Origin of the sequence: Labedella gwakjiensis, from assembly GCF_003014675.1 — a bacterium.
Lineage (GTDB): Bacteria > Actinomycetota > Actinomycetes > Actinomycetales > Microbacteriaceae > Labedella > Labedella gwakjiensis.
Genome location: NZ_PYAU01000001.1, coordinates 1 through 57,671, shown reverse-complemented (window position 1 = coordinate 57,671; position 57,671 = coordinate 1). Strand labels below are relative to the sequence as shown.

At 69.7% G+C, this 57,671-nt stretch carries 44 protein-coding genes, 2 tRNA genes and 1 riboswitch (1 of these 47 running past the window's edge); of the genes, 31 read left to right on the top strand and 15 right to left on the bottom strand.

Features of this window, described 5'->3' with window-relative positions; genetic code table 11:
* Positions 1-199, bottom strand: the 5' end (the start) of a protein-coding gene (locus CLV49_RS00230) for a CoA-binding protein (RefSeq protein ID WP_166426840.1). 368 nt of this gene lie to the left of the window's left edge; the window shows 199 of its 567 coding nt (coding positions 1-199); its start codon is at positions 197-199; its stop codon lies off the left edge, out of view.
* 2 nt (positions 200-201) lie between these two features.
* The gene (locus CLV49_RS00225; protein WP_106561727.1) at positions 202-1,491 is read right to left on the bottom strand and encodes an O-acetylhomoserine aminocarboxypropyltransferase/cysteine synthase family protein; all 1,290 of its coding nucleotides are present in this window, start codon (positions 1,489-1,491) and stop codon (positions 202-204) included.
* Between the two features lie 98 nt (positions 1,492-1,589).
* Positions 1,590-1,655, top strand: a riboswitch (guanidine-III (ykkC-III) riboswitch).
* Positions 1,656-1,667: 12 nt separating this feature from the next.
* On the opposite strand from CLV49_RS00225, the gene CLV49_RS00220 reads away from it, so the two are divergent.
* The gene (locus CLV49_RS00220; RefSeq protein WP_106561726.1) at positions 1,668-1,991 is read left to right on the top strand and encodes a DMT family transporter; all 324 of its coding nucleotides are present in this window, start codon (positions 1,668-1,670) and stop codon (positions 1,989-1,991) included.
* Positions 1,992-2,007: 16 nt separating this feature from the next.
* On the opposite strand, the gene CLV49_RS00215 is transcribed toward CLV49_RS00220, so the two are convergent.
* The 4 genes from CLV49_RS00215 to nagE form a co-directional block, all read right to left on the bottom strand.
* Positions 2,008-3,441, bottom strand: coding sequence for an MFS transporter (locus CLV49_RS00215; RefSeq protein WP_166426854.1), 1,434 nt, complete (start codon positions 3,439-3,441; stop codon positions 2,008-2,010).
* A 192-nt stretch (positions 3,442-3,633) separates the two neighbouring features.
* Complete coding sequence (locus tag CLV49_RS00210) at positions 3,634-4,350, bottom strand: copper homeostasis protein CutC (RefSeq protein ID WP_243696492.1); 717 nt, start codon at positions 4,348-4,350, stop codon at positions 3,634-3,636.
* Complete coding sequence (locus CLV49_RS00205) at positions 4,347-5,138, bottom strand: glucosamine-6-phosphate deaminase (protein WP_106561724.1); 792 nt, start codon at positions 5,136-5,138, stop codon at positions 4,347-4,349. The genes CLV49_RS00210 and CLV49_RS00205 overlap by 4 nt, the downstream gene beginning before the upstream one ends.
* Before the next feature lie 58 nt (positions 5,139-5,196).
* A complete protein-coding gene (nagE, locus tag CLV49_RS00200; protein ID WP_106561723.1) occupies positions 5,197-7,116 on the bottom strand; it encodes an N-acetylglucosamine-specific PTS transporter subunit IIBC in 1,920 nt (639 codons plus the stop codon).
* A gap of 124 nt (positions 7,117-7,240) precedes the next feature.
* On the opposite strand from nagE, the gene CLV49_RS00195 reads away from it, so the two are divergent.
* Complete coding sequence (locus CLV49_RS00195; protein ID WP_243696493.1) at positions 7,241-8,407, top strand: ROK family transcriptional regulator; 1,167 nt, start codon at positions 7,241-7,243, stop codon at positions 8,405-8,407.
* A 38-nt stretch (positions 8,408-8,445) separates the two neighbouring features.
* On the opposite strand, the gene CLV49_RS00190 is transcribed toward CLV49_RS00195, so the two are convergent.
* Complete coding sequence (locus tag CLV49_RS00190) at positions 8,446-10,110, bottom strand: dolichyl-phosphate-mannose--protein mannosyltransferase (protein ID WP_106561722.1); 1,665 nt, start codon at positions 10,108-10,110, stop codon at positions 8,446-8,448.
* Positions 10,111-10,161: 51 nt separating this feature from the next.
* On the opposite strand from CLV49_RS00190, the gene rsmI reads away from it, so the two are divergent.
* The 5 genes from rsmI to CLV49_RS00165 all read left to right on the top strand — a co-directional run bounded on the left by rsmI (position 10,162) and on the right by CLV49_RS00165 (position 15,449).
* Positions 10,162-10,986: a 16S rRNA (cytidine(1402)-2'-O)-methyltransferase gene (gene rsmI, locus CLV49_RS00185; protein WP_106561721.1), complete on the top strand. Its 825-nt coding sequence runs from the start codon at positions 10,162-10,164 to the stop codon at positions 10,984-10,986.
* Positions 10,987-11,078: 92 nt separating this feature from the next.
* The gene (gene metG, locus CLV49_RS00180; RefSeq protein ID WP_106561720.1) at positions 11,079-12,659 is read left to right on the top strand and encodes a methionine--tRNA ligase; all 1,581 of its coding nucleotides are present in this window, start codon (positions 11,079-11,081) and stop codon (positions 12,657-12,659) included.
* Between the two features lie 11 nt (positions 12,660-12,670).
* Complete coding sequence (locus CLV49_RS00175; RefSeq protein ID WP_106561719.1) at positions 12,671-13,561, top strand: TatD family hydrolase; 891 nt, start codon at positions 12,671-12,673, stop codon at positions 13,559-13,561.
* Positions 13,558-14,433: a 16S rRNA (adenine(1518)-N(6)/adenine(1519)-N(6))-dimethyltransferase RsmA gene (gene rsmA, locus CLV49_RS00170; RefSeq protein WP_106561718.1), complete on the top strand. Its 876-nt coding sequence runs from the start codon at positions 13,558-13,560 to the stop codon at positions 14,431-14,433. The genes CLV49_RS00175 and rsmA overlap by 4 nt, the downstream gene beginning before the upstream one ends.
* Before the next feature lie 35 nt (positions 14,434-14,468).
* Complete coding sequence (locus CLV49_RS00165; RefSeq protein WP_106561717.1) at positions 14,469-15,449, top strand: 4-(cytidine 5'-diphospho)-2-C-methyl-D-erythritol kinase; 981 nt, start codon at positions 14,469-14,471, stop codon at positions 15,447-15,449.
* A gap of 258 nt (positions 15,450-15,707) precedes the next feature.
* Here CLV49_RS00165 and CLV49_RS00160 read toward each other — a convergent pair whose 3' ends face one another.
* A complete protein-coding gene (locus CLV49_RS00160) occupies positions 15,708-18,554 on the bottom strand; it encodes a LuxR family transcriptional regulator (RefSeq protein ID WP_106561716.1) in 2,847 nt (948 codons plus the stop codon).
* A 157-nt stretch (positions 18,555-18,711) separates the two neighbouring features.
* Between CLV49_RS00160 and CLV49_RS00155 the strand changes: the two genes are divergently transcribed.
* The 5 genes from CLV49_RS00155 (at position 18,712) to CLV49_RS00135 (ending at position 26,432) form a co-directional block, all read left to right on the top strand.
* The gene (locus tag CLV49_RS00155; RefSeq protein ID WP_106561715.1) at positions 18,712-20,523 is read left to right on the top strand and encodes an ABC-F family ATP-binding cassette domain-containing protein; all 1,812 of its coding nucleotides are present in this window, start codon (positions 18,712-18,714) and stop codon (positions 20,521-20,523) included.
* A 180-nt stretch (positions 20,524-20,703) separates the two neighbouring features.
* Complete coding sequence (locus CLV49_RS00150) at positions 20,704-21,615, top strand: MetQ/NlpA family ABC transporter substrate-binding protein (protein ID WP_106561714.1); 912 nt, start codon at positions 20,704-20,706, stop codon at positions 21,613-21,615.
* A 123-nt stretch (positions 21,616-21,738) separates the two neighbouring features.
* Positions 21,739-22,767: a methionine ABC transporter ATP-binding protein gene (locus tag CLV49_RS00145; protein ID WP_208019755.1), complete on the top strand. Its 1,029-nt coding sequence runs from the start codon at positions 21,739-21,741 to the stop codon at positions 22,765-22,767.
* Positions 22,767-23,426, top strand: coding sequence for a methionine ABC transporter permease (locus CLV49_RS00140; protein WP_106561712.1), 660 nt, complete (start codon positions 22,767-22,769; stop codon positions 23,424-23,426). The genes CLV49_RS00145 and CLV49_RS00140 overlap by 1 nt, the downstream gene beginning before the upstream one ends.
* A 261-nt stretch (positions 23,427-23,687) precedes the next feature.
* The gene (locus tag CLV49_RS00135) at positions 23,688-26,432 is read left to right on the top strand and encodes a sialate O-acetylesterase (RefSeq protein ID WP_158261866.1); all 2,745 of its coding nucleotides are present in this window, start codon (positions 23,688-23,690) and stop codon (positions 26,430-26,432) included.
* A gap of 18 nt (positions 26,433-26,450) precedes the next feature.
* Here CLV49_RS00135 and CLV49_RS00130 read toward each other — a convergent pair whose 3' ends face one another.
* Positions 26,451-26,966: a MarR family winged helix-turn-helix transcriptional regulator gene (locus CLV49_RS00130; RefSeq protein WP_106561710.1), complete on the bottom strand. Its 516-nt coding sequence runs from the start codon at positions 26,964-26,966 to the stop codon at positions 26,451-26,453.
* A gap of 100 nt (positions 26,967-27,066) precedes the next feature.
* Between CLV49_RS00130 and CLV49_RS00125 the strand changes: the two genes are divergently transcribed.
* The 4 genes from CLV49_RS00125 to CLV49_RS00110 all read left to right on the top strand — a co-directional run bounded on the left by CLV49_RS00125 (position 27,067) and on the right by CLV49_RS00110 (position 31,010).
* A tRNA-Gln gene (locus CLV49_RS00125) sits at positions 27,067-27,138 on the top strand.
* A gap of 1 nt (position 27,139) precedes the next feature.
* Entirely contained in the window at positions 27,140-28,633 is a 1,494-nt protein-coding gene (gene glmU, locus CLV49_RS00120; RefSeq protein WP_106561709.1) for a bifunctional UDP-N-acetylglucosamine diphosphorylase/glucosamine-1-phosphate N-acetyltransferase GlmU, read from the top strand.
* Between the two features lie 63 nt (positions 28,634-28,696).
* Positions 28,697-29,674, top strand: coding sequence for a ribose-phosphate diphosphokinase (locus CLV49_RS00115; protein ID WP_106561708.1), 978 nt, complete (start codon positions 28,697-28,699; stop codon positions 29,672-29,674).
* Between the two features lie 49 nt (positions 29,675-29,723).
* Entirely contained in the window at positions 29,724-31,010 is a 1,287-nt protein-coding gene (locus CLV49_RS00110; RefSeq protein WP_106561707.1) for an APC family permease, read from the top strand.
* A 175-nt stretch (positions 31,011-31,185) separates the two neighbouring features.
* Here CLV49_RS00110 and CLV49_RS00105 read toward each other — a convergent pair whose 3' ends face one another.
* Positions 31,186-32,031, bottom strand: coding sequence for a CPBP family intramembrane glutamic endopeptidase (locus CLV49_RS00105; RefSeq protein ID WP_341810368.1), 846 nt, complete (start codon positions 32,029-32,031; stop codon positions 31,186-31,188).
* A 31-nt stretch (positions 32,032-32,062) separates the two neighbouring features.
* Complete coding sequence (gene gndA / locus CLV49_RS00100) at positions 32,063-33,520, bottom strand: NADP-dependent phosphogluconate dehydrogenase (protein ID WP_106561706.1); 1,458 nt, start codon at positions 33,518-33,520, stop codon at positions 32,063-32,065.
* 228 nt (positions 33,521-33,748) lie between these two features.
* Here gndA and CLV49_RS00095 point away from each other — a divergent pair, with 228 nt between their 5' ends.
* The 4 genes from CLV49_RS00095 to mfd all read left to right on the top strand — a co-directional run bounded on the left by CLV49_RS00095 (position 33,749) and on the right by mfd (position 39,485).
* Entirely contained in the window at positions 33,749-34,285 is a 537-nt protein-coding gene (locus CLV49_RS00095) for a gluconokinase (protein WP_106561705.1), read from the top strand.
* Between the two features lie 264 nt (positions 34,286-34,549).
* Positions 34,550-35,182, top strand: coding sequence for a 50S ribosomal protein L25/general stress protein Ctc (locus tag CLV49_RS00090; protein WP_106561704.1), 633 nt, complete (start codon positions 34,550-34,552; stop codon positions 35,180-35,182).
* 24 nt (positions 35,183-35,206) lie between these two features.
* Positions 35,207-35,791, top strand: coding sequence for an aminoacyl-tRNA hydrolase (gene pth / locus CLV49_RS00085; protein WP_106561703.1), 585 nt, complete (start codon positions 35,207-35,209; stop codon positions 35,789-35,791).
* Between the two features lie 61 nt (positions 35,792-35,852).
* Positions 35,853-39,485: a transcription-repair coupling factor gene (gene mfd, locus CLV49_RS00080; protein WP_106561702.1), complete on the top strand. Its 3,633-nt coding sequence runs from the start codon at positions 35,853-35,855 to the stop codon at positions 39,483-39,485.
* Positions 39,486-39,539: 54 nt separating this feature from the next.
* Here the strand turns inward: mfd and nhaA are convergent, their stop codons facing one another.
* Positions 39,540-40,916, bottom strand: a complete 1,377-nt coding sequence (gene nhaA, locus CLV49_RS00075) for a Na+/H+ antiporter NhaA (RefSeq protein ID WP_424977988.1) — start codon at positions 40,914-40,916, stop codon at positions 39,540-39,542.
* Positions 40,917-41,058: 142 nt separating this feature from the next.
* Between nhaA and CLV49_RS00070 the strand changes: the two genes are divergently transcribed.
* Both CLV49_RS00070 and CLV49_RS00065 read left to right on the top strand, forming a co-directional pair.
* Complete coding sequence (locus tag CLV49_RS00070; RefSeq protein WP_106561700.1) at positions 41,059-42,465, top strand: aldehyde dehydrogenase family protein; 1,407 nt, start codon at positions 41,059-41,061, stop codon at positions 42,463-42,465.
* The gene (locus CLV49_RS00065) at positions 42,462-43,199 is read left to right on the top strand and encodes a nucleoside triphosphate pyrophosphohydrolase (RefSeq protein WP_243696495.1); all 738 of its coding nucleotides are present in this window, start codon (positions 42,462-42,464) and stop codon (positions 43,197-43,199) included. Before CLV49_RS00070 ends, CLV49_RS00065 begins: the two co-directional genes overlap by 4 nt.
* 31 nt (positions 43,200-43,230) lie before the next feature.
* Here CLV49_RS00065 and CLV49_RS00060 read toward each other — a convergent pair whose 3' ends face one another.
* Complete coding sequence (locus CLV49_RS00060) at positions 43,231-44,298, bottom strand: ABC transporter permease (RefSeq protein WP_106561699.1); 1,068 nt, start codon at positions 44,296-44,298, stop codon at positions 43,231-43,233.
* Positions 44,295-45,305 carry an ABC transporter ATP-binding protein gene (locus CLV49_RS00055; RefSeq protein ID WP_243696496.1) on the bottom strand — a complete coding sequence of 337 codons (1,011 nt, stop codon included), beginning with the start codon at positions 45,303-45,305 and terminating at the stop codon, positions 44,295-44,297. The genes CLV49_RS00060 and CLV49_RS00055 overlap by 4 nt, the downstream gene beginning before the upstream one ends.
* A 102-nt stretch (positions 45,306-45,407) precedes the next feature.
* Between CLV49_RS00055 and CLV49_RS00050 the strand changes: the two genes are divergently transcribed.
* From CLV49_RS00050 to CLV49_RS00025, 6 genes are all read left to right on the top strand, one after another.
* Positions 45,408-46,745, top strand: coding sequence for a histidine--tRNA ligase (locus CLV49_RS00050; RefSeq protein ID WP_106561698.1), 1,338 nt, complete (start codon positions 45,408-45,410; stop codon positions 46,743-46,745).
* A gap of 101 nt (positions 46,746-46,846) precedes the next feature.
* Positions 46,847-48,127 (top strand): phosphopyruvate hydratase, encoded by a 1,281-nt coding sequence (gene eno, locus CLV49_RS00045; protein WP_106561697.1) that lies wholly within the window; start codon positions 46,847-46,849, stop codon positions 48,125-48,127.
* A 122-nt stretch (positions 48,128-48,249) separates the two neighbouring features.
* Positions 48,250-48,765 carry an FtsB family cell division protein gene (locus tag CLV49_RS00040; protein WP_106561696.1) on the top strand — a complete coding sequence of 172 codons (516 nt, stop codon included), beginning with the start codon at positions 48,250-48,252 and terminating at the stop codon, positions 48,763-48,765.
* Positions 48,766-48,824: 59 nt separating this feature from the next.
* Positions 48,825-49,367: a DUF501 domain-containing protein gene (locus tag CLV49_RS00035; protein WP_106561695.1), complete on the top strand. Its 543-nt coding sequence runs from the start codon at positions 48,825-48,827 to the stop codon at positions 49,365-49,367.
* Positions 49,368-49,563: 196 nt separating this feature from the next.
* The gene (locus CLV49_RS00030; protein WP_106561694.1) at positions 49,564-51,102 is read left to right on the top strand and encodes an NAD(P)/FAD-dependent oxidoreductase; all 1,539 of its coding nucleotides are present in this window, start codon (positions 49,564-49,566) and stop codon (positions 51,100-51,102) included.
* A gap of 114 nt (positions 51,103-51,216) precedes the next feature.
* Positions 51,217-51,290, top strand: a tRNA-Leu gene (locus CLV49_RS00025).
* 344 nt (positions 51,291-51,634) lie between these two features.
* On the opposite strand, the gene CLV49_RS00020 is transcribed toward CLV49_RS00025, so the two are convergent.
* Positions 51,635-54,019 carry a hypothetical protein gene (locus CLV49_RS00020; RefSeq protein WP_106561693.1) on the bottom strand — a complete coding sequence of 795 codons (2,385 nt, stop codon included), beginning with the start codon at positions 54,017-54,019 and terminating at the stop codon, positions 51,635-51,637.
* A 109-nt stretch (positions 54,020-54,128) separates the two neighbouring features.
* Between CLV49_RS00020 and CLV49_RS00015 the strand changes: the two genes are divergently transcribed.
* The 3 genes from CLV49_RS00015 to CLV49_RS00005 all read left to right on the top strand — a co-directional run bounded on the left by CLV49_RS00015 (position 54,129) and on the right by CLV49_RS00005 (position 57,430).
* Positions 54,129-55,394, top strand: coding sequence for a type III PLP-dependent enzyme domain-containing protein (locus CLV49_RS00015; RefSeq protein WP_106561692.1), 1,266 nt, complete (start codon positions 54,129-54,131; stop codon positions 55,392-55,394).
* Positions 55,391-56,704, top strand: a complete 1,314-nt coding sequence (locus CLV49_RS00010; protein ID WP_106561691.1) for a D-arabinono-1,4-lactone oxidase — start codon at positions 55,391-55,393, stop codon at positions 56,702-56,704. Before CLV49_RS00015 ends, CLV49_RS00010 begins: the two co-directional genes overlap by 4 nt.
* Positions 56,705-56,863: 159 nt before the next feature.
* Entirely contained in the window at positions 56,864-57,430 is a 567-nt protein-coding gene (locus CLV49_RS00005; protein ID WP_106561690.1) for a LemA family protein, read from the top strand.
* Positions 57,431-57,671 lie beyond the last annotated feature (241 nt).

The window sequence follows — 57,671 nt, the reverse complement described above, 5'->3', positions numbered from 1 at the left end:
CGAAGTAGCTCGAGCGGGCCGGGTTGGGGGAGGCCCCGACGACGGCGATGGAGCGGGCCTTCCGGAGGATCTGGAGGCGCTCCTTCGCGTCCGGACCCGTCCACGTGCGCTCGCTCTTCAGCAGCTTGGCGAGCGGCGAGCTGGACGGCAGCGCACACGTGAGCCCGTTCTGCAGCCGGGTCTCCACGAGATCGGTCATGGTCACACCTCCACGGCGGCGGCGAGCGCCTGATCGAGATCGTCGATGATGTCCTCGGGGTCTTCGATGCCGACGCTCAGGCGGACGACGCCGGGGAGGACGCCGGCGTCGACGAGCTGCTGCTCGGTGAGCTGCGCGTGCGTTGTCGAGGCCGGGTGGATGATGAGCGTCTTCGCGTCGCCGATGTTGGCGAGGTGGCTCGCGAGGTTCACGGACTCGATGAGCTTCTGGCCGACCGCTCGGCCGCCCTTGACCACGAAGCTGAACACCGAGCCCGGGCCGAGGGGCAGGTACTTGGCGGCGCGGTCGTGGTGCGGGTGGCCGGGGAGCCCCGCCCAGAACACCGCCTCGACGCGGGGGTCCTGATCGAGCCACTCCGCCACCAGACGGGCGTTGTCCACATGTGCCTTCATCCGGAAGGGCAGGGTCTCGACCCCCTGGGCGAGCTGGAACGCCGACTGGGCGGAGAGCGACGGGCCGATGTCGCGCAGCTGCTCGGCGCGCAGGCGGGTGAGGAAGGCGTACTCGCCGAAATTGCCGGACCACTGCAGCCCGCCGTAGGAGGGGACGGGCTGGGTGAAGAGGGGGAACTTGGGGGAGTCCCACTCGAAGCGACCGCTCTCCACGACGACGCCGCCGAGGGTCGTGCCGTGCCCGCCGAGGAACTTGGTGGCCGAGTGCGTGACGATGTCGGCACCCCACTCGATCGGACGGTTCAGGAACGGCGTCGCGATGGTCGAGTCGATGATGAGCGGGATGTCGTGGGCGTGAGCCACGTCGGCGAGGCCCTCGATGTCGGCGATCTCGCCAGAGGGGTTCGCGACGGTCTCGGCGAAGACGATCTTCGTGCGGTCGGTGATCGCCGCGGCGTAGTCGGCGGGGTCGGAGCTGCGCACGAAGGTCGTCTCCACGCCGAAGCGGCGCAGCGTTACGTCGAGCTGGGTGATCGATCCGCCGTAGAGGTTCGCTGACGCCACGATGTGGTCGCCGGCGCCGACGAGGCTCGCGAAGGTGATGTACTGCGCGGCGAGGCCCGTGGCCGTGGCGACGGCTCCGAGTCCGCCCTCGAGGCTCGCGATGCGCTCCTCGAAGCTCGCGACGGTGGGGTTCGCGAGACGGGAGTAGATGTTGCCGTACTTCTGCAGTGCGAAGCGTGCGGCTGCGTCTGCGGTGTCGTCGAAGACGAAGGCCGTGGACTGGTAGATCGGGATCGCCCGCGAGCCGGTCACGGCGTCCGGGATGTTGCCGGCGTGGATAGCCCTCGTGCGGAAGCCGTATTCGCGATCTGCCATGCCTCAACGCTAGTGGACTGCATCCCGGCGGAGGCCGGGATCGTCATGCGGAGTCACACTCTGCACAGGGCGTGATCAGGCGTGTATGTCAGGCTCTGTGTCAGCCGCCGACAGCGGTTCCGGACGAGGGCGCAGTACCCGGGCAGCGACAAGACTGACGCTTCAGGAGAGTCGTCATGTCGTGGATCATCCTCATCGTGTCCGGAATGCTCGAGGCCGTCTGGGCCACAGCGCTCGGCAAGTCGGAGGGCTTCTCGAAGCCCGTCCCCTCGATCGTGTTCGTCGTGGGCCTCGTGCTCAGCATGGGCGGCCTCGCATGGGCCCTTCGCGAACTGCCCGTCGGCACGGCCTACGCGGTCTGGGTGGGTATCGGCGCGGCGCTCACCGTCACCTACGCCATGGTGACGGGCGACGAGCCCGCGAGTGTCATCAAGATCGTCCTCATCCTCGGCATCGTGGCGTGCGTCGTGGGTCTCAAGCTCGTCTCCGACTCCCACTGACCCCGTCCGCGGTGTGTCAGCGGACGCCGTTGAGGCGGCGGGCGCGCGCGTCGAGCAGGGCGAACACGAGGGCCGCGACGACGAAGCCGATCGTGACGATCGTCGCGTTGCGGTAGGCGTCGTGGTAGACGACGAGGTCGGACTGCGTTCCCGTCTCGGAGTAGACGGTGGCGTAGAACGTCGCCGTCGCGGCCGCGAGACCCACGGCCGTTCCGATGCGCTGCCCGAGCTGGCCGATGGAGCCCGCCACGCCGCCGGAGGACACCGGCACGTCGGCGAGCATGAGCGTCTGGTTGGGCGAGATCACGGCGCCGCCTCCGATGCCGGCGATGAGCATCGCGGCACTCATCGCGAACGGTGCCACGGACGCCGGGAGGACCGCGGCGAGGACGGAGTTCAGCGAGAAGCCGACGACGACGAGGACGAGTCCGACGACGACGAGCGCGCGACCGTACTTCTCGACGTGTCGCCCGCTCCACCACGAGCTCACGGCCGACGCGAGCGCGAAGGGGATCGTGATCATGCCGGCGAAGACCGGAGCGAGGCCAAGACCCTGCTGCAGGAAGAGCGTCAGGGTCAGGAAGGTCGCGGGCATCGCCGCGAAGTAGCACGTTCCGATGAGGATCGCGTTCCGGTAGCCCGAGATGCGGAAGAGGGAGAAGTCGACGACGGGGGTCTCCCCGCGCTTCGAGTAACGGCCCTCCCACAGCACGAAGAGCCCGGCGAAGACGGCGAAGACCACGAGTATCCACCAGCGGGCGGGGTCGTCGCTCGGGGCACCCGTCGTGAGGACGAAGGGCAGCATGAGCGCGAGGACGGCGACCGCGAGGAGCAGGATCCCCACGGGGTCGAGCGAGTTCGCCCCGGACGGGTGCGGTTGCGTCTTCGGCAGCAGTCGCGCCGCGATCGGCAGGAGGATGATCGCGAGCGGCACGTTCATCCAGAAGAGCAGCGTCCACCCGTTCTCGGGCCCGCCGATCGCGATGAGCAGCCCGCCGAGGGTCGGCCCGAAGGCCGTCGAGAGTCCGATGATGGCGCCGAACAGGCCGAAGGCGCGACCGCGTTCCGGCCCGACGAAGAGCTGCTGGATGAGCCCGAGCACTTGCGGCATGAGGAGGCCGGCGGCGATGCCCTGGAGGATGCGGGAGACGATCAGCACGAGGATCGTCGGGGCGACGGCGCACGCGAGGCTCGCGGCGGCGAACACCGAGAGGCCGATGAGGAACATGCGCTTGCGCGAGTGCAGGTCGCCGTACCGACCGGCCGGGACGAGCACGAGGCCGAAGGCGAGGGCGTAGCCCGCGACGATCAGCTGGAGATCGGTCGGTCCCGCCCCGAGCGCCTCCTCGATCGACGGCAGCCCCACGTTCACCTTCGAGAGGTCGAGGATCGTGAGCGACGCGACCGCGACGCAGACGGCGAACGCCCGCCAGCGGGTCCGGCTGTCCATTTCATCGAGTGGGCGAGCGTCGGCTCGGTCGGCGTTCTTCGGGGTGCTGCGGTCTGGGTCGCTGCGCGTCTGGTCGTTCGTGTGCTCGTCGCTCGTCTGGTCAGTCATCGAGGTCAACCATATGTCGGGTGATCGGGTCATGGCGGGGCTTGTGGTCGAGCAGATCCCGCCCCACGATCTCGCCGCCTCGGATCAGCCGCTCAGCGCATCGCGGATGGCGATGGCGGCGGTCTCATCGGTCGTCTCGTGGCGTCCTCCACTCGAGTCCGGATCCGATCCGAGAGCGAGAATGTCCGTCCCGATGACGGTTCGTCTCGCCGACGCGTGCAGGGCATCCACTCCCGTCGCGGCGACAGCGCGAGCGTTCGAGGCGTCGACACCGGCCCCTGCCATGATCTGCACGGCGCCGGCCGCGAGTCGGTGGAGCGCCCGGAGGTCGTCGAGGGCGTCGGCCGCGCTCGTCGCGCCGCCCGACGTGAGCACGCGTGTCACCCCGAGGCCCGCGAGTGTCGAGAGCGCCGATGGACGGTCGGCCACCGTGTCGAAGGCCCGGTGAAAGGTGATCTCGGCGTCTCCGGCGATGTCCTGCACCGCCCGGACGACGTCGATGTCCACCCGGCCGTCACGCGTGCCGCCCACGACGACTCCGGCCGCGCCGGCGTCGAGGGCTGCGCGCGCGTCGGCCACGATCAGAGCCCGGTCGGTCGCCGAGTACTCGAACCCGCCGAGTCGAGGGCGCACGAGCACGTGCACCTCGAGCCCCGCGTCGACGGCCGCGCGGATGAGCCCGATCGATGGAGTGAGCCCGCCCGTCGACAGGGCCGAGGCGAGCTCGACGCGATCCGGCCTCACACGCCCGGCCACCGCGATACCGGCCGCGTCCTGCACCGCGAGCTCGAACGCGGTCACGTCGCGTCCCAGATCCTCTGCCAGTCCGGCTTGTTCTCCCACGCGTAGCGGTAGTAGTCCGCGTTCCGCAGCCGGGAGGCGGCGGCCTCGTCGACGACGACGGTCACGTGCTCGTGGAGCTGGATGGCGGAGCCGGGGAGGGACGCGCTCACGGGTCCCTCGATCGCGCCGGCGACGGCGTCGGCCTTGCCCTCGCCGAACGCGAGCAGGACGAGGCTTCGGGCGCGGAGGATGGTGCCGAGCCCCTGCGTGATGCAGTGCATCGGCACGTCGTCGATCGATTCGAAGAAGCGTGCGTTGTCCTCGCGAGTCTGTCGCGTGAGTGTCTTCACGCGCGTCCGCGAGGCGAAGGACGACCCGGGCTCGTTGAATCCGATGTGTCCGTCCGTGCCGATGCCGAGGATCTGCGCGTCGATGCCGCCGGCCTCGGCGATCGCCGCCTCGTACTCCTCGCCGGCGGTGGCGATGCCGTCGAGCGAGCCGTCGGGCGTCCGGATGAGGCGCGGATCGAGGCCGAGCGGCTCCACGACCTCTCGTGTGATGACGGACCGGTACGACTCGGGGTGGGCCGCGTCGAGCCCCACGTATTCGTCGAGGGCGAAGCCGCGCACCCGCGAGACGTCCACCCCCTCGATGCGCTCCCGCAGAGCATCGTAGACGGGCAGGGGGGACGAACCCGTGGCGAGGCCGAGGACGGCGTCGGGGCGGCGGCGGATGAGGCGGACGAGTTCGTCGGCGACGATGCTGCCAGCCGTCGGCGCGTCGGGCACGATGATGACTTCGGCCATGGGATTTCCTCGGGTGGTCGATGCGGTGGGTGGGCTGTGTCGCGCGTGTTCCGGGCGGTCAGTCGAACTCGATCGTCGCGTGCTCGTTGTTGAGCACGATGACGGGTGTGACGGACGCGTGACCGGCTGCACGGATCTTGTCGAGGTCGAAGCGGAGGAGCGGGGTCCCCGCCACGACCCGCTGTCCGGTCTCGACGAGAGTCGTGAACCCGTCGCCCTTCATGTGGACCGTGTCGATCCCGACATGGACGAGGATCTCCGTCCCGTCGTCGAGGACGACGGCCACGGCGTGCCCGGTGTCGAAGACGTGGCCGATGGTCCCGTCGGCCGGCGCGATCACGGTGTCTCCCGTGGGTTCGATAGCGAGTCCCGGTCCCATGATCCCGTCGGCGAACGTCGGGTCCGGAACGGACGAGAGAGGAGCGATGGTGCCGTCGACGGGCTGCCGCAGTCGGACGGTCGTCGACGTCGCCGGGGCCGTGAGCGTCGTGCCGGAGGGCGCCGCCGGGGGAGTGCTGGCGGACGGAGCGCTCACGTCTCCGGACATGATCCCCTCCATCGCGTCCTTCACGAACTGCACGTTGAGACCGTAGACGACCTGCACGCTCGTGCCGCCCGGCTTCATGGTGCCGGCTGCTCCGGCCCGCTTGAGGGCGGCGTCGTCGACCTTGGAGACGTCGGCCACCTCCATACGCAGTCGGGTGGCGCAGTTCTCGAGTTCCACGATGTTGTCGGGGCCGCCGAGCGCGTCGAGGAAGCGCGCGGCTGTCGCGCGGTAGCGCTCGTCGGTCGAGCCGTCAGAGGCGGTGCTCTCCGCGGGCTCGTCGTCCTCGCGGCCAGGCGTCTTGAGCTTGAAGCGCAGGATCACGAAACGGAAGACGAGGAAGTACACGACGAACCAGAAGACGCCCATGACGAGGATGATCCAGGGGTTCTCCGCCATGGGGTTCATCCACTGGAGCACGAGGTCGATGAAGCCGCCCGAGAACCCGAAGCCCATGCGGACGGGGAGGAGCGCGCTGATCGCGAGGGAGATCCCCATGAACACCGCGTGGATGACGTAGAGCACGGGCGCCAGGAACATGAACGCGAACTCGAGAGGCTCCGTGACCCCCACGAAGAACGATGACACCGCGCCGGAGAGGAGGAGGCCGGCCGCGACCTTCTTGCGCGTCGTCTTGGCCGTGACGTACATCGCGAGGGCCGCGCCGGGCAGGCCGAACATCATGACGGGGAAGAAGCCCGTCATGTACTGGCCGGTCACGCCGTAGGTTCCCTCACCCGCGAGGAAGTTGTTGAGGTCGTTGATGCCCGCGACGTCGAACCAGAAGACGGAGTTGAGCGCGTGGTGAAGACCGAGCGGGATGAGGAGCCGGTTGAAGAAGCCGTACAGGCCGGCGCCGACCGGACCGAGGGTCACGATCCATTCGCCGAACGCGACGAGGCCGCCGAAGACGAGGGGCCAGGCGACGTAGAGCACGAGGGCGGCCACGAGCGAGACGCCGGCGGTGACGATCGCGACGGAGCGCTTGCCCGAGAAGAACGAGAGGGCGTCGGGGAGCTTCGTGTCCTTGAACCGGTCATAGCAGAAGGCCCCGATGAGGCCGCAGATGATGCCGACGAAGACGTTCTTGATGAACGAGAACGCCGGGTCGACGTCGTCGACCGCGACGCCCTGGATGGCGGCGACCTTCGCGGGATCCAGCAGTGTCGTGATCGTCAGCCAGGAGACGAGCCCGGCGAGGGCGGACGTCCCGTCGCTCTTCTTCGCCATGCCGATCGAGATGCCGATCGCGAAGAGCAACGCCATGTTGTCGAGCAGCGCGCCGCCGGCCGTGCCGAGGAACGTGGCGACGACGTTGTCGTCGTCCCCCGTCGCTCCCTTGATCCAATAGCCGAGTCCGGAGAGGATCGCGGCGACGGGCAGGACGGCGACCGGCAGCATGATCGACCGGCCGAGCTTCTGGAAGAACTTCATCGAGACCTCGCAAATGTGGGGGGATGACCGGGATGGAGTGGTGGTGTCGCTCCCGCTCGGACGGGCGGAGCGGTTTCTTGTTAGGAAGGTACACTAAATCAGCGGAGCGAACTAGTCTGGAGTCATGACGTCCCCGCCCGAGCTCGCCGCCGACTCCTCGACTACGGCGGTCTTCCGCCCGAGGGGAGTCGACGCCGACGCCCCGCGGAAGAGCCTCCCGATGGACGTGCGATCGAGGAACCGCGCCCTCGTCCTCGGGATGCTCTTCCACGGCGGGCCATCGAGCCGAGCCGAGCTCGCGCGGCGGTCCGGCCTCACCCGCGTGACGATGTCCGACCTCGTCGCGGAGCTCGTCGAGAGGGGTCTCGTCGTCGAGCACGGGATCCAGGAGCGGAGTGGTCGCGGCAAGCCGGGGCTCCTCGTCGATGTCGATCGCAGCGCCCTGCACGTCATCGCGATCGACCTGTCGCGGCCGCAGAGCTACGTGGGTGCCGTCTTCAACCTCCTCGGCGAGGAGCTGTTCCGCGCCTCCGTTCCGTGGCCGACGGGCGACAGCGCGACGGCCGAGGCTGCGATCGTCCAGCTCGCGGAGCAGCTGTCGGCGGCGTCCTCCGGTCGTGTGCTCGGCCTCGGCGTCGCGACGCCGGGCATCGTCTCACCGTCCGGGATCGTCGAGACGGCTCCGAACGTGGGCTGGACGGGCTTCAGCATGCGGAGCGTGCTCGAACGGACCGTGCCGGTCCCCGTCCACGTATCGAACGATGCGAACGCCGCCGCCGTCGGCGAGCACATGTTCGCGGGATCACGCGGCGACATCCTCCTCGTCAAGATCGGAAGGGGAGTGGGCGCCGGCATCCTCGTCAGGGGCGAACTCGTCATCGGAAGCCACATGGCAGCAGGCGAGATCGGCCATGTGACCGTCGGCACGGACGACGTCGGTCCGGCGTGCGCGTGCGGGCGGCGCGGCTGTCTCGAGGCCTGGGTCTCGGCACCGGCCATCCGGCGTCGCCTCGCGGACGGTGACGACGGTGTGATCCGAGACGCCGGCGAGCGCCTGGGCATCGCTCTCGCGCCCATCATCGGCGCGCTCAACCTCGAGGAGATCGTCATCGCGGGCTCGGACGACCTCCTCGGCGACGACTTCCGTGCGACGCTCGCGTCGACCATCCGGGACCGCACCCTCCCCACGCGCGAGCGCACGATCGACGTCCGCCGCGCCACGTTCGGGGACGACGCCGTGCTCCGCGGCGCGATCGCGACCGTCCTCGCGGCCGAACTCGGGATCCGCTGAGGGCCCGATGCCGAGATCCTGAGGCTCCGGCCGCGGCGTCAGATCCAGGTCGGCAGCCAGTAGTGCAATCGGATGAACCAGTCGGGAACCCATGTCGCTGTCCACATCGGGTACCAGAAAGCGCTCAGCAGCGCCGCGACGGCGAGGAACATGCCGACCGCGATGAGGCCGGACGTGCGGCGTCGCGGGTCGCCAGCCGATGGACGCAGGATCATCCCGATCACGACGGTCAGAGCCAGCAGCAGGTAGGGCTCGAAGGCGATCGTGTAGAACTGGAACACCGTGCGATCGGGGTACAGCAACCACGGACCGTAACCCGCCGCGACCCCGGTGAGGATGAGGCCGATGCGCCAGTCCGGTCGCACGACCATCCGGTAGGCCAGGAAGAGGAGCGCGGCGACGGCCGCCCACCAGATGAGCGGATTCGCGATCGCGGTGATCGCCTCGGCTCCGCCTTCCGTCGCCGAGTACCACATCGAGGTCGGCCGGGTCATCAGCAGCCACGTGAACGGCGACGCCTGATAGGGATGCGGCGTGCTGAGGCCGACGTGGAACGTGTACATCGACGAGTGGTAGTGCCACAGGCTCTGGACGGCCGTCGGCACCCACGCGAACGGACCCGTCCACGCGTTGCCGGCCTGGTCGGCCCATGTGCGGTCGTAGCCGTCGTCGCCCAGGAACCAGCCGGTCCAGCTGGCGAGGTAGACGGCGACGGCGACCGGGACGAGGAGCACGAACGTCGCGGGGCCCTGCTTGAGGATCGCCGCACTCGTGAAGAACGGGATGCCGGCGCGTCGGCGCGCGAGGGCGTCCACGACGACGAGGTAGAGACCGAACACCGCCAGGAAGTAGAGGCCGGACCACTTGACGCTCGACGCGAATCCGAACGCGACGCCCGCGGCCAGCACCCACGGTCGGTTCCAGAACACGGGCCCCCAGGCAGGGATGGCGCCGGGCGCCCGCTCGAGGATCCAGGCGTCGAGACGTCGCCTCGTCCACTCGCGGTCGAGCAGCACCGCCCCGAAACCGAGGAGGGCGAAGAACATCACCATCGTGTCGAGGAGCGCGACGCGCGACATCACGATCGCGTGGCCGTCGATCGCGAAGAGGCCACCGGCGACGACGGCGAGGACGCTGGATGAGAGGAGTCGGCGCGCGATGAGAGTGAGGAGGAGGACGGAGAGGATACCCACGACGGCCGTGCCGATCCGCCACCCCGTGCTGTCCGTCCCCTGACCGACGAGCGCCATGCCGAGCCCGATGATCCACTTGCCGAGGGGAGGGTGGACGACGTAGCTGGCGCCGTCCAGCCAGCCGCTCACCGATCCCGAGGCGAACGCGTCGTCGGCCCCCTCCGGCCAGGAGCGCTCGGCACCCGTGTTCCACAGCGTCCAGGCGTCCTTCACGTAGTAGGTCTCGTCGAACACGAGGGCGTGAGGGTGCCCGAGGTTCCAGAGCCGCAGCACCGCGGCCAGGAGGGTGACCGCGAGCGGCCCTCCCCAGTACCAGAGCGTTCGACGGCGAGGCGTGCCGAGCAGATGGCTCCACCAGGCCTCGAGTCGGGCAGCGGGATCCGGGCGAGTGTCGCCCGCATGACGGAGGTCCCGTCGTCGAGGGGGGTCGAGTCTGCCGTCGCCGACGACCTGGTCGAAGGTCGGGCCCGAGCGCTCGCCGTCCGAGTCCGTCTGCGTCACGGTGACCATGGTAGGCGGTCGGCGGCGTCGTGCCGGGGAGGCTGCTGACAGACTGAGGACATGATCGTCCTCGCCGCCACCCCCATCGGCAACCTCGGAGACGCGTCCCCCCGTCTCGTGGAGGCCCTCCGCACCGCTCCGGTCGTCGCGGCGGAGGACACCCGGACCACGATGCGGCTCCTCGCCGCGCTCGGTATCGAGGAGAGGCCGCGCCTCATCGCGCTCCACGACCACAACGAACGTGAGCGCAGCGGCGACCTCGTGGACCTCGCGCGCGACGCGGACGTGCTCGTCCTGAGCGACGCCGGCATGCCGACCGTCTCCGATCCCGGGTACCACCTCGTGGAGGCTGCGATCGTCGCGGGAGTGCACGTGACCGTCATCCCGGGGCCGAGCGCCGTCATCACGGCGCTCGCCGTGTCCGGTCTCCCCACCGACCGCTTCAGCTTCGAGGGATTCCTTCCCCGGCGGCCGGGCGAGCGGCGGTCCACGTTCGCGGCCCTCGCCGGCGAACGGCGGACGATGGTGTTCTTCGAGTCGCCGCAGCGCCTCGCCGAGAGCCTCGCCGCGGCCGCCGAGGTCTTCGGCTCCACGCGTCGGGCCGCCGTCTGTCGCGAGCTCACGAAGAGGTTCGAGGAGGTCCGGCGGGGCGGCCTCGGCGAGCTGGCCGAGTGGGCTTCCTCCGGCGTGCGCGGCGAGATCTGTCTCGTCGTCGAGGGCGCCGCTCCGAGCACCGTCACCATGGAGACCGGGACGGAGCAGGTCCTCGCCCTCGTCGCGGAGGGCGCGCGGCTCAAGGAGGCGTCGGCCGAGGTCGCGGAGGCGACGGGTCTCGGCCGCCGCGAGCTGTACCAGGCCGTCCTCGACGCCCGTCGCGCGACCTGACCCGTCGCGCCGCGGCGTGTGGAGAGCCGGAGGTCGACAGGGGTCCTGACACACGGCGCTCCCGGTCGCCGCCGCGTCCTAGGATTGTCTCCATGTCTTCAGGCCGTTCCTTCTACATCACGACGCCGATCTTCTACGTCAACGACGCCCCGCACATCGGGCACGCGTACACGGAGGCGGCGACCGACGTGATGAGCCGCTGGCACCGTCAGGCGGGCGACGACACGTGGTCGCTCACCGGAACCGACGAGCACGGCGAGAAGATCATGCGAACGGCCGTCGCCAACGGCGTCACCCCGAAGGAGTGGGCTGACCGGCTCGTGGCCGACGCGTGGAAGCCTCTCCTCGAGACGCTCGACATCGCGAACGACGACTTCATCCGCACCACGGACGAGCACCACGAGCGCAACGTGCAGGCCTTCCTGCAGAAGCTCTACGACGACGGCCACATCTACGCCGGCGAATACGAGGGCTACTACTGCGTCGGCTGCGAGGAGTACAAGCAGTCGAGCGAGCTGCTCGACGGCACGGGCGAGTACGAGGGGCAGCTCGTGTGCGCCATCCACTCGAAGCCCGTCGAGCTCCTGCGCGAGCGCAACTACTTCTTCCGCATGAGCGCGTTCGCCGACAGGCTGCTCGCGCTCTACGAAGAGCGCCCGGACTTCGTCCAGCCCGACTCGGCGCGCAACGAGATCGTCCAGTTCGTGAAGCAGGGTCTCAACGACCTCTCGATCTCGCGTTCGAGCTTCGACTGGGGCGTCAAGGTGCCGTGGGACGAGACCCACGTCGTCTACGTCTGGTTCGACGCCCTCCTCAACTACGCGACGGCGGTCGGTCTTCTCGACGACCCCGAGCAGTTCGCACGCCGGTGGCCGGCGACCCACGTCGTAGGCAAGGACATCCTGCGCTTCCACTCGGTGATCTGGCCGGCCATGCTCATGGCCGCCGAGCTCGAGGTGCCGAAGCAGGTCTTCGCTCACGGCTGGCTCCTCGTCGGCGGCGAGAAGATGTCGAAGTCGAAGCTCACCGGCATCGCGCCCCGCGAGATCACCGACACCTTCGGCTCGGACGCGTTCCGCTACTACTTCCTGCGGGCGATCGCGTTCGGCCAAGACGGATCGTTCAGCTGGGAGGACCTGCACGCCCGCTATCACGCGGAGCTCGCGAACGGGTTCGGCAACCTCGCGTCGCGGGTCATCGCGATGGTCGGCCGCTACGTCGACGGCGTGCTCCCGGCCGCCGGTGAGACGACCGAGGCGGAGGAGGCGATCCACCGCGTCGTCGCGGAGGCGACCACGGCAGCTGACGCCGCGATCGACCGGCTCGCGGTGCACGAGGCGATCGGCTCCATCTGGACGATCGTCGATGCGCTCAACGGCTACATCACCGACCAGGCTCCGTGGGTGCTCGCGAAGGACGAGGCGCAGCGTGAGCGGCTCGCGACCGTGCTGTACACGGCCACGGAGGGACTGCGAGCGCTCGCGGTGCTGCTGTCGCCCGTGCTCACGAAGAGCACTCCCGTGCTCTGGAAGGCCATCGGGGCCGACGACGCGATCGGTGAGCTGCGGGCTCAGCCCATCCGCGACGCGGGTCGCTGGGGTCAGCTGCCGGCCGGTGCGACGGTGTCGCCTCTCGAGCCGCTCTTCCCGCGCATCGACCTCGCGACCTCCTGAACGCCTGCACGATGGCGGAGGAATCGCATCTGAGGTCTCGGTCCGAGCAGGGTCGTCGAGATCGCCGCTGGCCGGACGAGCCGCAGCCGCTCGCGGTGGCGGTGTACGACAACCACACGCACCTCGAGGTGGCCGACGGCGACGACCCGCTCGACGTCGCCACGCAGCTGGCTCGGGCCACGGCTGCGGGCGTCCGCGGCGTCGTGCAGGTCGGCACGGACGTGCCGACCTCGATCTGGAGCGCCGAGCTCGCTGCGGCTGAACCGCGGGTCCTCGCCGCCGTCGCGATCCACCCGAACGACGCCCCCGAGCTCGCGGAGGCCGGTGAGCTCGACGCGGCCCTCGAGACGATCGCCGAGCTCGCCGCGCGACCCCGGGTGCGGGCCGTCGGCGAGACGGGACTCGACTTCTTCCGTACGGGTGACGAGGGGCGCGACGCCCAGTTCGCCGCCTTCGAGGCGCACATCGACATCGCCAAGCGCACGGGAACGGCCCTGCAGATCCACGACAGGGACGCCCACGACGAGGTCGTCGAGACGCTCCTGCGCGTCGGCGCCCCGGAGAGGACGGTCTTCCACTGCTTCTCCGGAGACGAGGCCCTCGCCCGGATCTGCGCCGACCACGGCTGGTACCTCTCCTTCGCCGGAACCGTGAGCTTCTCGAACGCCGGCCGTCTGCGCGAGGCGCTCGCCGTCGCCCCGCGCGAGCTCGTCCTCGTCGAGACGGACGCCCCGTACCTCACGCCCACGCCGTTCAGGGGGCGGCCGAACGCGCCGTACCTCATCCCGTACACGCTGCGGTCCATGGCTGCGACGCTCGACGTGGCGGAGGACGAGCTCGCCGCGTCGATCGCCGCGAACACCGAGCGCGTCTACGGCTCGTGGGACGAGGAGCTCGCATGACCGGCACGGACGTCCGACTCCTCGGCCCCGCGGAGATCCGCGACCTCGCCGAGGCCCTCGACCTGCAGCCGACGAAGAAGCTCGGCCAGAATTTCGTGATCGACGCAAACACGGTGAGGAAGATCGTCTCCACGGCCGGCGTGCGCGAAGGCGAGACGGTGGTCGAGATCGGTCCGGGGCTCGGCTCCCTCACTCTCGGCCTCCTCGCCGCCGGTGCCCGGGTCATCGCGGTGGAGATCGATCGCCGCCTCGCCGCTCAACTGCCGGAGACCGTCGGGCTGCTCGCGCCGCACTCCGAGTTGATGGTCGTGCACGAGGACGCCATGCGCATCACGGAGCTGCCGGGCGACCCCGTGAGGCTCGTCGCGAACCTCCCGTACAACGTGTCCGTCCCGGTGCTGCTCCATTTCCTCGAGCACTTCCCCCTGCTGCGCTCCGGCGTGGTCATGGTGCAGGCGGAGGTCGGACATCGTCTCGCCGCCTCACCCGGGTCGAAGGTCTACGGATCACCGAGCGTGAAGGCCGCATGGTACGGCTCGTGGCGTACCGCCGGCAACGTGGGGCGGCAGGTGTTCTGGCCCGTTCCGAACGTCGACTCCGTGCTCGTATCCTTCGAACGGGCCGATGAGGAGCCCGGCGACGAGGAGCTGCGGCGTGCCACGTTCGACGTGGTCGACGCCGCGTTCGGTCAGCGCCGGAAGATGCTGCGCCAGTCCCTCTCGGTGCTCTTCGGCGATTCGGCGCGCGCGAGTGCCGCGCTGGAATCCGCGGGGGTCGCCACCACGGCACGGGGCGAGGAGCTCGGCGTCGAGAGCTTCATCGCGATGGGTCGCGCACTCCTCGCGGTCCGGAGCGCGCCGGACCGGGACTGACGCGGGGGTCTCGGCGCCTGGTCTAGGTTGGAACCATGGGAGCCGGGGACCTGGGAGCCGCAGACGCGAGACGTCGCGACACGAACGCGACAGACCCCGACCGTTCCGTCCATGTCAGGGCGCCGGGCAAGATCAACGTCTTCCTGCGCGTCGGCGAGGTGCGTGAGGACGGATACCACGACCTCGCGACCGCCTACCAGGCGGTCTCGCTCTACGAGGATGTCGTCGCCCACCACGACGACGGCTTCTCCGTGTCGTTCACCGGTTCGGTCGATGTGTCGTCCCTCCCGACGGATTCCTCGAACCTCGCCATGCGTGCGGCCCGAGCACTCGCTCGACGGACGGGCTACCGTGGGGGAGTCCATCTCGAGATCGACAAGAACGTCCCGATCGCCGGGGGAATGGGAGGCGGCTCGGCCGATGCCGCTGCCGCTCTCGTGGCCTGCGACGCCCTGTGGGGCACGGCGCTCTCGCGAGAGCAGCTGCTGAAACTCGCTGCCCGGTTGGGCGCCGACGTCCCCTTCGCCCTCATGGGCGGCACCGCCATCGGAACGGATCGGGGAGACCGGCTGTCTCCGGCACTCGCCCGCGGTACGTTCCACTGGGTCCTCGCGTTCTCGGACGAGGGAATGTCGACGCCGCACGTCTATACGGCTCTCGACGCCCACCGGGAGCGCTACGCCGCGGACATCCGCCCGGTCTCCACCGCACCGACCGTCGAGGCGAACGTCCTCCAGGCGCTCAGAGCCGGCGACCCCGAGATGCTCGCCGATTGCCTGTCGAACGACCTCCAGGCGCCGGCACTCCGCCTCCGGCCGGAACTCGCAGAGGTTCTCGAGCTCGGGGAGACGAGCGGAGCACTCGCCGGGATCGTGTCGGGCTCCGGGCCGACCGTTGCGCTCCTCGCGGCCGACGCCGAGTCGGCCATCGACCTCCACGTCGCCCTGAGCGCCTCGGGGCTTCGGGCGGCGCGCGTGACAGGACCGGTGGCCGGGGCGCGCGTCGTCGCGGACTGAGCCGCGCCTGACGCGCTCGGACCGGTCGGTCGGAGGCCGGTCCGGCGGCCGAGGCCTTCGCCTCGACCGCCGATCACGGGGACCCGAGAACGCCGCGGGAAGAGATCGCGGTCGGGTTGGCTCGCTTCTCGGCCACACGCGATCGGGCGTTCTACAGGGGGTCGTGACGACGATAGGCCCCCCGATCGGGTGGCGTCCAGGCGAGTGGGCGAGAACCGTCAGCTCTTGACAGGGGGCCTCAGATCCGAGCGGCCGGGGTCACGAGATGATGCGCGGCCGACGGCCGGTTGGGGCGGCGCGGCTGCCGATGAGAGAACGGAGCTCACGGCGGGACGAGAGGCCGAGCTTGCCCAGGATGTTCCGCACGTGGAAGTTCACCGTGGTGACGGAGACGTAGAGGGACTCGGCGATCTCGCGGTTCGTGAGCCCGGTGCTGAGAGCGTAGGCGACCTGGCGCTCCCGCGTCGTCAGCGCGTCGAGGGGGTCGGCGTGCGACGACCGCAGCGACGCGTCCGTCGCGAGACGCTGGACGGTCGCCAGCGCCGTGACGGAACGGGCGAGATACGGGGCCGCCCCGAGACGCCGGAACTCGTCGATCGCCGCCGTCAGTTCGGTCGCGGCCTCGCCCGGCCGGTTCGCGGCGACGAGGGCGCGGGCGAGATCGTGTCGCGCGATCGCGCGGGGGAACGGGAAACGGGCGTTCGCGGGATCGTTCACAGCCCGCCGGTAGGCGTCGATCGCGACCGTCGTGTTCCCCGCGCCCTCCTCGACGCGCCCGATGAGCCAGTCGAGCGCGCCGGAACTCGGACGCCAGCCGCTGCGGGGGTCGCGACAGAGGGACAGGAGAGGTCGAGCCTCGGTGCTCCGGCCGAGTGCCACGAAGGCGTCGATGCGGTAGGCGATCCAGGCGTGCGACGATCCGCTCGGCGGATCCGCGGCGAGGGCGTCCGTCGCCGCCAGCTGCCCGGCCCTGTCGCCGACGGCGCGTGCCGACTCGGCGAGCGCCGTGTCGGGGATCTCACGGTCGTAGGCGGAGAAGCTCCAGCGCGAGGCCGCATCGGCGGCGGCGCTGACCCGTTCGGCCGTGGCGTCGGATTCGCCGCGCGCGGCGCGGACGAGTGCCGAGACGGCGAGGGCTATCGGCCAGCCGGACAGGTTCGTCTCGTCGAGCGCGAGTCCGACCGCGGTATCGGCGATCGTCACGGATGCGTCCCACTGTCCCGTGAGGAAGAGGATGTGGGCGTAGATCGCGCGCCCGATTCCACCCGTCCAGCTCGTGGAGAACCGCCGGAGGAGCACGTCGGCGCGTGCGAGATCGGCGACGGCGCGATCGAGGTCGCCCATCCCGAGGAACACGCGCGCTCGAGTGACGAGGGCGTCGATCGTGGCAGGCCGGTCCGGTCCCGCGGCGAAGAGCCGGTCGAGATCGTCGATCGTGGCGAGGATCGTCTGGACGTCGCCCGTGCGGGCCGCCCCGGCGATCCGCCAACCGAGCGCACGCAGCTCGATATCCACGGGAGCGACCAGCCAGGCGAGGGTCGGGTCGTCGAGTTCCGACGGATCGCTCGGTGCGGCCGACACGAGGTCGAGGGCCTTCCGGGTCTGGGCCACGACGGGCCCGAAGTCCTGCATGGCCAGCTGGACGCGCGCGATCGCCTCCGCCGCAACCGCGCGGATCGCCCGTGCATCCGGGGTGTCCGACGGGTCGGAGAGCACCCCCTCTCCCCGTGCCATGGCCTCGACCGACCGGCCGGTGAGGGTGTATAGCTCGAGGAGGACGAGCTCGCGAGCGAGGGTGCGGGGAAGGCGCTCGAATGCGGGGACGAGAGAGAACACGCGCTCGTGGCGACGGGTCCGGATGGCGATCAGCCCCACCTGCTGAAGGAGCCGTTCCTCGTCGGCTGTGCCCGTCCCTGCGATGCGCAGCGCGGTGAGGGCGAGTTCCACCGCGTTGTCGGGGTTCCCGGTGTCGGCCGCGCTCCGCGCCGCGTCGATGAGGTCGTCGGCGAGCGACGAATCGGCGGTGTCCGCCGCCTCGACGCGGTGACGCAGCGCTCGGTGGCCCCCGAATTCGGCGGCGGCCGCGGCGTGCAGCGTGATCCGCTCGGCGTGGGGGAGCGTCGCGACGACGATGTCGGCGATGAGCGCGTGGTCCGGCTCGATCACGGTCACGCCGTCCTGGTCACGGAGTCGGACGAGGCCGAGGGCTGCAGCCGCGTCGATGTCGGTGGTGCGTCCGAGGCGCGCCCCGATGGCGCGGAGCCGCACGAGGGGGGTCGGGTCCCGGAGGACGGCGGCGATCACGGTGGTGTCGCGTGCAGCGGGCGTCGCGCTCGCCAGGGTATCGCCGACCTGGCGGCTCAGCGAGGAGTCCTCCGGCACGACGAGGTCGTCAGCCCCCGGGTGGACGAGGACGGGGCCGTTCGCGAGCGCGTTGCGGATCGCCGACGACACGACGAGAGGCGATCCGCCGCAGGAGTCGGTGAGCCGAGCGGCGGAGCGGCGGGACACCGGGCGGCCGAGGACGGAGGCCGCCAACTCCTGCGTGTCTTCGGCGGTGAAGGGCCTCAGGGCGATTTCGATGTCCGCGAGGGCATCCGATTCCGAGAGGCGGGGGATCGTCGTCGTGAGGGGCGTCGATCCGGGACGTCCGGCGCGGATGACGAGCAGGGGCTGTGTGTCGAGTCGGCGGAGCACGAAGCGGAGTGCACGCGCGGACGCCGCGTCCACCCACTGGATGTCGTCCACCACGACGCAGAGGGGCTCGTCGAGGGCGTCGACGGCGTCGAGGATCGCCCGGCCGACGCTCAGGGGATCGACCGCGTCGTCGTCCCGGGTCGTCGGGAGGTGCGCACCGATGCGTCGGGCGATGGCCTCGGCGGTCGTGTACGCGAGATCCGATTCGAACGAGGCCGCTCGGACCCGGATCACACGACGGTCGTCGAGTCGGCTCACGGCCTCGTCGAGGAGGGCGGTCTTGCCGTAGCCGGGTGGCCCCGTCAGCAGGACGGAGGCGGCGTTCGACCGTGCGCGTTCGGCGCTCTCGGCGATGGCCGCCAGTTCGGCCGATCGGGCGATAAGAGGGGTCGGCGTCCTTCGGTGCACGCTGTGCTTCCTTCGTCGGGTCGAAGCCCGCGACGGCTGATCCGCCGACGCGATGATCGATTCTCACATGTCCCCTCGGGGAGAGTCTGCACGCTCGGCGGGGCGCCGCCGCCCACCGGCGGTGCCCGCGTCGTGAGTGCGCGGGTAGTCTCGACGGGTGGCACATCTTCTCGGGGCTGAACGGCTCCGCCTCGAGTACCCGACCCGCGTCGTCTTCGACGGCGTCACCGTCGGCGTCTCTGAAGGCGACAGGATCGGCGTCGTCGGGCGCAACGGCGACGGCAAGTCGACCCTCCTCTCCCTCCTGGCCGGACGGCTCGAACCCGACGACGGGCGCGTCACATCGCGTCGCGGGGTCACGATCGGGATGCTCGACCAGGGCGACGTCCTCGATCCGTCGCTGACGGTGTCGGCGGCGATCGTCGGGGACCGTGCGGACCACGAGTGGGCAGGGGATGCCCGGATCCGCGACGTCATCGCCGGTCTCGTGTCCGACATCGCGTGGGACACGACGCTCTCGACCCTCTCGGGCGGGCAGCAGCGCCGGGTGGCGCTCGCCGCGCTCCTCGTGGGCGACTGGGACGTCGTCATGCTCGACGAGCCCACCAACCACCTCGACGTCGAGGGCATCGCGTGGCTCGCCCAGCACCTCGCGGCCCGCTGGGGGTCGTCGTCCGGTGGCCTCGTGGTCGTGACCCACGACCGGTGGTTCCTCGACGCCGTGTGCACCACGACGTGGGAGGTCCACGACGGGATCGTCGAGTCCTTCGAGGGCGGCTACGCCGCGTACATCCTGCAGCGCGTCGAGCGGGATCGTATGGCGGCAGCCTCCGAGGCCCGCCGCCAGAACCTCATGCGCAAGGAACTCGCGTGGCTGCGCCGCGGTGCCCCCGCACGCACGTCGAAGCCCAAGTTCCGCATCGACGCGGCCACCGAGCTCATCGCGGATGAACCGCCTCCCCGCAACAGCGTGGCCTTGTCGCGTCTCGCCACGGCGCGCCTCGGCAAGGACGTCGTCGACCTCGAGGACATCGGCGTCGTCTTCGACGGTCGCCAGGTGCTCGACGGCATCACCTGGCGCATCGCGCCGGGGGAGCGCACAGGAATCCTGGGGGCGAACGGCGCGGGCAAGTCGACGCTCCTCTCCCTCGTCGCCGGCACCCTCGAACCGACGAGCGGGAAGGTCAAGCGCGGCAAGACCGTCAACGTCGCGACGCTGTCCCAGCGCCTCCAGGAGCTCGAAGGCCTCGGGCACGAGCGGGTCCGCGACGTCGTCGGCCGGCTGCGCACCGCCTATCAGGTCGGCGACAAGGAGCTCTCTCCCGGTCAGCTGCTCGAACGGCTCGGCTTCTCGAGTGCGCAGCTCTCGACCGCGATCGGTGAGCTCTCAGGCGGTCAGCGCCGTCGCCTCCAGCTCCTCCTCGTGCTGCTGTCCGAGCCGAACGTGCTCATCCTCGACGAGCCGACGAACGACATGGACACCGACATGCTCGCGGCGATCGAGGATCTCCTGGACGAGTGGCCCGGCACGCTCCTCGTCGTCTCTCACGACCGGTACCTCGTGGAGCGCGTGACGGATCAGCAGTACGCCGTCATCGGCGGGAAGCTGCGCCACCTCCCGAACGGCGTCGACGAGTACGTGCGGCTCCGCGCGCTCGAGGAGGACGCCCGCTCCGGGTCGCTTCACGAGTCGTCGTTCGCGGCTTCGAACGCATCGGCCGCCTCGGCGCCCACGGCCTCGGGTCTCAGCGGCGCGGAGCGCCGTACGGCCGAGAAGGAGTTGTCCGCGACGGAGCGTCGCATCGTGAAGCTCGAGAAGGAGAAGGAGGCCCTGCACCTCCAGCTCGCCGAGTCCGACCAGAGCGACTACGAGAACCTCGGCTCCCTCCAGAGCCGCCTCCAGGCGATCGCCGACGAGGTCGACACCCTCGAGCTCCGCTGGCTCGAGCTGCAGGAACAGCTGGGCTGACATCTCGTCCCGTGGCCATCGGTCTCGCGCATGTTCCGTCGTGTTACGCCGACGTCCGGCGTGCCCGCTACGCCTGCCTACCCTGGATGAGGCGCACGTCACAGCCGTGTCGCCCGCACCACAGCACCACAGCACCGCTGCACCACAGCGTCACTGCACCATCGCACCAGGAGGAACCACATGCCCATCACACGGAAGAGGATCGCCGCCGCGATCTCGGGAATCGCTCTCGTCGGCCTGCTCGCGGGATGCGGTGCAGGAGCGGGCGACGCCCCTGCAGCCGAGGACAAGGGAACCGAGGCGAACCCCGTCAAGATCGGCGTCGTCGGCGCGAGCGACCCGTACTGGGACGACTACGTCGACGCCGCGGCCGACGAGGGCATCACGGTCGAGCTCGTCGACTTCGCCGAGTACACGCAGCCGAACCCGGCGCTGACGGCCGGGGAGCTCGACCTCAACCAGTTCCAGCACATCGTCTACCTCGCGCAGTACAACGAGGAGGCCGGAGAGGACCTCCAGCCGATCGGCTCGACGGCCATCTACCCGCTCCCGCTCTACTCGACCCAGTACGACTCGGTCGAGGACATCCCCGACGGCGCCGAGATCGCCATCCCGAACGACGAGAGCAACCAGGCGCGTGCGCTCCTCGTCCTGCAGTCCGCCGGGCTCATCGAGCTCGAAGGCGGCGGGGACAGCTTCTCCACCCCTGACGACATCATCGCCGACGACTCGCGTGTGACGGTGACGCCGCTCGCGGCCGACCTCACGGCGACGTCGCTGCCCGACGTCGCCGCCGCGATCATCAACAACGACTTCGCCACGAAGGCCGGTCTGTCGGCTGACGACGTCATCGCGCAGGACGACCCGAACGACCCGAACGCGCTGCCCTACGTCAACGTCTTCGCGGCCCGCTCGGCCGACGCCGACAACGAGACGTACGCGAAGCTCGTCGAGATCTACCAGGACACGAAGGCCGTCACCGACGGCGTCGTCGACAACTCGGGCGGCACCGCGGTCATGGTGAAGATCCCCGCAGAGGACCTCGTCTCCTCGCTCGAGACCGTTCAGACGGGCATCGCCGAGCAGGGCTGATCCCACGCACCATCCCGTCGAGTGCGGCGACCGCGACCCGGTCGCCGCACTCGCATGTTCGACCCGCATCACCGTGCAGGACCCGCACCACACGAAGGACCCGCACCACAAGGAGGAGCAGACGTGCCGCTCGTACAGATCCGCGACGTGACGAAGGTGTACCCCCCGTCCACGAGAGGCGGTGAACCGGTCCGCGCGATCGACGGCGTCGACCTCGACATAGAGGAGGGCGACGTCTACGGCATCATCGGCTACTCGGGCGCGGGCAAGAGCACCCTCGTGCGGCTCATCAACGCGCTCGAACCCGCGACCTCCGGCAGCATCGTTGTGGACGGCACCGACATCACGACCCTCCCCGAGCGCGACTTGCGGAAGCTGAGGCTCGGAATCGGCATGATCTTCCAGCAGTTTAACCTCTTCTCCTCGCGCACCGTGCGCGGCAACATCGCGTACCCGCTGCAGGTGGCCGGCCGTCCCAAGGCGGAGATCCGGGCACGTGTCACCGAACTCCTCGACTTCGTGGGGCTCGCGGACAAGGCACGCAACTACCCCGATCAGCTCTCCGGGGGGCAGAAGCAGCGCGTGGGCATCGCCCGCGCGCTCGCGACCTCTCCGCGCATCCTCCTCGCCGACGAGGCGACGAGCGCGCTCGACCCGGAGACGACGCAGGAGGTCCTCGAGCTCCTCCGCACCGTGAACCGCGACCTCGGGGTGACGATCGTCGTCATCACCCACGAGATGGACGTGGTCCAGTCGCTCGCGACGAAGGTCGCCGTCATGGAGCACGGCCGCGTGATCGAGTCCGGCGACGTCTTCGACGTCTTCTCGAACCCCCAGCTGCCCGCCTCGCAGCGGTTCGTGTCCACCGTCGTGAAGGGCGTGCCGTCCGAGGTCGAGCTCGCCGCCTTGCGTGCCCGCCACTCGGGGCGTTTCGTCACCGTCACGTTCCGCGACGGCGGCGCGAGCCAGTCCGACGTGTTCCTCGAGTTCGGCCGGGAGGGCATCGGCTTCGAGCTCGTCTACGGCGGGGTCAACGAGATCCAGGGGCGCGCGTTCGGGAACCTCACTCTCGAGCTCACCGGGGCGGACGAACGGATCGACGCGGTCATCGCGCGATTGCGCGACCGCGTCGAGATCGTGGAGGTCGTGTGATGGACGTGCTCTCAGACCTCGGACCCCAGTTCCTGCAGGCCACCGTCGAGACGCTGTGGCTCGTCTTCGCGAGCCTGCTCTTCGGTGGGATCGGCGGCCTCATCGTGGGCCTCGCGCTGTACGTCACGCGCGCCGGCAACCTCTTCGCCAACCGCGTGGTGTTCGGCATCCTCAACGTGATCGTGAACATCTTCCGGCCGATCCCGTTCATCATCTTCCTGACGGCGTTCCAACCGCTCGCCCGCACCGTGATCGGAACGGGGATCGGGACGGAGGCGGCGATCTTCACCATCTCCCTCGCGTCGACCTTCGGCATCAGTCGCATCGTGGAGCAGAACCTCCTCACGGTGTCTCCGGGCGTCATCGAGGCGGCGAGGGCCGCGGGCGCCGGCCCGATCCGCACCATCTTCACGATCGTGCTGCCGGAGGCGCTCGGCCCGCTCATCCTCGGTTACACGTTCGTCTTCGTCGCGATCGTCGACATGTCGGCCGTCGCCGGCGTCATCAACGGGGGAGGGCTCGGAGCGTTCGCCATCCAATACGGCTTCCGTCAGTTCGAACCCGTCGTCACCTGGACGGCCCTCGCGATCGTGATCGTGCTCGTGCAGCTCGTCCAGTTCCTCGGCAACGCGCTGGCTCGCAAGATCCTCCGACGCTGACAGCCGCCCGCCGTCGTCCCGCTCGGGATGCCCCGCCCGAACGCGGGGGAGTACGGCACAGGGCGAAACTGAGCCGGTGTCATGTCCCCCTCGCGGGTGCGCCGATAGCGTGATCCCGTTCCGCGCCGACACCGTCGGGGAGAGCGCCGTCGGAACGGTCTGCGATGCGCGGGAGACGTTCGGATGGGGATGCACGAGGGGGCCGTTCGGGGCGCCGCGACGACGAAGACAACGACGAAGAGGAAGAGGACACGACGCCTCGTGTCGATCGCAGCCCTCGTCGGGGTCATCGCGACCTCCGGCGTCGTAGCCGTCTCGGGGAACGATGAGGCCGCCGCCGCGGTGCCGAACCGATGCGCGGACGTCGCCGAGCTGTCGTCGGGCTTCGAGACCCTCTACCGTGTCGAGCTGCCGCGGGCAGCGACCTGGAACACGAACAAGCCCGTTCCGTACGCCGAACGGGTCGTGGACGACCGGCGCACGTTCGAGCGGGTCGCGTACTGCCTCGAGACCGTCACAGCCACCGGCGTCGCGAAGCGCGCCTATGCGTCGTTCGACGCGTTCAGCTCGACCACGGCAGACTATGAGATCCCCACGCGCGCACGGGTGCTTGCACGGCCTGTCTCGAACCTCACCGTGCAGGGCGACGGGGTTGCGTCGGTGACGAACGCGGCGGGCGGAGCGATCGAGTTCTGGCCGTACACCTACTCCGGTGCATCGCCGAACGGGAGCGGGACCAATGCATACGACTACTCCGACACCCCGACGACGGCCGCGGGCTACGGCTCCTTCCAGATCCACAACACGGCGGCGAAGCAGACGGTCATGGCCGTGAACGCCTGGAACCGCACGGACCGTCCTCTCGACATCGGCATCGGGAACCAGCCGACAGGGAATCCGGACTGGACCTTCTCGCAGACGGGCGGCTCCCTGCGTTCGGCCACCCTCACGGCCTACGTCAAGTACGCCGAACTGGCGGCCGTCGATTGCGAGAGCGGAGTCGGCGAACTCGCCGACTATCAGCTGCTCTATGAAGCCGAGGTCCCCACGACGGCCGAACCGTGGCTCGACGGCGTCGACTACGTCGTGGATCGACGGGCGGAGCTCACGACGCCGATCTCCCGCGTGGCCTACTGCCTCGAAGGGCGGAACGCACGCACACCACAATGGACCTACGCATCGATGGACACGTGGACGCAGAATCTCGCTGCTCTCCGGGTGCCCGAGACCGAGGCGGCGCGGACACGGCCGACGGTCGACAACCTGACGGTGCGCAGCTCGACGATCAACGGCGTTCCGGCGACCACCCCAGCGGACGGCGCCACCGGCTCGCTCGAGATGTGGCCGAACCAGTACAACAAGACGGCTGCGGCCAATGCGCCGGCGGGTGCGAGCAGCGCCCTCTGGGACTTCTCCGATACCCCGGCCCTCGGCAACCCGTCCGGATACGGGTCGTTCCAGGTGCACAACCTCACGAGCCGGCAGACGGTCCTCGCCGTCAACGGATGGTCCTACCCCGCGGCGACTCCGCTCGACGTCGGTGTCGGGAACCGGGCGACCGGCGACCCCGACTGGACATTCGCGCGCAATCGCGCCCAGTTCAGCGACCTGACCCTCAAGGTGTACGTGCGACCCGCCGGGGTCACCGTCTCCTCTGGGCCGATCGATCACCAGTTGTACCCACGCAACAGCGACACCGGCACCGTGACCGTCCCGGTGAAAGGCTCGATCACGGATTCGAGCGTCACCGGTGTGGGGCTCGTCACGAAGCGGAACGGCGTCACGGTCTCCACGAAGACCACGTCGGCCACCTCGTTCACCCTCTCGACCGTCATCACAGCGGAGCTCGCGAGCTACGACGTGGAGCTCTGGGCGGTCAGGGCTTCCGGGGCGCCGACTCTCATCCGCTCGGCGAGCGATGTCGTCGCGGGCGACGTCTACGTCGTCGAGGGGCAGTCCAATTCGGTCTCATCGCTGTGGTCGTACGCGCCCGGCTTCAGCAGCGCGGCCGACACGTCTCCGTGGATCAGGACGTTCGGAGGGCCCACGTCGACGCCGGCCGTCTCCGTCACCGACCGAACCTGGTACCGGGCGATCGGGGATGCGCGTGATCCACGTCTTCCGGGCCTGGTCGGACGGCTCGGGCTCAGACTCGGTGCCGCGATGATCGCTCAGTCCGGTGTGCCCGTCGCGGTGATCATGGGAGGGGAAGGCGGTAAACCGTCGAGCTTCTTCCAGCGCAACGACGGCAACCCCCTCGACGCGGGGACGAACTACGGTCGGCTGCTCCGGCGCATCCAAGCGGCGGGGCTGGGCCGAGGCGTCACATCGATGGTCTGGTATCAGGGGGAGTCGGACGTCGCCGCCCCGGCGGCCCACCGCAGCAACATGCAGGCGCTCTTGGCCGACTGGAAGACGGACTTCCCCGGCTTGACGCAGACGTACATGGCGCAGGTGCGCAGCTGCAGTGCCGGCAATGACATCTCAGCGGTGCAGGAGATCCAGCGGCAGTTGGACGCACGGTCGGACGTGACCATCGTGTCGACCAACGGGCTGGAGAACCATGACGGGTGCCACTACGGGTACGACCGCGGCTACCGCCGGCTCGCCGACTGGTTCGCGTTGCCGATGGGACGTGATCTCCTCGGGTCGAGACCGGCCGGTCCGGTCTCTCCGCCGAAGCCCGCGGCCTTCTCGTGGGCGAACGCGAACCGCACCGGCGTCGTCATCACCGTCCAGGACGCGTCCCAGGCGCTCACCTGCGATGCGGCAGCGGCGGCCGACTTCCGCATCGAGGGAGCCACGGCATCCGTCACGCGTGTCACCTGCGGCGCCGGTACGGTCACGCTGACGCTGAGCAGGAGTGTGCCGACGACGGCGACGATCAGCTATCTCGGTCACCGAGGCGCCGTCACGTCGGCGAGCGCCGGCATCCCCGACACCGCGTGGATCACGAATGCGGCGGGAATGGGGCTCATCGCGTTCGCCCGTCAGCCCGTCCGCTGAGCTGCCGTCGTCCGGTCCTCAGTCGACCTCGGCGGACTCCCCGTCGAAGCCGATGCTGAGTTTCCTGAGCAGGCCGGCGAGCCTGGCTCGATCCGACGGGGACAGGCTCGCGAGCAGCTCGGCCTCGGCGTCCACGAGTCTCGTGATCGCCGCATCGACGCGAGTGAGCCCACTCGGCGTCATCTCCACGAGGATCCCGCGGCCGTCTCGGGGATCCATCCTCCGCTCCACGAGTCCGGCAGACACGAGGCGATCGATGCGATTGGTCATGGTGCCGCTCGAGACGAGGGTCTGCTGCAGGAGTTGCTTCGGGCTCAGCATGTACGGGCTGCCCGCACGACGGAGGGCGGCGAGCACGTCGAACTCCCACGACTCGAGCTTCGACCGGGCGAAGGCCTGCCGTCGCGCCCGCTCGAGGTGACGGGTGAGGCGGGAGACGCGGGAGAGCACTTGAAGCGGCGAGAAGTTGAGGTCGGGGCGTTCGCGCTCCCAGGCCTCGACGATCCGGTCCACCTCGTCGCTCTGTTCCGCCATCCGACCATTATCGCGGTCGCCCGGTGGGCGCCCGTCACCGGTTCGAGCCGTCGGCATCTGGCAGACTGGAACGGAGCGCGCCGGCCCAGGCCGCGCGCGATCCGCCTTGGTGTAACGGCAGCACGACAGCCTTTGGAGCTGTGAGGTTCAGGTTCGAATCCTGGAGGCGGAGCATGACCGATGAGACACAGCAGCAGTCCGCGACGCCGACGACGACGGACGGGGTGCGATCCCTCGCTGTGATCGTCCTCGCAGCGGGCCAGGGCACACGCATGAAGTCCGCGACGCCGAAGCTCCTGCACACCATCGCCGGTGTGCCGATCCTCGGCCATGTCCTCGCGACGGCGCGTGCGCTCTCGGCCGATCACGTCGTGACCGTGGTGCGCCACGAGCGCGACCGGGTCGCGCAGATCGTCCTGGACGAGCTCCCGGGGTCGACGGTCGTCGACCAGGACGAGATCCCCGGAACGGGGCGCGCGGTCGAGCAGGCCGTGTCGGCGCTCCCCGCGGACTTCGCCGGAGACGTCCTCGTGGTGAACGGTGACGTTCCCCTCCTCGACTCCGACACGCTCGGTCAGCTCCTCGCCCGCCATCGGGCCGGGGCGGCGGCGGCCACCATCCTCTCGGCCATCCTCGACGACGCCACGGGATACGGCCGTGTGGTGCGCGGGGACGACGGCTCGGTGTCCGCGATCGTCGAGCAGAAGGACGCGGGAGAGGCGGAGCTCGCGATCACGGAGATCAACGCGGGGGTCTACGTGTTCTCCGCCGTCCGGCTGCGCGAGCAGCTCGCGTCCCTCACGACGGAGAACGCCCAGGGCGAGAAGTACGTGACCGACGTCGTCGGCCTGCTGCGCACCGCAGGCCATGAGGTCCACGCTGTGCCCGTCTCGCAGCCGTGGGTGGTCGAGGGCGTCAACGACCGCGCGCAGCTCTCACGCCAGGCCGCTCGGCTCAACGCCCTCATCATCCGCAAGTGGCAGCTGGCCGGCGTCACGGTCGTCGACCCGGCGACCACGTGGATCGACCTTCGTGTCACCCTGGCACCGGACGTGACGATCAAGCCCGGAACGCAGCTGCTCGGAGCCACCGTCGTGGAGACGGGAGCCACGATCGGGCCGGACACGACGCTCGTGGACTGCGAGATCGGCGAGGACGCGGAGGTGCGCCGCACCGACGGAACCCTCGCGGTCATCGGCGCCGGCGCGACTGTCGGCCCGTTCGCCTACCTCCGCCCCGGCACGATCCTCGGCGCGGCTGGCAAGATCGGAACCTTCGTCGAGACGAAGAACGCCGAGATCGGCCCGCGCAGCAAGGTGCCGCACCTCTCGTACGTCGGAGACGCCACGGTCGGGGAGGGCGCGAACATCGGGGCCGGCACGATCTTCGCCAACTACGACGGTGTGAACAAGCACTCGACGGTCGTGGGCGACGAGGTCCGCACGGGGTCGCACAACGTGTTCGTGGCGCCCGTTAGAATCGGTGACGGAGCGTACACGGGTGCGGGAACGGTCGTCCGGAAGGACGTGCCCTCCGGCGCCCTCGCCATCAATGTGGCGCCCCAACGGAACCTCGAAGGCTGGACGGTCTCCAACCGTCCCGGCAGCGCGGCCGCGGAAGCGGCCGAGTCGTCCGCCCCCGACGAGAGTCCCGAATCGGGTCGATGACGGGCCGCTGAACGAAGCAGAGCAGTAGAGCGCAACAGCCGGAGACGGCAGGAAGCAGGGCCAGTGTCCGGCATCAAGATCAGCGGAGAGAAGCGCCTCGTGCTCGTATCGGGACGGGCGCACCCCGCTCTCGCCGAGTCGATCGCCGAGGAGCTCGATTCGGAGCTCGTCCACACGGACGCCAGGACCTTCGCGAACGGAGAGATTTACGCGCGCTACGACGAGAGCGTGCGCGGGAGCGACGCGTTCGTCATCCAGTCGCACTGCGCGCCGATCAACGAGTGGCTCATGGAGCAGCTCATCATGGTCGACGCGCTCAAGCGGGCGTCGGCCAAACGCATCACCGTCGTCGCCCCGTACTACCCGTACGCGCGGCAGGACAAGAAGGGCCGCGGCCGCGAACCCATCTCTGCACGGCTCGTCGCCGACCTCTTCAAGGCCGCAGGCGCCGACCGCATCATGTCGGTCGACCTGCACGCCGCCCAGATCCAGGGCTTCTTCGACGGTCCCGTCGACCACCTCTTCGCCATGCCCGTCCTCCTCGAGCACTTCCGCGAGAAGCTCGACCCCGAGACCCTCACCGTCGTCTCGCCCGACATGGGGCGCGTGCGCGTGGCCGACATCTGGAGCGACAAGCTCGGCGCTCCGCTCGCGATCATCCACAAGCGGCGCGACCCGCTCGTTCCCAACCAGGTCTCCGTGCACGAGATCGTCGGAGAGGTCGAGGGCCGGGTCTGCCTGCTCGTCGACGACCTCATCGACACCGGCCGCACGATCGTGAAGGCCGCAGAGGCTCTCAAGGCCGCCGGCGCGATCGGCGTCGTGGTCGCAGCGACCCACGCCGTGTTCAGCGACCCCGCGACCGAGCTCCTGCAGTCCGCCGCGATCGACTCGGTCGTCGTCACCGACACCCTCCCGATCCCGGAGGAGAAGCGCTTCCCGACCCTCCAGGTCCTGCCGATCGCACCGCTCATCGCGCGCGCGATCCACGAGGTCTTCGACGACGGTTCGGTGACGTCGATGTTCGACGGCGCCGCCTGACCCGAGGCTCCTTACGCCGCGACCGCGGCACCGATCGTTCACCCGGGTGATGCAGAATCGTCCGGTGACGTCAACACCTCTCGACCGCCGGCTCGGTCTCGGCGACGCCGTGCTCATCGGTCTCGGATCGATGATCGGCGCGGGGGTGTTCGTCGTGTTCGCCCCGGCGGCGGACGCGGCCGGATCCGGTCTCTTCGCCGCGCTCGGCGTCGTGGCCGTGATCGCCTGGTGCAACGCGCGCTCCACGGCGCAACTCGCGGCGGTCCACCCGACGTCGGGTGGAGCCTACGCGTATGGCCGGGCCGAGCTGGGCCCGTGGTGGGGCTTCGTGGCGGGGTGGAGCTTCGTTCTCGGCAAGACCGCGAGTTGCGCCGCGATGGCACTCGTGGTCGCCGCATACATCGCACCGGACGGGTGGGAGCGTCCCGTCGCTGTGGTGGTCGTCGTCGCGCTCGTCGTCGTCAACGTGCTCGGGATCAGCAAGACGGCAGCGCTCACGCGGGTCATCGTCGTCCTCGTCCTGGTCGTGCTCGCCGTGGTGGTGGCGGCGGGAGTCGCGGCCTCCGCGAGCGGTGGGGGACCGGCCGTCCGGCTCGAGGGGTCGTCTGCGTACGGTGTCCTGCAGGCGGCGGGTCTTCTCTTCTTCGCGTTCGCCGGCTATGCCCGGATCGCCACGCTGGGCGAGGAGGTGCGCGATCCACGGCGCACGATCCCGCGCGCCGTGACGATCGCCTTCGCCACGGCACTCGGCGTGTACGCCGCGATCGCGTTCGTGTGCGTGCTCGTGCTGGGTGTCGACCGCCTCGCGACGAGCACGGAGCCCCTCGTCGACGTCGTGCACGCCGCCGGGTGGGACGCCCTCGGTCCGGTCGTCCGGGTGGGGGCAGCCCTTGCGGCGCTCGGCGCGCTCCTCGGCCTCCTTGCCGGGATCGGGCGGACGGCCCTCGCGATGGCTCGCGAGCGCGACCTGCCCGGCTGGCTCGCGCACGTCGAGTCGCGGTCACGCGTTCCGGCACGTGCCGAGGCGGTCGTCGGAGCGTCGGCCATACTGCTCGTGCTCGTCGCCGACGTCACGGCTGCTGTCGCGTTGTCGTCCGTCGGGGTTCTCCTGTACTACGCCGTCGCGAACCTCTCCGCGCTGCGATTGGTGCGACGGTCGCGGTCGGTCCGCGGCCTCGCGGTGTCGGCGTTCGTCGGCCTGGCCGGGTGCGTCGTCCTCGTCGTCACTCTTCCGCCACTCCCGGTCGCGTGCGGCCTCGCGGTCGTCGCTCTCGGGATCGGCGGCCGCGCCCTTGTCATCGGTCGCCGAGGCCGCCGTTCCGTGCGCGCTGAGTGATCGCGCGCTGAGTGATCGCGCGCTGAGTGATCGCGCGCCGAGTGATCGCGCGCCGAGTGATCGCGGGCCGAGTGATCGCGGGCCGAGGGCTGCAGATCCGTGTCGAGGGCGGCAGGTGCAACTGGCGCCCTCGCTCGGGAGTAGCCCTTTGGGGGTGGGGCGTGGAGGGTGGGGGTCAGTAGAGGAAGATCGGGAACCACTCGCGCGTGTGGGCGTGCACGAGAACGAGGAACAGCACGAAGTCGAAGAGCAGGTGCACCGCGACGACGAAGCTCAGTGACTTCGTGAGCGTGAACGTGAGGCCCTGGATGAGGGCGAACGGGAAGATGAGCAGGGGACCCCACGCGTGGAAGCCCAGCTCCCACAGGAACGACGTGAAGATCACCGCCTGGAGGATGTTCGCCGTCCACATGCCGTAGTGGCGCCGGAGCAGTGCGAAGCACGTGCAGATGAAGAAGAGCTCGTCCCAGATCCCGAGGGCGTTCGTGCCGAGGAACAGGCGGAAGATCGAGCCGGCGTCGGTCGCGGCCGGCCAGTTCTGGTAGACGCCCGTCGACACCATGTAGACGGGCAGGATGAGGTAGCCGAGCACGACGATCCCGACGAGGTAGCCGTACTCCCGCTTCGTCCAGCGCTTCCCGGTCAGCACGGGGAATCGCACCGCGTGGTCGCGGAACCAGAAGCGCGACGCGAGGTACGGCCCGAGCACGGCCACGATGAGGGCTGCCCCCATCACGAGCATGTGGCCCCACTCGATGTTCGTGCTCACCTCCACGAGGCTCACGACGAAGACGCCGAACGCGATGAGCGAGAGGTCCCGTCCGAGCGACCGGTCGACGAGGAACGCGACGCCGACGGCCGCGAGCAGCACGAGGTACGCCCACGGTCGCCAGTGCACGCCGAAGAGCAGGAACCCCGAGAGGGACAGCAGAACGCCGGGAACGAGACGGATGAGCCTGTCGCTCATCGTCCCGTTCCCGGCGTTCGTGGCCGCAGATCCGGAGAGGGTCGTATCCGTCATGTTCTCGCCCGTCTCCGTGTCCGTATCGCGATCAGTGCGTGTCGACGGCGCTGATCTCGGAGCGGTCGCCCGACCACAGTGTGTGGAAGGTGCCCTCCTTGTCGACGCGCTTGTAGGTGTGCGCTCCGAAGAAGTCGCGCTGGCCCTGCACGAGTGCCGCCGGGAGGCGGTCGGCTCGCAGTCCGTCGTAGTACGAGAGCGACGACGAGAACGCGGGCGCCGGGATGCCGGCGTGCGCGGCCGTCGCGACGACGCGGCGCCAGCTGTCCTGCGCCCCAGCGACGGCGTCGCGGAAGTACGGGGCCGTGACGAGCGCCACGAGGCCGCTGTTCTCGGCGTACGCCTCGGTGATGCGGTTGAGGAACTGGGCACGGATGATGCAGCCGCCGCGCCAGATCTTCGCGATCTCGCCCTTCCGGATGTCCCAGCCGTACTGCTCGGCGCCCGCGACGATCTCGTCGAAGCCCTGCGAGTAGGCGATGATCTTCGAGGCGTAGAGCGCACGGCGCACGTCCTCGATGAAGGTCTCGGGGTCGTCGACGGTCCACGCGTCGCTCGGTCCGGGCAGGTCCGTCGCGGCGGCACGCTGCGCCGGCTTCGAGGAGAGCGAGCGGGCGAACACGGCCTCGGCGATGCCGGAGACGGGGATGCCGAGGTCGAGGGCCGTCTGCACGGTCCAGGCTCCGGTGCCCTTGGCTCCGGCCTGGTCGAGGATCACGTCGACGAGGGGCTTGCCCGTCTCAGCGTCGACCTGGCGGAGCACCTCCGCCGTGATCTCGATGAGGTAGCTCTCGAGCTCGCCGGTGTTCCACTCGGCGAAGACGTCGGCGATCTCGGCGGGGGACTTGCCCGTGCCGCGGCGGATGAGGTCGTAGGCCTCGGCGATGAGCTGCATGTCCGCGTACTCGATGCCGTTGTGGATCATCTTGACGAAGTGGCCGGCGCCGTCGGTGCCGACGTGCGTCACGCACGGCTCGCCCTCCGCGACGGCGGCGATGGAGGAGAGGATCGGGCCGAGGGTCTCGTAGGACTCCTTCGAGCCGCCCGGCATGATGCTCGGGCCGTTGAGCGCGCCCTCCTCGCCGCCGGAGATGCCGGCGCCGACGAAGTGGATGCCCGTCTCGCGGACGGCCTTCTCGCGCCGGATGGTGTCGGTGAAGAGGGCGTTGCCGCCGTCGACGATGATGTCGCCGGGCTCGAACACCTGTGTGAGCTGGTCGATGACCGCATCGGTGCCGGCCCCGGCCTTCACCATGATGATCGCGGTGCGCGGGGTCTGGAGGCTCGCGGCGAACTCCTCGATCGTCTTCGAGCCGACGAAGCCGGCCTCGGGGTGCTCGGAGAGGAGTGTCTCGGTCTTCTCGAACGAGCGGTTGTACACGGCGACCGTGTTGCCCTCGCGGCTCGCGAGGTTCCGGGCGAGGTTCGAGCCCATCACCGCCAGTCCGACTACTCCGATGTTGGCTGTTGCTGCTGCGTTCTCCGCCATGGACGGTACTCCTGTCGATTCAGTTCTCGTGAGGTCGCGCGCCGTCGACGGGCGCAGTCGATCCTTCCTCAACGATACCGATGATCGGACGGGATACCCTGCGGATGACCCCGACGCTCGGACCGCCCCGCTCGGGCAGCGGGGGTCTGGCCGGGGGGTCTGGCAGGGCGGGGGGTCTGGCAGAGTGGGGGATGGCCGCCCCACCGACGACGTCAGGAGCACGGACGCATGAGCGACACCCCGAGCGAATCACCTTCACCGACCCGACGGCACCCGCACGTCGTCGTGATGGGTGTCTCGGGGGCCGGCAAGAGCACCATCGGCGCTCTCGTCGCCGCATCGCTCGGCGTGCCCTTCGTGGACGGCGACTCGCTGCACCCCCTAACGAACGTCGAGAAGATGGCGGCGGGCCACCCCCTCGACGACGACGACCGCTGGCCGTGGCTCCGCACCGTGGGGGCCGCTCTCGCGTCTGCCGGCGACGGCGGGCTCGTGATCGCCTGCTCAGCGCTCCGCCGCTCGTATCGTGACGCGATCCGTGAGGAGGCGCCCGAGACCGTGTTCCTGCATCTGCACGGCGAGCGGGACGTGCTCGCCCACAGGCTCGAGGGCCGCAGCGACCACTTCATGCCGGCGAGCCTCCTCGATTCGCAGTTCGCGACGCTCGAGGAGCTCCAGGACGACGAGCGCGCGGTCGTCGTGGACGTCGACGCCGAGGTCCCCGCTATCGTCGACGCCGCGGTCGAGGGGATCGGCGCGCTCTGACGACGGCCCCGTCCCGGTCCGTCCGCGTCTCGTCGGTTCGGGGCGCGCCAGCCGCGTGGGGTAGACTCTCCCACTGAACTTCGGCGAGGGAACCCGTCACCGCTTCGGCGGCAGCGGGAACCGTTATCGACGCGGTGAGCGGGCTTCGCGGCTTTTCCTCACGCGCTATGCGTTCGAGTTGATACAACAGTCCCGCCCGGGACCGGCGACGCCGGTTCTGTGCGACACGATCTGGGCCCTGAACGGTCCGCTAGGAGAAACACCATGTCAGACGACAACAAGGTCATCACCGAGGTCCGCGAGTCCTTCGGTAAGGGAGCGGCCCGCAAGATCCGCGCCGCCGGCAAGATCCCCGCCGTCATCTACGGCCACGGCACGGACCCGCAGCACGTCACGCTGCCCGGCCACCAGATGCTCCTCATCGTGCGCAAGGCCAACCAGGTCATCACGCTCGACATCGCCGGGAAGGAGCAGCTCGTCCTCGTCAAGGACGTGCAGCGCGACCCGGTCCTCTCGATCATCGAGCACATCGACCTCATCGTCGTCCGCAAGGGCGAGAAGGTCACGGTCGACGTGCCCGTGCACGTCGAGGGCGAGTCCTACCCCGGCACGATCGCGAACCTCGACGCCACGTCGATCTCGCTCGAGGTCGAGGCCACCCACATCCCCGAGCGCGTCACCGTCTCGGTCGAGGGCCTCGAGGAGGGCGCGCAGATCACCGCAGCCGACGTCACGCTCCCCGCTGGTGCGACGCTGCTCAGCGAGCCGGAGACGCTCATCGTCGGCATCACCACGCCGCCGGCCCCGACCGAGGACGACCTCGCGGCCGACGAGGCCGCTGCCGAGGCCGGCGCCGAGGCCGGCGTGGACTCCGACGAGTCCTCCGACTCCGAGTAGTCGACCCTCTTCAGCACCGCACCCATGGCGGACGTCTGGCTCGTAGCCGGGCTCGGGAATCCCGGGCCCGGCTACGCGGCCAACCGTCACAACGTCGGCCAGATGGTGCTCTCGGAACTCGCCGCCCGCATGGGCGCACGGTTCTCGCGGCACAAGACGCCGAACCTCGTCGCCGAGGGACGCGTCCGCCCTGGCGGTCCGAAGCTCGTGCTCGCCGCACCCACCACCTACATGAACGAGTCGGGTCGAGCGGTCTCGCCGCTCCTCGACTATCTCTCCATCCCGGCCGATCGGCTCATCGTGATCCACGACGAGCTCGACATCCCGTTCGACACCGTGCGCATCAAGAGCGGCGGCGGTCACGGCGGTCACAACGGGATCCGCGACATCATCAAGGCCACCGACGCGGCCCCCTTCGTCCGGGTGCGCGTCGGCGTTGGCCGCCCTCCGGGCCGGCAGGATGCAGCCGACTTCGTGCTGAAGGACTTCTCCTCCACCGAGAAGCAGAGTCTGCCGTCGCTCATCGCCGATGCGGCGGACGCGGTCGAGGCGATCGTCGACGAGGGCCTTCTCTCGGCGCAGCAGCGCTTCCACGCGCCGCCCGCCTGATCATCCGGTCCACCCGCGCTACCCCAGCCCCGGTGTCGGTGGTCCCGCGTAGACTTCTCTGGTGACTCTCCAGGGCCTGATTCCTGCGCTTTCGCGCGCCTCCAGCTTCCAGAAGGCCCTCGGCTACGCCGGTCGTGATGCGGACTTCTCCGCCACGGACGGCCTCCGTGCGCCTCTCCTCGCCGGTCTCGTCGAGGCGCGTCGTGCCCGTGGCGAGTCCGGCGCCCTCCTCGTCATCACGCCGACGGGGCGCGAGGCCGAGTCCCTGCGCGCATCGCTCGCGAGTCTCCTCCCCGCCGCCGAGATCATCGAGTTCCCCGCGTGGGAGACGCTGCCGCACGAGCGGTTGAGCCCGAGTGCCGAGATCGTCGGCAAGCGCATCCACGCGTTGCGGCGCATGCGCACCTGGAACGGAGCCGACCCGCTCATCGTCACGGCCTCGGTGCGCGCGGCGTTGCAGCCGATCGCCGACAACCTCGCCGACGTCGAACCCGTCGTCCTCACGGCCGGAGCGCGCGGGGAGGACCTCCGCGTCATCACCCAGCGTCTCGTCGAACTCGCCTACGTGCGCGTCGACATGGTGTCGCGGCGCGGCGAGTTCGCCGTGCGCGGCGGCATCCTCGACGTCTTCCCGCCCGTCGCCTCGCATCCCGTTCGTGTCGAGTTCTTCGGAGACGAGGTCGAGACGGTCCGCGCCTTCAGCGTCGCCGATCAGCGCTCGCTCCCCGAGAAGCTGCAGAGCGTCGAGCTGCCGCCCAGCCGCGAGCTCCTCCTGAGCGACGGCGTGCGCCAGCGGGCGTCCGAGATGGTCCACGAGTTCCCGAGCCTGTCGTCGATCCTCGAGAAGGTCGCGAACGGCATCCCGGTCGAGGGCATGGAGTCGCTCGCGCCGGCCCTCGTCGACCGGCTCGTGCCTGTGACGCACTACATCCCCGTCGGCTCCGCGATCGCCGTCGTCGCGCCCGAGCGCGTCGCCTCGCGCTCCATCAGCCTGTCGGAGACGAACCGAGAGTTCCTCGCCGCGGCGTGGAGTGCGGCCACGGCCGGTGCCGAGGCGCCGATCGACCTCGAGAGCGGCGAGTTCCTCAGCATCAACACCCTCAACGAGTCGCGTGAGAAGCGCGGGAAGCGTGAGCCGTGGTGGACGATCAGCTCGTTCCAGATGGGTCCGTCCGACCTGCCGGTGGACGCGGACGGATCGCCGGTCGACATCGATGCGGACGAGATGCTCACCGTGCGGGTGGACGGTGAACCCGTCCCGAGCTTCTCCGGAAACGTCGACGGCGCCGTCGACCACGTGGCCGAACTCCTGCAGTCCGCGTGGTCCGTCGTCGTCGTGTCGCAGGGCGCTGGCCTCGTGGAGCGCGCGCGCGACGTGCTCTCCGAGCGCGGGCTCGCCGCCCGCATCGTCGACGTCCTCCCCGAGGAGACCGAGCCAGGGGTCGCGTACCTCCTGCAGGCGTGCGCCGACCACGGTTTCGAGATGCGCGAGGAGAAGCTCGCGGTCATCGGCGAGTCCGACTTCTACGGGCGGTCGGCCGGGTACGACTCGCGGTCCGTCAAGAAGCTCGCGTCGCGTCGCAAGAACGTCGTCGACCCGCTGCAGCTCACGGCGGGCGACCACGTCGTGCACCAGACGCACGGCATCGGCCGCTTCGTCGAACTCACACAGCGTGAGGTGTCGTCCGGCGGCCGCAACCCCACGAAGACGATGCGCGAGTACCTCGTCCTCGAGTACGCGCCGTCGAAGCGCGGCTACCCGGGCGACCGCCTGCTCGTGCCCACCGATCAGCTCGATCTCCTCACCCGATACGTCGGGGGAGAGGCGCCGGCTCTGTCGAAGATGGGCGGCAGCGACTGGGCCCAGGCCAAAGGCAAGGCCCGCAAGGCCGTCCGTGACATCGCCGTCGAGCTCGTCAAGCTGTACTCGGCGCGTATGGCGTCACGCGGGCACGCCTTCGGGCCGGACACGCCGTGGCAGCGCGAGCTCGAGGAGGCCTTCCCCTTCGCGGAGACACCCGACCAGCTCACCACGATCGACGAGGTCAAGCGCGACATGGAGAGCCCGATCCCCATGGACCGCCTGCTCTCCGGCGACGTCGGCTTCGGCAAGACCGAGGTCGCGGTGCGCGCGGCGTTCAAGGCGGTGCAGGACGGGAAGCAGGTCGCGATCCTCGTGCCGACGACCCTGCTCGTGAAGCAGCACTTCGAGACGTTCCAGGAGCGCTTCGCCGGTTTCCCCGTGCACTTGCGCGCCCTGAGCCGCTTCCAGACGGACAAGGAGGCGAAGGAGACGCACGACGGACTCGAGCGCGGGACCGTCGACGTCGTCATCGGCACGCACCGCATCCTCACCGAGAAGGTGCGCTTCAAGGACCTCGGTCTCGTCATCATCGACGAGGAGCAGCGGTTCGGTGTCGAGCACAAGGACGCCCTGAAGAAGCTCAAGACCAACGTCGACCTCCTCGCGATGAGTGCGACGCCGATCCCGCGCACCCTCGAGATGGCCGTCACGGGCATCCGCGAGATGTCCACCCTCGCGACCCCGCCGGAGGAGCGGCACCCGGTGCTGAGCTTCGTCGGCCCGCGCAGCGACAAGCAGATCGCCGCCGCGATCCGTCGCGAGCTCCTGCGCGAGGGTCAGATCTTCTTCGTGCACAACCGTGTCTCGAGCATCAACCGGGTGGCGTCGGAGATCGCCGAGCTCGTGCCGGAGGCGCGCATCGCGATCGCCCACGGCCAGCTCTCGGAGCACGTGCTCGAGCAGGTCGTCGTCGACTTCTGGGAGCGGCGCTTCGACGTCCTCGTCTGCACGACCATCATCGAGACGGGCCTCGACATCCAGAACGCGAACACGATCATCATCGACCGTGCCGACAAGTACGGGCTCAGCCAGTTGCACCAGTTGCGCGGTCGGGTCGGTCGTGGCCGCGAGCGCGCCTACGCGTATCTCCTCTACGACGAGTCGAAGCCGCTGTCGGAGACGGCGAACGACCGTCTCTCGACGATCGCCGCGAACAACGAGCTCGGCAGTGGAATGCAGGTCGCCCTCAAGGACCTCGAGATCCGCGGTGCCGGCAACCTGCTCGGCGGGGAGCAGGCCGGTCACATCGCGGGCGTCGGTTTCGACCTCTACCTGCGGATGATCGGCGAGGCCGTCTCCACCTTCCGTGGCGACGTCGCGGAAGGTCAGACGGAGCTCCGCCTCGAGCTCCCCGTCGACGCCCACATCCCGGACGACTACGTCGACAGCGAGCGACTGCGCCTCGAGGCGTACCAGAAGCTCTCGGTCGCGAGCGCCCCGACGTCGGCCGACGACCAGATCGATCTCGTCGTCGACGAGCTCACGGACCGCTACGGCGAGCCGCCCGCCGCGGTGGCGACACTCGTCGAGGTCGCCCGCCTGCGCCGACGGGCCCAGAAATCCGGGCTCGGCGAACTCGTCGCGATGGGCAGCAACCTCCGGGCCGCGCCCGTGGAACTGCCCGACTCCCTGCAGGCACGGATGCGCCGCATGTACCCGCAGGGCAAGTTCATGAAGCAGACGAACGCTCTCGTCGTGCCCATGCCGCGAGTCGATGGCGAGCCGCTCGCCGACCACGACCTCATCGCCTGGGTTCGTCAGTTCCTCGACGCGATGGTGCCGCTTCCGAAGGACGAGAAGTCGAAGGAGTCGGCCGAGCGCACCGCGTGAGGCGCTCGGCGTGACGCGCGCGACGCGATGGCGCTCGGACCGGCCGAGCGCGCCTCAGCTTCCGCGCTGGTACACGTCCGGGATGCCGTCGGCGTCGGCGTCCTCCGCCTCCTCGGCGGCGACGCGCGCGTAGTGCCGATTGCGCAGGCCGAGGACGACGGTCGCGAGCAGGGCGGCGATGAGCGAGGCGAGCAGGATGCCCACCTTCGCGTGGTCGTCGTGCGGGCTGCCCTCGCCGAACGTGAGCCCGGCGACGAGCAGCGAGACGGTGAAGCCGATCCCGGCGAGGAGGGAGACCCCGATGAGGTCGATCCACCGGACGGCGCTGTCGAGGCTCGCGCGAGTGAGCGTCGTGAGGAGCCACGTCACGCCGGTGATGCCGATGACCTTGCCCACCACGAGCCCCAGGACGACGCCGATCGTCACCGTGTCGGTGAGCGCAGCGGCGAACCCGTCGCCCACGACGGTCACGCCGGCGGCGAAGAACGCGAACACGGGCACGGCGAAGCCCGCCGAGATCGGACGGATGCGGTGCTCGAACACCTCGGCGAGTCCCGGCCCGGCCTCGGGTCCCCCCGCCGCCGCGCTGCGGATGACGGGGACGGTGAACGCGAGGGCGACGCCCGCGATCGTGGCGTGCACGCCCGAGGCGTGGACGAGCGCCCACGCGGCGAAAGCGATCGGCACGAGGATCACCCACCCCGTCCAGATGCGACCGCCGAAGAACCGACGGTACCGCTGGACGAGGAATCCGAACAGCGCGATCGGCACGACGGCGAGGGCGAGGGCGACGAGGTCGATGTCGTCCGTGAACACGAACGCGATGATACCGATGGCGATGAAGTCGTCGACGACAGCGAGGGTGAGGAGGAAGATCCGCAGAGCCGCGGGGAGCTTCGAGCCGATGATGGCGAGGACGGCGACGGCGAAGGCGATGTCCGTCGCGGTGGGGATCGCCCACCCCCTGACCGTCTCGGGGTCTCCGGCGTTCACGAGCGCGTAGATGAGAGCCGGAACGATCACGCCGCCGACCGCTGCGAGCACCGGGACGACGGCCGTCTTGGGATCGCGGAGGTCGCCGGCGATGAACTCGCGCTTGAGCTCGAGGCCGACGATGAAGAAGAAGATCGCGAGGAGGCCGTCGGACGCCCAGTGCCCGATGCTCAACTCGAGGTGCCACGGCTCGTAGCCGAAGGTGAGGTCGCGGAGCGCGTAGTAGCCGGGGGACGCGGGCGAATTGGCCCAGATCAGCGCGGCGACGGCCGCGATGAGCAGGAGGGTGCCCCCGACGCTCTCCTTGCGGAGGATCTCGTCGATGCGGAGGGATTCGCCGTAGGTGCCACGTCCGAAGACGCGCCGACGGACCGGGGGAGTCGGGTCCAGGGGAGGGGTGTCGAGAGGAGTGCTGTCCTGAGGGGCGTCGTCGGTCACGGGGGTCCTTCGAGGTACGCGAACGGGAATGACCGCCGCGATCCGCGGCGGGCCGACCAGACTTCCCGGCTCTCCGGCATCCATTCTACCGTCCGGCCCGGCGTATCCTGGCCGGACGGCACGGCGGACGGATGGAGAGATCATGACGGCGGCGGATCCATCTGACGTGGTGGCGACCCTTCGCGCAGGGTTCGACGCGGGGCTGACGAAACCGCTCTCCTGGAGGAGAGCGCAGTTGCGTGCCCTCCGTCGTCTCCTCGTCGAGTCGGGCCACGATCTCGAGCAGGCTCTCGCGCTCGACCTGGGGAAGTCCGCAGCGGAGGCTCAGGTCTCGGAGATCGGCGTCGTCGTCGCCGAGGTCGACCATGCCCTCCGCCACCTCCGACGCTGGGCGCGCTCCGTCCCGGTCCCGGTCCCCGTCACACTCGCGCCGGCCTCTGCCCGCGTCGTCCCTGAGCCCCTCGGCGTCGTCCTCGTGATCGGTCCGTGGAACTATCCCGTCCAATTGATCCTCGGTCCGCTCGTGGGTGCTCTCGCCGCGGGGAACGCCGTTGTGCTCAAGCCGAGCGAGCTCGCTCCGGAGACGAGCGCCATCCTGGCACGCCTCGTGTCTCGACACCTGGACCCGCGAGCGGTCGCCGTCGTCGAGGGCGGCGCCGAGACGACGACCGCGTTGCTCGGCCGGCGCGTCGACCACATCTTCTTCACGGGAGGGGGTGCCGTCGCCCGCATCGTCGCGCGTGCAGCCGCCGAGAACCTGACGCCCACGACGCTCGAACTCGGCGGGAAGTCCCCGGTGTGGATCGACGACACCGTCGACATCGAACAGGCCGCGAGGCGTCTCGCATGGGGGAAGTTCATGAACGCCGGCCAGACGTGCGTCGCCCCGGACTATGTCCTCGCCACTCCAGCCGTCGCGTCCCGGCTGACGGGAGTGCTCGCCCGAGCCGTCGAGTCCTTCTACGGAGTGGACCCGTCGACGAGCGCGGACTACGGCCGCATCGTGGCCGATCGCCACGTGGAGAGGCTCGCCGGGCTGCTCGAGGGGCAGCGCGTGTCGGTCGGCGGCACGGTCGATCGAGCCGCGCGCTACATCGCTCCGACCGTCGTGGACGGTACGCGCCTCGACTCGGCCCTCATGGAGGAGGAGATCTTCGGGCCGATCCTGCCGATCGTCCACGTCCAGGACCTCGACGAGGCCATCCGCGTCATCCGTTCCCGCGAGAAACCGCTCGCGCTCTACGTCTTCAGTTCCTCCCGAGAGGTCGAACGACGGATCCTGCGGGAGACGTCCTCCGGTGCCGTCGGCATCGGGGTGCCCTCCGCGCATCTCCTCGTTCCGGGACTCCCGTTCGGCGGGGTCGGCGCGAGCGGCTCCGGCGCCTACCACGGCAAGCGTTCCTTCGACACGTTCACCCATGAGAAGGCCGTGCTGAGGAAGCCTCTCTCCCCGGACACCGTCGCTCTCGTGTATCCGCCGTTCACGGCGCGCCGCGAAGGTTTCATCAGGCGCGTGATCGCCCGTACCGGCGCGAAGAGACCCTCGTGACCGACCGGATCGCTCGCCAGGACGGGTCGGAGGCGTCGACGGCCTCGGTCCTCCCGCAACTGTCCCGTCTCGTCGTGGCGATGGAGGACGTCCTCGATCGCTGCGTCTGGAGCCGGACGATGACACACGAGTCGTTGCTCACCTACCTCATCGAGGAGAGCTACGAGCTCGTCGACGCCGTCGAGTCCGGCATCGCGGACGACGTGCGAGAGGAGCTCGCCGACGTCCTGCTCCAGGTCGTGTTCCACTCGGCCATCGCCGCCCGGGAGCCAGGGGAGGGATTCGGCATCGAGGACGTCGCCGCCTCGGCTGCCGACAAGATGATCCGTCGCCACCCGCATGTCTTCGCCGGAGTGGAGGCTCCCACCGTCGACGACGTGCTCCGCGTGTGGAGCGCGGCGAAGGCTGCGGAGAAGGCGGACCGAGAGAGCATCATGGATGGGCTCCCCTCGTCGCTCCCGTCCCTCGCGCTCGCCGCGAAGACCATCGGGCGCATCGATCGCGCCGGCCTCTATACCGACGTGCCCGATGCCGACGTGCCCGATGCCGACGTGCCCGGTGCCCCCTCGACGGGCACGACCGGTGCGATCACAGACGAGGCCACCCTCGGCCGCCTCCTCCTCGGGATCACCGCGGCGGCGTCGCGCGCGGGCCTCGACCCGGAGCGCGCCCTGCGGAGGGCGACGGTCGAGCTGCAGGACGAGGTGAGGGCGACCGAGTCGTCACGACGCTGAGGGACGCGGTGCGATCGGGGCCCGCGTGCCTTCAGGCGATGCGCTGCCCACGAGGCAGTCGTCTCGCGGGGGTGCGTGTGCGTGCCACACCCCAGGCCAGCAGTCCTGCACCGATCAGGACGTGCGCGGCGAGACCGACGAACCACGACGGCGTCGTCGAGTTCCAGATCTCCTCAGACGTGCGGTAGCCGTCGTCGATCGGGTACCCGTTGCCGTAGTCCTCGCACTCGTCGTAGACCGTCTCCGTGTCGGGAGGGAGCTGCGCGCCCCGGACGCCGACGGCCAACTGACTGAAGAGATCGCTCGGGTTGCCATCCGCGTCGAATTCGCCCGACGCGGCATCCGCGAGTACGACGTAGGGGTTGGCCGCGAGGATGCCCCAGACGAGGTCGTAACGGGGCGTCTGGTATGTCGTCACCTCCGGGGGAAGGCACACGGGTGGCTCGGTCGAGCCTTCCTCCGGGTAGGTCTCGTAGTCGATGCCGATGTAGGTCGACCGGACCTCCGTCTGGACGGCCGTGCCCGCGAGGCCGAACGCGATGAGGGTGCCGACCGACAGACCTGCGACCACGAGATAGGTCGCCGCGACGGAGAACAGCGGCCTCGTGATGACCGCGGACAGTCCGACTCCGACCGCCGAGACGACGGCGAGTTCCACGAGCAGGACCAGGATCGACGCGACGACGGCGTGCGCTGGCACGGATCCGAGAGCGAAGGACGAGAGCAGGAAGGGCAGCGACACCACCAGGAACGCGAGCGACGTGAGCCACGAGGCGAGGAACGTGCCGACCACGATCTGCGTCGTCGACACGAGAGTGACTTGCGTCGTCGCCAGGGTTCCCGCGTCCCTGTCGCCGTTGATCGCGGCGCCGCTGAGCGCCGGTGCGAGAAGTGTTCCGAGGAGGAGGACGAAGTAGACGATCGTCGAGAAGAGGAAGCCCCCGTTGTCGGTGCCGGAATCCACCAACCAGAGGAGCGCCGTGGTGACGGCGACGAGCAGCGTGAAGAGGCCGAGGAGGACGTAGAGGGCGATGCCGCGGACGCGCTGAGCGAGTTCGAGCGCGACGACGACGCGGACGCCATGGGCGAAGGGGATCATCGTTCGTCTCCCGGAGTCGTGGCGTCGGTCGTGGCGGTGGTCGTGACGTCGGTCGCGTCGCCGAGGCTCTGGAACGTGCGCTCGAAGTCCCCGACGGCTGGAGCGAACGTCGTGATGCGGACGTCGCGCCTGACGAGGTCGGAGAGGAGCGACGCCGCGTCCTCGTCGGACGAGAGGGGGACGAGCACGGCGTCGCCGATCACGGAGGTCGTCGTGGGATCGATGCCGAACTCGTTCAGGGCGTTCGACAGCAGTGCCCGGTCGAGCGCTCGAATGCGCCACGGTCTCGCGGCCGTCGCCGCTCTGGCCAGTCGCTCGGCGCTCACGGTCGCGCCGGCTTCGACGTACACGGCGTCATCGGCGAGCTCCTCGAGCTCGGAGAGGACGTGGCTCGACACGAGGACGGTGCGTCCGTCGCGAGCGAGTCCGCGAACCAGCTCGCGCAGGGCCACGCGTGCCGCCGGATCGAGCCCAGACGCCGGCTCGTCGAGCAGGAGCACCGCGGGATCGTGCACGAGCGCACGGGCGAGCGAGAGCCGCTGCTTCTGCCCGCGAGACAGTGCCCTGGTCGGGGTCTCCGCGAGGGTCTCGAGCGACACGAGCCCGATCAGTTCCCGTGCGCGGTCCGCCGCGCGCCGGGTCGACATGCCGTACAGGCGCGCGGTCGTCTCGAGCGCGCGGCGCACGGAGAGCGTGTTCCAGGATCCGAGGACGTCGGGCATCCAGCCGATCGCGCGGCGCACGTCGGCTGGCGAGCGCACGGGGTCGTGGCCGGCCACGCTGATGGTGCCGGCGTCGGGTGCGAGCAGGGTCGCGAGCATCAGGAGGAGCGTCGTCTTGCCGGCGCCGTTCGGACCGATCAGTGCGGTGACGCGACCGGGGCGTGCCTCGAACGTCATGTCGCGGACCGCGTGGACGTCGCCGAATGACCGACGGAGGCCCGTCACGACGATCCCCTGTTGAACCTCGGCAGGCGGGGGCGATGAGACGATGGGCGTCTGCGACACGGGCACCTCCGGGCGTCAGGGGACGCCGGTCGTCGCCCCTCCACGGAAACGTAGCAGGTGGGCTCGACGGTCCGGGGTTCGCTCACATGACAGAATCGGAGCATGGCTTCACCGATCTCCCCGCCGCGGGGAATGCGCGATTTCCTGCCGGCCGAGAAGGCGCGACGGGAGGCGGCGCTGGGCATCATCCGGCGCGTCTACCGCGCTCACGGCTTCGACGAGATCGAGACGCCCGTCGTGGAGGATCACGCTCGGCTGCACTCCGGCCTCGGCGGAGACAACGAGAAGCTCGCCTACTCCGTGCTGAAACGGGGGCTCGATGCCGACGCGTTGCGTGCAGCGGCCGACGGGGGTGGAGCATCCGCGCTCGCCGATCTCGGGCTGCGTTTCGACCTCACCGTTCCGCTCGCGCGGTTCTACGCGAGTCACCGCGCCGAGATCGCTCCGGTCTTCCGGTCCCTCCAGGTCGCGCCGGTGTGGCGCGCCGAGCGCCCGCAGAAGGGGCGGTACCGCCAGTTCGTCCAGTGCGACATCGACATCATCGGGGAACCCGGTCCGCTCGCCGAGATCGAGCTGCTCTCCGCGACGTCCGCTGCGCTGCGCGAGCTGGGCATCCGTGGCTTCCGGATCCGCATCAACGACCGGCGCCTCCTCGTGGGCATGCTCGAGGGCTTCGGCTTCGCGGAGGACGAGCACGCCGGCGTTCTCATCACGGTCGACAAGCTCGACAAGATCGGCCACGACGGCGTGGTCGCCGAACTGCGCGACCGTGGCGTCACGCCGGCAGCTGTCGAGGCCCTCGAGTCCTTCTTCCGGCGCCCGCAGACCAAGGAGTTCGTGCCCTTCGGGGAACGCCAGGTGCGTCGTGCCCTTCCGGACGGCGCCGACGACGCCGTCGTATCCCAGCTCGTGGCCATCGGCGCCGCGGCGACGACGCAGTCCCGCATCGACGACCCGCCCCCCGGTGACCCGCAATTCGCTCGCGACCTCGTCGTCTTCGACCCGTTCCTCGTGCGCGGAATGGGCTACTACACCGGGCCCATCTTCGAGATCGAGCACCCGGACTTCGGTTACTCGCTCGGCGGCGGTGGACGGTACGACGGGATGATCGGGCGTTTCCTCGGGCAGGACGTCCCGGCGACCGGGTTCTCGATCGGCTTCGAACGGATCGTCGACATCGTCGCGTCCGACGGAGATGATGCGAGCGGCTCCGTCGTCCTCGTGCACGATGCCGACGCGGATCCCTCCCTGCTTCTCCGCCTCAAGTCGGAACTCATCGACGGCGGCGCGACACGTGTCCGGTTCGAGCGGCGCACGAAGAACCTGAAGGCGCTCCTCGACCGGGTGGCTGCCGACGGCTTCGGCCGTTTCGCGAGCATCCCGAAGGACCCGGCTGGGGACCTCGCGGCGGCGGGACTCGAGTTCCGCCCGCTTGCATGAACAGTCGCTGAACGCGTGCAAGGGCGCCGTCGGTGCCCTCGCTAGACTGACCGACGTGGGTGCGGATCACCCACGACCCCACACTGACGAGGAGATACACCGTGGCACTCATTGAGGCTGTAGCAGCTCGCGAGATCCTGGACTCGCGCGGCAACCCGACCGTCGAGGTCGAGGTCCTGCTCGAGGACGGCACCGTCGGGCGCGCGGCCGTTCCGTCCGGCGCGTCGACCGGAGCGTTCGAGGCGTACGAGCTCCGCGACGGAGACTCCTCGCGCTACCTCGGCAAGGGCGTCCAGAAGGCCGTCGACGCCGTCGAGGACGAGCTCGGCCCGGCCATCGAGGGCCTCCCGGCCATCGACCAGCGCCTCGTCGACCAGGCCCTCATCGAGGTGGACGGCACCGAGAACAAGAAGCGCGTCGGTGCCAACGCGATCCTCGGAGTGAGCCTCGCCGTCGCGAAGGCCGCGGCCGACTCCGCGGACCTCCCGCTCTACCAGTACCTCGGTGGACCGAACGCGCACGTCCTGCCCGTGCCGCTCATGAACATCATCAACGGTGGCGCCCACGCCGACACAGGCGTCGACATCCAGGAGTTCATGGTCCTCCCGGTCGGCGCTCCGACCTTCTCCGAGGGCCTCCGCTGGGGCGTCGAGGTGTACCACGCGCTCAAGAGCCAGCTGAAGTCGAAGGGTCTCGCCACGGGTCTCGGCGACGAGGGCGGCTTCGCCCCCGACCTCGCGAACAACCGTGCGGCGCTCGACCTCATCATGGAGGCCATCACCGCCGCAGGCTTCACACCGGGCACCGACCTCGCGCTCGGGCTCGACGTCGCGTCGAGCGAGTTCTACTCCGACGGTGCCTACCAGTTCGAGGGCAAGGCGCTCTCGGCCGAGGAGCTGACGGCGTACTACGCGGACCTCGTCGCCTCGTACCCCCTCGTCACGATCGAGGACCCGCTCGCCGAGGACGACTGGGCGGGCTACGCCCACCTCACCCCCGAGCTCGGCTCGAAGGTGCAGATCGTCGGCGACGACCTCTTCGTCACCAACCCCACCCGTCTCGCCGACGGCATCGCCCGTGGCGCGGCCAACTCGCTGCTCGTGAAGGTCAACCAGATCGGCACGCTCACCGAGACGCTCGACGCCGTCGCGCTCGCGCAGCGCTCCGGCTACACGGCGATCCTCTCGCACCGTTCCGGCGAGACCGAGGACACCACGATCGCCGACCTCGCCGTCGCGACGAACGCCGGTCAGATCAAGACCGGTGCGCCTGCTCGGTCCGAGAGAGTCGCGAAGTACAATCAGCTTCTGAGGATCGAGGAGTTGCTCGGTGCCGGGGCCGTGTACGCGGGCCGCTCGGCGTTCCCCCGCTTCACCGCTTAGGAGACGTCTCCACCGGACTCCCTCGGTCACTCGGCGCTCACGCGCTGTCGGACCGGGGGAGTCCGTCGTTCCCGGGCACCTGAGGTTCCATCGGGTGGAGCGCCAATCGAGAATCGAGAGGTATGGCCAAGATCACGAAGAGCACGCAGACGACGTCGAAACGACCGTCGTCCGCATCGCGTGAGCCGCGAGTACCCGTATCGACGTCGACAGGTGCCGTGTGGCTGCGAGGGATCCGGTTCTCGGGCTTCTCGCTCCTGATGATGGGTCTGCTCGTCCTCGGAGTGGTCGTCCTCGCCCCCAACATCTCCGCGTTCGTCGAGCAGCGTCAGCAGATCGCCGATCTCAACGCCCAGTTGACGGAGGACGGGGATACCGTCGACCGGCTCACCGCGGAGCGCGAGCGTTGGAACGACAAGACGTTCATCATGACCCAGGCGCGCGAGCGCTTCTTCTATGTGAAGCCGGGGGAGGTGAGCTTCCTCGTCATCAACGACCTCGATGCCGCCGCTCTCGCCGATGTGGACGAGCCGGTGAGCGACGAGCTCACGACGACGGACACCGACTGGACCGAGGCTCTGCTCGCGTCCCTCCTGAGTTCTGCGTACGCCGAAGAGGTCACCACTCCAGAGGGATAGATCCGGTCGGCCGTCCGTGGCTCGACGTACGCGGGGCGGTCCTGCGGGATAATCGAAGGATGACGACCGACGCGCCTGCCCCTCGTTCCTTCGCGGACCCGGCGACGGACGACGATCTCCGCGTCCTGCGCCAGCAGCTCGGGCGTCCGGCGCGCGGAGTTCTCGGCATCGCCGCCCGGTGTGCGTGCGGCCGTCCGACGGTCGTCATCACGGCCCCGCGGCTGCCGGACGGGACGCCGTTCCCCACGTTCTACTACCTGACGCATCCCGCGGCCACATCGGCGATGTCGGCGCTCGAGGCGACACAGGTGATGCCCGAGTTCGCCGCTCTCCTCGAGGAGCCCGAGATCGGTCGGCAGTACCGCGCGGCGCACGCGCTCTACCTCGCCGATCGCGAGTCCGTCGAGGTGGTGCCTGAGATCTCCGACTTCTCGGCCGGAGGCATGCCGACACGCGTGAAGTGCCTCCACGCCCTCGCGGCCCACGCCCTCGCGGCCGGCCCCGGGGTGAACCCGATCGGCGACCTCGCGCTCGAACGCTCGTCGTGGAGCCCGTCCCGCTGCCAGTGCGTGATCGAGGAACCCGTGCCGGACCACGACTGATCGCGGTCGCCGCGCGGGGGTCATGAGGGAGTGAATCACCTGTGAAAGCGGCTGATAGACTCGTCCCGCTCGGTGCCGTCGGAGCCACCCGGCCTTGCTCGCGGGCGGCCTGCAAGATCACCATCTGCCAGAACCTCATCTGCCAGAAAACCCATTGACCGAGTCAATACCACACACGTGTAGGAGAGCATTCACCGTGCCCAAGATCCTCATCGTCGGCGGCGGCTACGCCGGTTTTTACACCGCTTGGAAGCTGGAGAAGCAGCTTCGCAAGGGTGAAGCCGACGTCACGATCGTCGACCCCCTCCCGTACATGACGTACCAGCCGTTCCTCCCCGAGGTCGCCGCCGGTTCGATCGAGGGCCGCCACGCCGTCGTCGCGCTGCGTCGCCACCTCAAGCGAACGGAGGTCGTCACGGCTCGCGTCACGGCGATCAACCACGCCGAGAAGAAGGCGACCATCACGCCGAAGGTCGGTGAAGCCTACGAGTTCGACTACGACATCGTCGTGGTCACAGGCGGTGCGGTCTCCCGAACGTTCCCGATCCCCGGAATCGCGGACAACGCGATCGGCCTCAAGACGATCGAGGAGGCTGTGGCGATCCGCGACCGCATCCTCGCCAACTTCGACAAGGCCGCGACGATGCCCGCCGGTCCCGAGCGCGACCGTCTGCTGACGGTCGTCGTCGTCGGCGGCGGTTTCGCCGGTATCGAGGTCTTCGCCGAGCTGCGTTCGTTCGCGTCGGCACTGCTCGGCTCCTACCCCCAGCTCTCCTTCGACGACGTGCACTTCCACCTCATCGAGGCGATGGGCCGGATCATGCCGGAGGTCTCGCTGCCCACGAGCCACTGGGTGCTCAAGAACCTCGCCGAGCGCGGTGCCCTCGTCCACCTGGACACGCAGCTGCAGTCGGCCGTCGACGGCAAGGTCGAGCTGTCCACGGGCGAGAGCTTCGAGTCGGACCTCATCATCTGGACCGCCGGTGTCATGGCGAACCCGCAGATCGTCCGTAACAGCGACCTGCCTGTCGAGGAGCGTGGACGCATCAAGGTGCGCACCGACCTGCGGGTCGGTGACGAGGACACCATCGTGGCTGACGCCTGGGGCGCCGGCGACATCTCGGCGATCAAGGACCTCAGCGGCGGTGGCGTCGGTGGCTACTGCGTTCCCAACGCCCAGCACGCCGTGCGCCAGGGCAAGCTGCTCGCGAAGAACCTCGTCGCGACGCTCCGCGGCGAGGAGCCGAAGGACTACAACCACAAGAACCTCGGCGCGGTCGCCGGCCTCGGCCTCGGCATCGGCGTGTTCCAGTCGGGCAAGATCGCGATCAAGGGTCTGCCCGCGTGGGCAGCACACCGTGGGTACCACGGCCTCGCGATGCCCACATGGGAGCGAAAGTTCCGCGTGATCTGGGGCTGGTGGAACAACCTGTGGCTCGGTCGCGACATCGTCGGCATCGAGGCGCGCGAGCACCCTCGCGCCGTCTTCGAGGAGTTCGCCTCCCGCCCGAAGCCCCCGGCTGCGGCCGAGACTCCGGCGCCGGCAGCGGTACCCGCCGAGAAGAAGCCTGCCCGCAAGGCACCGGTGCGCAAGGCTCCGGCCAAGAAGGCTCCGGCGGACGCCGCACAGACGGCCGAAGCGCCGGGCGCTGGTGCAGCCCCGGCTGAGTCGTACGGTGGAGCGGCCGAGGGCACGGACGACGCGAAGAGCGAGTCCGTGTCGGCCGACAAGTAGTTCGAGCACCCACACGACGACGGGTCGGGCCCTGCGCCCGGCCCGTCGTCGTTCTTCCTGTCGTTCCGGCACCGTTAAGGTAGTCGAGAGCCGCGAGAGGTCATCGTCCGGCCGGCCCCCGTAGCCCAATCGGCAGAGGCAGGCGACTTAAAATCGTTTCAGTCTGGGTTCGAGTCCCAGCGGGGGCACCCGTCGGTTCCCGACGCGCTCATCGACTCCCGGTTGTGCCCGATGACTCCCGATTTGGGGGGACACCAGCCCCGGACCATGTGCACGCGGGAACGGTGTCGTCCTGCCAGACTGACCTCATGACACCGACGGACGGCAGGAAGCGGATCGCACCGATCCGGCTCCTCGGTCTTCCCAGCGCTCTCGTGATCGACGTGCGGGAGCACGGAGTACCGGGAGCCGCACCATTCCCGAACGTCCTGCGCGTTCCGATGTCGGAGATCAGCGATCGATTGGTCGAGCTCCCCTCGGAGACGCTCTACATCGTGTGCGAATGGGGCCTCAAGAGCAGTCGCGTCGTCGCCTACTTGTCGGGACTGGGCTTCGACGCGGTCGATGTCGAGGGAGGGCTCGCCGCTCTCGACGGCGAAAGCGCTGCCGAGAGCGCCCCAACCCTCTGACGCGCGTTCTCATCCCGTGCGTCCGCGGCGCCCGTGTCCTCGTCCTCGAGGATCGGTGCGACGTGGCGGCGCCAGATCCACAGGGACGCGCTGACGGCGATCACGGCGACAGCGACGGCGGTCCCGCCGGACGTGATGCTCGACGTCATCTCCGGGGTCCGGGAACCGAGCTGGACGAGCTCGACGGTCACGACGACGAAACCGATACCGAACCAGGCCGGTCGTGATGCTGCCCAGAGGCTCTGTCCGGCGGACGCCCCCACCGGGATCATCATGAGCGCTGCGGATCCGAGAGCCGCTGCCGTCACGAGGTTGAGCGTCTCGGTGACGAGGCTCGACGCGAAGCCGCCGTCGAGGGAGAGGACGCTGCCCAGGGCCCACGATGCTCCGCCCAAGCCGGCGAGAGCGAGGATCCGAGCGGCGGCGACACGGCCTTCGGTCGCGCGACGCACGACGAGCGCGGTGGAGGCGGTCAGGACGAGGGCGAAGAGGAGCGGCGGCTCGAGTCCGAGGATGCGGGAGGTGGCCACGGAGACGGCGATGATCGCGAATCCGCGCGGATCGACGGTGGTGTGGATCCGACCGGCACCGAGCAGGCGGGCGACGACGGCCGGAGCGGCGACGGAGACGAGGGCGACGAGGAAGGTCGCCGTCACGGAGGCGAAGAGCAATCGTGCGTAGGCGGGGGTCCCGTCGACGGGCTTCGACAGGATCAGGAGACCGGCGACGGCGATGAGGGCCGCCACGACGGTGGTGACAGAGGAGGGGACCGGCCCGACGCGTTCGTCATCCGTGACGCTCCGGCGGTTGCGCCCCGTGAACCGGGGTGTCCTCGACGGGAGGAGGTAGCCGGTTCCAGGCGTCCGCGTCGGGCCTGCTCCCGACCCTGCGCCGGCCCCCGTGACCAGCTGCGTGCTGAGCGCGATTCCGGCGAGGACGAGGGCGGCCAGGAGGAAGGTCCCCACCCACCCGGAGACGGAGCCTGAGGAGAAGAGGGGGGCCCGAGGCGTCGTGAAGGGCGTCGCCGCATCCCAGGCGTCCCCGCCCCAGGGAGAGGCCTCGGGGGAGGGGGCCGACGGCGACGACGGTGTGTCCGGCGTGGGCTGAGCCGGTACCGGGGTCGGTTGAACCTCCGTCGGGGCCGGAGTCTCGGCTGGCTGATCGCTGGGGCTCGGGATCGAGGGTGTCGGCGTCGCGCTGGGGGAGGGCGTCGTGCCTCCGACCACGATGTCGACGGCGCTGCTCCCCGAGCTCGTGTTGTTGGCGATGTCCCGCTGGATCGCCACGATGCGCAGGTCGCCGCCCGGAAGGCGGGCGGCGACGCAGGACCAGACCCCGCCAGACACGATGGCCTGGCAGACGGAGGACGAGCCGGCGAACACCGTGACGGTCGCACCGTTCTCACCCGTTCCCTCGAAGCGGGCGTCGGTCTCCGCGAGCGACGACCCGCCGGTCGGGCTCGACAGTGTGGGCGGGGACGGGGCCGTGCGGTCGAGGACGAGTTGCCTGGCGGCCGATGCGTCGGACCGGGCGGACGGCGCGAAGGAGGCCACCTGGGTCGCCGTGATCCGATACGCCCCGTCCGCGGCTCCTCCGGTGAGGAGGCACGCCCAGGCTCCGCTCGTGTCGGCTTTGGAGGTGCACGTCTCGCCGGACGACGCCGTGACGGTGATCGTGGCGCCGGGGATCCCCGTGCCGCGGACGAGTCCGTTCCCCGGAGTGGATCCGCCCGAGGCGATCGTCGGCGGCGGAACGCTCGTCACGGAGATCGTCACGCGGGCGTCCGCACCCGACCCGTCGGCGTCGGTCGCGATCGCCTGGATGGTGACCGCCCCGTAGCCGAGCGTGACCGAGCAGGAGAAGCTCGTGGCCGGTGAGGCATCGACGACGCAGAGGACGTCGCCAGCGCCGTTCTGGATCTGGACCCCAGATCCGGCCGTCTTCGATCCCGAGACGGTCGTCGATGCCGAGGTGATCACCGCACCGTCCGTGGGAGCCGTGAACGTCGGCGCCCCGATCTCCGGTTCGTCTGGCGCGATGGTCGAGGGAGACGGTGTCGGTCCGGGATCGGTCGCGGCGTTGGCGACCGCCGCTCCGCCGCCGAGCGACACGACACTGATGCCGGCGGCGATGAGGACGACGGCGGCGAGAATGCGGAGAGACGAGAGGAACGGGGGGAGACGTCTCGACGCGGCCGGGATGGAGGCTCGACCGGATCGGGACCCCGCCGCCCACGACGCTCCCTCGATGCGCACGGCTTCGCGCTTCGCCGTTCCCTGCTCGGCCACCTCACCCTTGTCTACGTGGCCGCAGGCGCAGGGTCAAGCGCACTCGCCGTTTCGTGACGTGCCGTTAACCGGGTACTCGGCTGTAGGGTGAGCCGGAGACGGAGGATCGATGCCCCTTTCCCTTGAACCGATCGGGCCACGTGCCAGCGCAGACAGAGCGCCTTGGCGGGACGGGCAGGCGTACTGGGGCGCCATCGGTGCCGCGACGCACGACCTCGATGCGCCGGTCGGTGTCCTCCACTCCGGCGCCCTGCGCTTCAACGCCCACGACATCGTCAGGCGTGCGGAGGGGAAGCCCGTCCGGATCGCGTCGAAGTCCCTGCGTGTCCGGTCCGTCGTGGAGTCACTGCTGCGTCTCGACGGCTTCGCCGGTGTGCTCGCCTACACCCTGCCGGAGGCGCTGTGGCTGGCGGACACGATCGACGACATCGTCGTCGGCTACCCCACGGCCGACCGTGCTGCGATCGACAGGCTCGTGCTGTCGCCCGAGGCGGCTGCCCGGGTCACGCTCATGATCGACAGCGTCGATCATCTCGATCTCATCGACGCTGTCAGGGCCCCGTCGGAACGCGAAACCGTGCGCATCTGCGTGGAGCTCGACGCGTCCTGGCGATCCGGCGGACCGCTCGGCACGGTCGGTGTGCACCGCTCGCCGTTGCATACGGCCGACGACCTGGAGCGCGTCGCCCGCGCCGTCGTCGATCGGCCAGGGTTCGTGCTCGTCGGGGTGATGTCCTACGAGGCCCAGATCGCCGGTGTCGCGGACAGCGGGGCGAACCGTGCGTACAACGCCGCGGTGGCGTACATGCAGAGGCGTTCGATGGCCGAGCTCGTGGAACGGAGGGGGCTCGCGGTCGAGCGGGTCCGCCGTCTCGCTCCCCTCGAGTTCGTGAACGGAGGGGGCACCGGTTCGCTCGAACGCACCACGCGTGACGACTCGGTGACCGAGCTCGCCGCGGGGAGCGGAATCTTCGCCGGCCGCCTCTTCGACGCCTACACGCGTTTCAGCCCGGCACCCGCGGCCGGCTTCGGGCTGACGGTCGTCCGCCGGCCGACGGACGACGTCGCGACGGTGCTCGGCGGCGGTTTCATCGCGTCGGGACCACCGGCCCCCGATCGTCTCCCCACACCCGTCTCGCCGTCCGGACTTCGCTTCATCCCCCGCGAGTCCGCCGGTGAGGTGCAGACGCCCCTCGTCGGTGCGGCCGCTCGGGACCTCCGGATCGGTGACCGGGTCTGGTTCCGCCACGCCAAGTCGGGCGAGCTGTCGGAACGGCTCGATCGATTCGCGCTGCTGGACGACGACGGACACGGTCGGCTCAGCGTCGTGGACGAGCTGCCCACCTACCGCGGAGAAGGGAAGACCTTCGTATGACGGCGACAGGAGCGCTGTGGCGGAACTGGGCCCGCACGGAATCGGCGCGGCCGATCCGTGTCGAGCGGCCGTCGAGTCCCGGGGCCGTGCAACGTGCGGTGCGTGCAGCCGCCGGCTCGGGGCTGCCCATCAAGGCGGCGGGCGCCGGCCACAGCTTCACGGGCATCGCGGTGGCGCCCGGGGTTCTGCTGGAACTCGACGACCTCAGCGGTCTCGTCGAGGTGGATCGCGAGCGTCGCCTCGCGACCGTCCTGGCCGGAACGCGGTTGTCGGACCTCTCCCGTCTGCTCTCGCCGCACGGGCTGGCGCTGCAGAACCTCGGCGACATCGACCGCCAGACGATCTCCGGAGCGATCTCCACCGGGACTCACGGCACGGGGATCGGATTCTCCGGTCTCGCGGGGCGCGTGCGAGGTGTCAGCGTCGTGACGGGGGACGGTTCCCTCCGACGGATCTCGGTGGACGAGTCTCCCGAGCTCCTACCGGCGTTCGCCCTCGGACTCGGAGCACTCGGAGTGCTCGTCGACGTCACCCTCGAATGCGTCGACGCCTTCGTCCTGAGCGCCGTCGAGGCTCCCGAACCGCTCGAGGCGACGATCGCCGACGCCGAGCGACGCGCTCGCAGCGTCGACCACTTCGAGTTCTACTGGTTCCCCCACACGCGTGTCGCCCTGACGAAGACGAACACGCGGATGCCGACCGGGAGCGCACGCGCGCCCCTCGCTCCCGTCAAGCGGTGGGTGGACGACGACCTGATGGCGAACGGCGTCTACCGGGCCGTGTGCGCGGCGGGGACCCTGCTGCCGGTGGCGGTACCGAGTCTCAACCGCGCGGCGACGCGCCTCACCGGTTCGAGACGCTTCGCGGACCACTCGCACCGCGTCTTCACGACCACGCGCACGGTCCGGTTCGCCGAGATGGAGTACGCCCTCCCGGTCGCAGCCCTCCCGGCCGTGCTCGAGGAACTCGCCGCGCTCATCGAGGAGCGCCGCTGGAGGATTTCCTTCCCTCTCGAGATCCGGTTCGCCGCGGCCGACGACCTCTGGCTCTCCACCGCGAGCGGTCGGGAGTCCGCCTACGTGGCCGTGCACCGGTACTACCGCGACGATCACGAACCGTATTTCCGGGCGGCCGAGGAGATCTTCCGTCGCCACTCGGGCCGGCCGCATTGGGGGAAGATCCATTACCTCGGGGCGGATGAACTCCGAGAGCTGTACCCGCACTTCGACGACTTCGTCGGCCTGCGGAACGAGGTCGATCCACGTCGGGTGTTCGCGAACGCCTACCTCGATCGTGTGCTCGGACCATGAACGCGTGCTCCTCCGCGAGCCACGGCGTCGACTCGGGATACCCGTCGGTGCGGGGCCGGCGCTCCCTGAGGGCGCGCCGGAAGGCGCAGTAGACTGACGTGGTCGTGGCGCACAGCGCACACAGATTCCGGACACACGAACTACTGAGGGAGCCCGAGCATGGAATGGCTCATTCCTGTCCTGATCATCGTCGCGGTCGTCGCGGTGATCGCCATCTACTTCTGGGTGACCTACAACTCGCTCGTGGCGCTCGGGGTGCGAGTCGATGAGGCCTGGAGCGACATCACGGTTCAGCTCAAGCGTCGCGCGGATCTCATCCCCTCCATCGTCGAGACCGTGAAGGGGTATGCCGCCCACGAACGCGGCGTCTTCGAGAACGTCACCCGTGCGCGTGCCGAGACGCTCTCCGCCAGCGGGCCGGTCGAGGCCTCGGCCGCCGAGAACCACATGCAGCAGGCTCTCCGGTCGGTCTTCGCCGTGGCCGAGGCCTACCCGCAGCTCCAGGCCAGCCAGAACTACCTCCAGCTGCAGAGCGAGCTCGTCGACACCGAGGACAAGATCCAGGCATCGCGCCGATTCTTCAACGGCGGGGTGCGCGAGTTGAACACGAAGATCAAGGTCTTCCCGAACAACCTCGTCGCCCGTCAGCTCGGCTTCACCGGCCGCGACTTCTTCGAGGTCGCCGACGGCGCTGCGATCGCCGAGCCGCCTCGCGTCCAGTTCTGAGGCCGGCGGCACCTCCGGCGGCTCGTCGTCCTGACGGCCTCGGCATCCTCGCGACCGTTCCGCTCTGACTCGTCCGCGTGCACCGCAGCGTTCCTCCTGTGCCTCCGTGCACGCGTCGGTGCGTGAGCGCATGCCCCGATACCTGCGTGCTTGCCGCGGTAGGTCTGTGCTTGCCGCGGTAGGTCTGTGCTTGCCGCGGTAGGTCTGTGCTTGCCGCGGTAGGTCTGTGCTTGCCGCGGTA

Excerpts from the sequence above, each read along its gene's own strand:
- CLV49_RS00150 (WP_106561714.1), top strand. The coding sequence starts at position 20,704 with ATGCCCATCACACGGAAGAGGATCGCCGCCGCGATCTCGGGAATCGCT.
- CLV49_RS00090 (WP_106561704.1), top strand. The coding sequence starts at position 34,550 with ATGTCAGACGACAACAAGGTCATCACCGAGGTCCGCGAGTCCTTCGGT.
- CLV49_RS00015 (WP_106561692.1), top strand. The coding sequence starts at position 54,129 with ATGCCCCTTTCCCTTGAACCGATCGGGCCACGTGCCAGCGCAGACAGA.
- CLV49_RS00225 (WP_106561727.1), bottom strand. The coding sequence starts at position 1,491 with ATGGCAGATCGCGAATACGGCTTCCGCACGAGGGCTATCCACGCCGGC.
- pth (WP_106561703.1), top strand. The coding sequence starts at position 35,207 with ATGGCGGACGTCTGGCTCGTAGCCGGGCTCGGGAATCCCGGGCCCGGC.
- nagE (WP_106561723.1), bottom strand. The coding sequence starts at position 7,116 with ATGAAGTTCTTCCAGAAGCTCGGCCGGTCGATCATGCTGCCGGTCGCC.
- metG (WP_106561720.1), top strand. The coding sequence starts at position 11,079 with ATGTCTTCAGGCCGTTCCTTCTACATCACGACGCCGATCTTCTACGTC.
- CLV49_RS00070 (WP_106561700.1), top strand. The coding sequence starts at position 41,059 with ATGACGGCGGCGGATCCATCTGACGTGGTGGCGACCCTTCGCGCAGGG.
- gndA (WP_106561706.1), bottom strand. The coding sequence starts at position 33,520 with ATGGCGGAGAACGCAGCAGCAACAGCCAACATCGGAGTAGTCGGACTG.
- CLV49_RS00040 (WP_106561696.1), top strand. The coding sequence starts at position 48,250 with ATGGCCAAGATCACGAAGAGCACGCAGACGACGTCGAAACGACCGTCG.
- CLV49_RS00205 (WP_106561724.1), bottom strand. The coding sequence starts at position 5,138 with ATGGCCGAAGTCATCATCGTGCCCGACGCGCCGACGGCTGGCAGCATC.
- CLV49_RS00105 (WP_341810368.1), bottom strand. The coding sequence starts at position 32,031 with ATGACGGATACGACCCTCTCCGGATCTGCGGCCACGAACGCCGGGAAC.
- CLV49_RS00190 (WP_106561722.1), bottom strand. The coding sequence starts at position 10,110 with ATGGTCACCGTGACGCAGACGGACTCGGACGGCGAGCGCTCGGGCCCG.
- CLV49_RS00060 (WP_106561699.1), bottom strand. The coding sequence starts at position 44,298 with ATGATCCCCTTCGCCCATGGCGTCCGCGTCGTCGTCGCGCTCGAACTC.
- rsmI (WP_106561721.1), top strand. The coding sequence starts at position 10,162 with ATGATCGTCCTCGCCGCCACCCCCATCGGCAACCTCGGAGACGCGTCC.
- glmU (WP_106561709.1), top strand. The coding sequence starts at position 27,140 with ATGACCGATGAGACACAGCAGCAGTCCGCGACGCCGACGACGACGGAC.
- CLV49_RS00165 (WP_106561717.1), top strand. The coding sequence starts at position 14,469 with ATGGGAGCCGGGGACCTGGGAGCCGCAGACGCGAGACGTCGCGACACG.
- CLV49_RS00140 (WP_106561712.1), top strand. The coding sequence starts at position 22,767 with ATGGACGTGCTCTCAGACCTCGGACCCCAGTTCCTGCAGGCCACCGTC.
- CLV49_RS00095 (WP_106561705.1), top strand. The coding sequence starts at position 33,749 with ATGAGCGACACCCCGAGCGAATCACCTTCACCGACCCGACGGCACCCG.
- CLV49_RS00035 (WP_106561695.1), top strand. The coding sequence starts at position 48,825 with ATGACGACCGACGCGCCTGCCCCTCGTTCCTTCGCGGACCCGGCGACG.
- CLV49_RS00215 (WP_166426854.1), bottom strand. The coding sequence starts at position 3,441 with ATGGACAGCCGGACCCGCTGGCGGGCGTTCGCCGTCTGCGTCGCGGTC.
- CLV49_RS00195 (WP_243696493.1), top strand. The coding sequence starts at position 7,241 with ATGACGTCCCCGCCCGAGCTCGCCGCCGACTCCTCGACTACGGCGGTC.
- CLV49_RS00005 (WP_106561690.1), top strand. The coding sequence starts at position 56,864 with ATGGAATGGCTCATTCCTGTCCTGATCATCGTCGCGGTCGTCGCGGTG.
- rsmA (WP_106561718.1), top strand. The coding sequence starts at position 13,558 with ATGACCGGCACGGACGTCCGACTCCTCGGCCCCGCGGAGATCCGCGAC.
- CLV49_RS00130 (WP_106561710.1), bottom strand. The coding sequence starts at position 26,966 with ATGGCGGAACAGAGCGACGAGGTGGACCGGATCGTCGAGGCCTGGGAG.
- CLV49_RS00175 (WP_106561719.1), top strand. The coding sequence starts at position 12,671 with ATGGCGGAGGAATCGCATCTGAGGTCTCGGTCCGAGCAGGGTCGTCGA.
- CLV49_RS00110 (WP_106561707.1), top strand. The coding sequence starts at position 29,724 with ATGCAGAATCGTCCGGTGACGTCAACACCTCTCGACCGCCGGCTCGGT.
- CLV49_RS00050 (WP_106561698.1), top strand. The coding sequence starts at position 45,408 with ATGGCTTCACCGATCTCCCCGCCGCGGGGAATGCGCGATTTCCTGCCG.
- CLV49_RS00010 (WP_106561691.1), top strand. The coding sequence starts at position 55,391 with ATGACGGCGACAGGAGCGCTGTGGCGGAACTGGGCCCGCACGGAATCG.
- CLV49_RS00220 (WP_106561726.1), top strand. The coding sequence starts at position 1,668 with ATGTCGTGGATCATCCTCATCGTGTCCGGAATGCTCGAGGCCGTCTGG.